The organism is Pseudaquabacterium inlustre (assembly GCF_038066595.1).
In the GTDB taxonomy this organism is placed as follows: Bacteria; Pseudomonadota; Gammaproteobacteria; order Burkholderiales; family Burkholderiaceae_C; genus Pseudaquabacterium; species Pseudaquabacterium inlustre.
Genome location: NZ_JBBUTH010000003.1, coordinates 170,530 through 226,878, shown reverse-complemented (window position 1 = coordinate 226,878; position 56,349 = coordinate 170,530). Strand labels below are relative to the sequence as shown.

The 56,349-nt window shown below is 72.1% G+C and carries 47 protein-coding genes and 1 pseudogene (2 of these 48 cut by a window edge); 23 read left to right on the top strand and 25 right to left on the bottom strand.

Annotated features, from left to right (window positions below):
- The 4 genes from ctaD to AACH10_RS06290 form a co-directional block, all read right to left on the bottom strand.
- Positions 1 to 961, bottom strand: partial view of a cytochrome c oxidase subunit I gene (gene ctaD, locus AACH10_RS06305; RefSeq protein ID WP_341409515.1) — the 5' portion only. It extends 665 nt beyond the left edge of the window; 961 of the gene's 1,626 nt are visible here — the first part of the coding sequence; the start codon lies at positions 959 to 961; the stop codon falls past the left edge of the window.
- A gap of 51 nt (positions 962 to 1,012) precedes the next feature.
- On the bottom strand, positions 1,013 to 2,182 hold the full coding sequence (coxB, locus tag AACH10_RS06300; RefSeq protein ID WP_423228576.1) for a cytochrome c oxidase subunit II: 1,170 nt from the start codon (positions 2,180 to 2,182) through the stop codon (positions 1,013 to 1,015).
- A gap of 5 nt (positions 2,183 to 2,187) precedes the next feature.
- Positions 2,188 to 2,760, bottom strand: coding sequence for a DUF2244 domain-containing protein (locus AACH10_RS06295; RefSeq protein WP_341409513.1), 573 nt, complete (start codon positions 2,758 to 2,760; stop codon positions 2,188 to 2,190).
- Positions 2,761 to 2,966: 206 nt separating this feature from the next.
- The gene (locus AACH10_RS06290) at positions 2,967 to 3,875 is read right to left on the bottom strand and encodes a methyltransferase domain-containing protein (RefSeq protein WP_341409512.1); all 909 of its coding nucleotides are present in this window, start codon (positions 3,873 to 3,875) and stop codon (positions 2,967 to 2,969) included.
- A 22-nt stretch (positions 3,876 to 3,897) separates the two neighbouring features.
- On the opposite strand from AACH10_RS06290, the gene AACH10_RS06285 reads away from it, so the two are divergent.
- A complete protein-coding gene (locus AACH10_RS06285; protein WP_341409511.1) occupies positions 3,898 to 4,638 on the top strand; it encodes a ComF family protein in 741 nt (246 codons plus the stop codon).
- A 56-nt stretch (positions 4,639 to 4,694) separates the two neighbouring features.
- A complete protein-coding gene (locus tag AACH10_RS06280; RefSeq protein ID WP_341409510.1) occupies positions 4,695 to 5,174 on the top strand; it encodes a tRNA (cytidine(34)-2'-O)-methyltransferase in 480 nt (159 codons plus the stop codon).
- Here the strand turns inward: AACH10_RS06280 and AACH10_RS06275 are convergent.
- From AACH10_RS06275 to AACH10_RS06260, 4 genes are all read right to left on the bottom strand, one after another.
- Positions 5,156 to 6,154, bottom strand: a complete 999-nt coding sequence (locus AACH10_RS06275; RefSeq protein ID WP_341409885.1) for an NAD(P)H-dependent glycerol-3-phosphate dehydrogenase — start codon at positions 6,152 to 6,154, stop codon at positions 5,156 to 5,158. The two genes, AACH10_RS06280 and AACH10_RS06275, sit on opposite strands and share 19 nt — an antisense overlap.
- Before the next feature lie 87 nt (positions 6,155 to 6,241).
- Positions 6,242 to 6,691, bottom strand: coding sequence for a protein-export chaperone SecB (gene secB / locus AACH10_RS06270; RefSeq protein WP_341409509.1), 450 nt, complete (start codon positions 6,689 to 6,691; stop codon positions 6,242 to 6,244).
- A 139-nt stretch (positions 6,692 to 6,830) separates the two neighbouring features.
- The gene (grxC, locus tag AACH10_RS06265; protein WP_341409508.1) at positions 6,831 to 7,091 is read right to left on the bottom strand and encodes a glutaredoxin 3; all 261 of its coding nucleotides are present in this window, start codon (positions 7,089 to 7,091) and stop codon (positions 6,831 to 6,833) included.
- Between the two features lie 197 nt (positions 7,092 to 7,288).
- Positions 7,289 to 7,693 (bottom strand): rhodanese-like domain-containing protein, encoded by a 405-nt coding sequence (locus AACH10_RS06260; protein ID WP_341409507.1) that lies wholly within the window; start codon positions 7,691 to 7,693, stop codon positions 7,289 to 7,291.
- A gap of 105 nt (positions 7,694 to 7,798) precedes the next feature.
- Here AACH10_RS06260 and gpmI point away from each other — a divergent pair, with 105 nt between their 5' ends.
- From gpmI to AACH10_RS06215, 9 genes are all read left to right on the top strand, one after another.
- Positions 7,799 to 9,436 (top strand): 2,3-bisphosphoglycerate-independent phosphoglycerate mutase, encoded by a 1,638-nt coding sequence (gpmI, locus tag AACH10_RS06255; RefSeq protein ID WP_341409506.1) that lies wholly within the window; start codon positions 7,799 to 7,801, stop codon positions 9,434 to 9,436.
- Positions 9,437 to 9,555: 119 nt separating this feature from the next.
- Positions 9,556 to 10,359 (top strand): FadR/GntR family transcriptional regulator, encoded by an 804-nt coding sequence (locus AACH10_RS06250; RefSeq protein WP_341409505.1) that lies wholly within the window; start codon positions 9,556 to 9,558, stop codon positions 10,357 to 10,359.
- Positions 10,356 to 11,408 (top strand): L-threonate dehydrogenase, encoded by a 1,053-nt coding sequence (ltnD, locus tag AACH10_RS06245; RefSeq protein ID WP_341409504.1) that lies wholly within the window; start codon positions 10,356 to 10,358, stop codon positions 11,406 to 11,408. The genes AACH10_RS06250 and ltnD overlap by 4 nt, the downstream gene beginning before the upstream one ends.
- Positions 11,405 to 12,697, top strand: coding sequence for a 3-oxo-tetronate kinase (otnK, locus tag AACH10_RS06240; protein WP_341409503.1), 1,293 nt, complete (start codon positions 11,405 to 11,407; stop codon positions 12,695 to 12,697). The genes ltnD and otnK overlap by 4 nt, the downstream gene beginning before the upstream one ends.
- Positions 12,694 to 13,371 carry a class II aldolase/adducin family protein gene (locus AACH10_RS06235; protein ID WP_341409502.1) on the top strand — a complete coding sequence of 226 codons (678 nt, stop codon included), beginning with the start codon at positions 12,694 to 12,696 and terminating at the stop codon, positions 13,369 to 13,371. The genes otnK and AACH10_RS06235 overlap by 4 nt, the downstream gene beginning before the upstream one ends.
- Positions 13,372 to 13,418: 47 nt before the next feature.
- Positions 13,419 to 14,234, top strand: a complete 816-nt coding sequence (gene otnI, locus AACH10_RS06230; RefSeq protein WP_341409501.1) for a 2-oxo-tetronate isomerase — start codon at positions 13,419 to 13,421, stop codon at positions 14,232 to 14,234.
- 86 nt (positions 14,235 to 14,320) lie between these two features.
- The gene (locus tag AACH10_RS06225; RefSeq protein ID WP_341409500.1) at positions 14,321 to 15,301 is read left to right on the top strand and encodes a TRAP transporter substrate-binding protein; all 981 of its coding nucleotides are present in this window, start codon (positions 14,321 to 14,323) and stop codon (positions 15,299 to 15,301) included.
- A 50-nt stretch (positions 15,302 to 15,351) separates the two neighbouring features.
- Entirely contained in the window at positions 15,352 to 15,843 is a 492-nt protein-coding gene (locus AACH10_RS06220) for a TRAP transporter small permease (RefSeq protein WP_341409499.1), read from the top strand.
- A 7-nt stretch (positions 15,844 to 15,850) separates the two neighbouring features.
- A complete protein-coding gene (locus AACH10_RS06215) occupies positions 15,851 to 17,179 on the top strand; it encodes a TRAP transporter large permease (RefSeq protein WP_341409498.1) in 1,329 nt (442 codons plus the stop codon).
- Positions 17,180 to 17,243: 64 nt separating this feature from the next.
- On the opposite strand, the gene AACH10_RS06210 is transcribed toward AACH10_RS06215, so the two are convergent.
- The 7 genes from AACH10_RS06210 to ruvX form a co-directional block, all read right to left on the bottom strand.
- Positions 17,244 to 18,128 (bottom strand): ribose-phosphate diphosphokinase, encoded by an 885-nt coding sequence (locus AACH10_RS06210; RefSeq protein WP_341409497.1) that lies wholly within the window; start codon positions 18,126 to 18,128, stop codon positions 17,244 to 17,246.
- A gap of 35 nt (positions 18,129 to 18,163) precedes the next feature.
- Positions 18,164 to 19,717: a thymidine phosphorylase family protein gene (locus AACH10_RS06205; protein WP_341409496.1), complete on the bottom strand. Its 1,554-nt coding sequence runs from the start codon at positions 19,715 to 19,717 to the stop codon at positions 18,164 to 18,166.
- A gap of 10 nt (positions 19,718 to 19,727) precedes the next feature.
- Positions 19,728 to 20,477 (bottom strand): lysophospholipid acyltransferase family protein, encoded by a 750-nt coding sequence (locus AACH10_RS06200; RefSeq protein ID WP_341409884.1) that lies wholly within the window; start codon positions 20,475 to 20,477, stop codon positions 19,728 to 19,730.
- A gap of 67 nt (positions 20,478 to 20,544) precedes the next feature.
- Positions 20,545 to 21,861 (bottom strand): dihydroorotase, encoded by a 1,317-nt coding sequence (locus AACH10_RS06195; protein WP_341409495.1) that lies wholly within the window; start codon positions 21,859 to 21,861, stop codon positions 20,545 to 20,547.
- A 3-nt stretch (positions 21,862 to 21,864) separates the two neighbouring features.
- Positions 21,865 to 22,827: an aspartate carbamoyltransferase catalytic subunit gene (locus tag AACH10_RS06190; RefSeq protein WP_341409494.1), complete on the bottom strand. Its 963-nt coding sequence runs from the start codon at positions 22,825 to 22,827 to the stop codon at positions 21,865 to 21,867.
- 1 nt (position 22,828) lies between these two features.
- Positions 22,829 to 23,335: a bifunctional pyr operon transcriptional regulator/uracil phosphoribosyltransferase PyrR gene (gene pyrR / locus AACH10_RS06185; RefSeq protein WP_341409493.1), complete on the bottom strand. Its 507-nt coding sequence runs from the start codon at positions 23,333 to 23,335 to the stop codon at positions 22,829 to 22,831.
- Complete coding sequence (gene ruvX / locus AACH10_RS06180; protein WP_341409492.1) at positions 23,332 to 23,760, bottom strand: Holliday junction resolvase RuvX; 429 nt, start codon at positions 23,758 to 23,760, stop codon at positions 23,332 to 23,334. Before ruvX ends, pyrR begins: the two co-directional genes overlap by 4 nt.
- Before the next feature lie 69 nt (positions 23,761 to 23,829).
- Here ruvX and AACH10_RS06175 point away from each other — a divergent pair.
- Positions 23,830 to 25,227 (top strand): annotated as a pseudogene (locus AACH10_RS06175) (adenylate/guanylate cyclase domain-containing protein); the annotation flags it as partial.
- 2,030 nt (positions 25,228 to 27,257) lie between these two features.
- On the opposite strand, the gene AACH10_RS06170 reads toward AACH10_RS06175, so the two are convergent.
- The gene (locus AACH10_RS06170) at positions 27,258 to 29,204 is read right to left on the bottom strand and encodes a patatin-like phospholipase family protein (RefSeq protein WP_341409491.1); all 1,947 of its coding nucleotides are present in this window, start codon (positions 29,202 to 29,204) and stop codon (positions 27,258 to 27,260) included.
- A gap of 123 nt (positions 29,205 to 29,327) precedes the next feature.
- Here AACH10_RS06170 and AACH10_RS06165 point away from each other — a divergent pair, with 123 nt between their 5' ends.
- Positions 29,328 to 31,346 carry a GNAT family N-acetyltransferase gene (locus tag AACH10_RS06165; protein ID WP_341409490.1) on the top strand — a complete coding sequence of 673 codons (2,019 nt, stop codon included), beginning with the start codon at positions 29,328 to 29,330 and terminating at the stop codon, positions 31,344 to 31,346.
- Positions 31,347 to 31,367: 21 nt separating this feature from the next.
- Here the strand turns inward: AACH10_RS06165 and AACH10_RS06160 are convergent, their stop codons facing one another.
- Both AACH10_RS06160 and AACH10_RS06155 read right to left on the bottom strand, forming a co-directional pair.
- Positions 31,368 to 32,264, bottom strand: a complete 897-nt coding sequence (locus tag AACH10_RS06160; protein WP_341409489.1) for a PEP-CTERM sorting domain-containing protein — start codon at positions 32,262 to 32,264, stop codon at positions 31,368 to 31,370.
- A 103-nt stretch (positions 32,265 to 32,367) separates the two neighbouring features.
- Positions 32,368 to 32,943, bottom strand: a complete 576-nt coding sequence (locus tag AACH10_RS06155; RefSeq protein ID WP_341409488.1) for a YqgE/AlgH family protein — start codon at positions 32,941 to 32,943, stop codon at positions 32,368 to 32,370.
- On the opposite strand from AACH10_RS06155, the gene AACH10_RS06150 reads away from it, so the two are divergent.
- On the top strand, positions 32,942 to 34,537 hold the full coding sequence (locus tag AACH10_RS06150) for a cryptochrome/photolyase family protein (protein WP_423228566.1): 1,596 nt from the start codon (positions 32,942 to 32,944) through the stop codon (positions 34,535 to 34,537). The two genes, AACH10_RS06155 and AACH10_RS06150, sit on opposite strands and share 2 nt — an antisense overlap.
- A 22-nt stretch (positions 34,538 to 34,559) precedes the next feature.
- Here AACH10_RS06150 and AACH10_RS06145 read toward each other — a convergent pair whose 3' ends face one another.
- The 6 genes from AACH10_RS06145 to AACH10_RS06120 all read right to left on the bottom strand — a co-directional run bounded on the left by AACH10_RS06145 (position 34,560) and on the right by AACH10_RS06120 (position 45,413).
- A complete protein-coding gene (locus tag AACH10_RS06145; RefSeq protein WP_341409487.1) occupies positions 34,560 to 41,327 on the bottom strand; it encodes a hybrid sensor histidine kinase/response regulator in 6,768 nt (2,255 codons plus the stop codon).
- 18 nt (positions 41,328 to 41,345) lie between these two features.
- Positions 41,346 to 43,694, bottom strand: coding sequence for a methyl-accepting chemotaxis protein (locus AACH10_RS06140; protein WP_341409486.1), 2,349 nt, complete (start codon positions 43,692 to 43,694; stop codon positions 41,346 to 41,348).
- Between the two features lie 72 nt (positions 43,695 to 43,766).
- On the bottom strand, positions 43,767 to 44,294 hold the full coding sequence (locus tag AACH10_RS06135) for a chemotaxis protein CheW (protein ID WP_341409485.1): 528 nt from the start codon (positions 44,292 to 44,294) through the stop codon (positions 43,767 to 43,769).
- Positions 44,295 to 44,327: 33 nt separating this feature from the next.
- Positions 44,328 to 44,693 carry a response regulator gene (locus AACH10_RS06130; protein ID WP_341409484.1) on the bottom strand — a complete coding sequence of 122 codons (366 nt, stop codon included), beginning with the start codon at positions 44,691 to 44,693 and terminating at the stop codon, positions 44,328 to 44,330.
- A gap of 36 nt (positions 44,694 to 44,729) precedes the next feature.
- Positions 44,730 to 45,185, bottom strand: coding sequence for a response regulator (locus AACH10_RS06125; protein ID WP_341409483.1), 456 nt, complete (start codon positions 45,183 to 45,185; stop codon positions 44,730 to 44,732).
- Between the two features lie 75 nt (positions 45,186 to 45,260).
- Entirely contained in the window at positions 45,261 to 45,413 is a 153-nt protein-coding gene (locus AACH10_RS06120) for a rubredoxin (RefSeq protein WP_341409482.1), read from the bottom strand.
- Positions 45,414 to 45,601: 188 nt separating this feature from the next.
- Here AACH10_RS06120 and thiD point away from each other — a divergent pair, with 188 nt between their 5' ends.
- From thiD to AACH10_RS06105, 3 genes are read left to right on the top strand one after another with little or no spacing between them, the layout of a single operon-like run.
- The gene (thiD, locus tag AACH10_RS06115; protein ID WP_341409481.1) at positions 45,602 to 46,639 is read left to right on the top strand and encodes a bifunctional hydroxymethylpyrimidine kinase/phosphomethylpyrimidine kinase; all 1,038 of its coding nucleotides are present in this window, start codon (positions 45,602 to 45,604) and stop codon (positions 46,637 to 46,639) included.
- 20 nt (positions 46,640 to 46,659) lie between these two features.
- Positions 46,660 to 47,970 carry a glutamate-1-semialdehyde 2,1-aminomutase gene (gene hemL / locus AACH10_RS06110; protein ID WP_341409480.1) on the top strand — a complete coding sequence of 437 codons (1,311 nt, stop codon included), beginning with the start codon at positions 46,660 to 46,662 and terminating at the stop codon, positions 47,968 to 47,970.
- A complete protein-coding gene (locus AACH10_RS06105) occupies positions 47,967 to 48,803 on the top strand; it encodes a D-hexose-6-phosphate mutarotase (RefSeq protein WP_341409479.1) in 837 nt (278 codons plus the stop codon). The genes hemL and AACH10_RS06105 overlap by 4 nt, the downstream gene beginning before the upstream one ends.
- A 32-nt stretch (positions 48,804 to 48,835) precedes the next feature.
- Here AACH10_RS06105 and AACH10_RS06100 read toward each other — a convergent pair whose 3' ends face one another.
- Positions 48,836 to 49,813, bottom strand: coding sequence for a PEP-CTERM sorting domain-containing protein (locus AACH10_RS06100; protein WP_341409478.1), 978 nt, complete (start codon positions 49,811 to 49,813; stop codon positions 48,836 to 48,838).
- A 182-nt stretch (positions 49,814 to 49,995) separates the two neighbouring features.
- On the opposite strand from AACH10_RS06100, the gene mpl reads away from it, so the two are divergent.
- From mpl to AACH10_RS06070, 6 genes are all read left to right on the top strand, one after another.
- Positions 49,996 to 51,360: a UDP-N-acetylmuramate:L-alanyl-gamma-D-glutamyl-meso-diaminopimelate ligase gene (gene mpl, locus AACH10_RS06095; protein WP_341409477.1), complete on the top strand. Its 1,365-nt coding sequence runs from the start codon at positions 49,996 to 49,998 to the stop codon at positions 51,358 to 51,360.
- A 25-nt stretch (positions 51,361 to 51,385) separates the two neighbouring features.
- Positions 51,386 to 52,033 carry a GTP cyclohydrolase I FolE gene (gene folE / locus AACH10_RS06090; protein ID WP_341409476.1) on the top strand — a complete coding sequence of 216 codons (648 nt, stop codon included), beginning with the start codon at positions 51,386 to 51,388 and terminating at the stop codon, positions 52,031 to 52,033.
- Positions 52,030 to 52,635 (top strand): YqiA/YcfP family alpha/beta fold hydrolase, encoded by a 606-nt coding sequence (locus AACH10_RS06085; RefSeq protein WP_341409475.1) that lies wholly within the window; start codon positions 52,030 to 52,032, stop codon positions 52,633 to 52,635. Before folE ends, AACH10_RS06085 begins: the two co-directional genes overlap by 4 nt.
- A complete protein-coding gene (gene fabG / locus AACH10_RS06080) occupies positions 52,626 to 53,366 on the top strand; it encodes a 3-oxoacyl-ACP reductase FabG (RefSeq protein WP_341409474.1) in 741 nt (246 codons plus the stop codon). The genes AACH10_RS06085 and fabG overlap by 10 nt, the downstream gene beginning before the upstream one ends.
- Positions 53,367 to 53,448: 82 nt before the next feature.
- Positions 53,449 to 55,467, top strand: coding sequence for a ribonuclease catalytic domain-containing protein (locus AACH10_RS06075; protein WP_341409473.1), 2,019 nt, complete (start codon positions 53,449 to 53,451; stop codon positions 55,465 to 55,467).
- 258 nt (positions 55,468 to 55,725) lie between these two features.
- A protein-coding gene (locus AACH10_RS06070) for an energy transducer TonB (protein ID WP_341409882.1) crosses the window boundary here: on the top strand, positions 55,726 to 56,349 show its 5' portion. 237 nt of this gene lie beyond the right edge of the window; 624 of the gene's 861 nt are visible here — the first part of the coding sequence; its start codon is at positions 55,726 to 55,728; the stop codon falls past the right edge of the window.

The window sequence follows — 56,349 nt, the reverse complement described above, 5'->3', positions numbered from 1 at the left end:
GCTGGCCGGTCACCGGCATGCCGGTGGCGTACATGTGGTGCGCCCAGACGATGAACGACAGGATGGCGATCGAGGCCGTGGCGTACACCATCGAGGTGTAGCCGAACAGGCGCTTGCGGGCGAAGGCCGGGACGATGGCGCTCACGATGCCGAAAGCCGGCAGGATCATGATGTACACCTCGGGGTGCCCGAAGAACCAGAAGATGTGCTGGTACATGATCGGGTCACCACCGCCGGCCGGGGTGAAGAAGCTGGTGCCGAAATGGCGGTCGGTCAGCGTCATCGTGATGGCACCGGCCAGCACCGGCATCACCGCGATCAGCAGGTAGGCGGTGATCAGCCAGGTCCAGGCGAACAGCGGCATCTTCATCAGCGTCATGCCGGGCGCGCGCATGTTCAGGATGGTGACGATGATGTTGATCGAGCCCATGATCGAGCTGGCGCCGAGGATGTGCATCGCGAAGATGCCGGCGTCCATGCTGGGGCCCATCTGCAGCGTCAGCGGCGCGTACAGCGTCCAGCCGGCCGCAGGTGCGCCACCGGGCATGAAGAAGCTGCCGGCCAGCATGATGGCCGCGGGGATCATCAGCCAGAAGCTGAAGTTGTTCATCCGCGCGAAGGCCATGTCGCTGGCGCCGATCTGCAGCGGAATCATCCAGTTCGCGAAGCCCACGAAGGCCGGCATGATGGCGCCGAACACCATGATCAGCCCGTGCATCGTGGTGAACGAGTTGAACAGTTCGGGGTTGAAGAACTGCAGACCCGGCTTGAACAGTTCGGCGCGGATGCACAGCGCCAGGATGCCGCCGATCATCAGCATGGCGAACGCGAACAACAGGTACATCGTGCCGATGTCCTTGTGGTTGGTCGCGAACACCCAGCGGCGCCAGCCGTGCAGCGGGCCGTGGTCGTGGTGGTCATCGTGGGCCGCGTGGCCGTGATGGTCGAGGACAGCGCTCATGGTGCGAGGCCTTTGCTTATCGGTCGTATGCGGGAATGGCGGAGGCGGTGATCACTTGCGCAGCGCCAGCACGTCGGCCGGCTGCACCAGTTGACCGGTCTTGTTCGACCAGGTGTTCTTGGTGTACGTGATCACGGCGGCAATCTCGGTGTCGGACAGGGACTTCCAGGCCGGCATCGCACCATTGTTCTGGCCGTTCAGCAGCACGGCGATCTGCTTGGCCTTGTCGGCGTCCTGCACCACCGGCGAGCCGTCGAGTGCCTTGATCGGGCCGGCGCCCTTGCCGTCGGGCTTGTGGCAGACCGCGCAGTTGGCGGCATAGACCTTCTCACCGCGGGCCGACAGGTCTTCCATCTTCCAGACCTTGGCCGGGTCGTCGGCCTTGGCCGCGAGTTCCTTCTTCTTGCCTTCCACCCACTTGGCGTAGTCGGCCTGCGACAGCACCTTCACATGGATGGGCATGTAGGCGTGCTCCTTGCCGCACAGCTCGGCGCACTGCCCGTAGAAGTCGCCGGTCTTCTCGGCGCGGAACCATGTGTCGCGCACGAAGCCGGGAATGGCGTCCTGCTTGACCGCGAAGGCCGGCACCATCCAGGCGTGAATCACGTCGTTGGCGGTGGTGATGATACGGATCTTCTTGTTGACCGGCACCACCAGCGGGTTGTCCACCTTCAGCAGGTAGTTGTCACCGGCGGGCTTGCCCGCGTCGGACATCTGGCGCTGGCCGACATCGAGCGTGGAGACGAAGCCGATGCCCTCGCCCTCGCCCTTCAGGTAGTCGTAGCCCCACTTCCACTGGTAGCCGGTGGCCTTGATGGTCAGGTCGGCGTTGCTGGTGTCCTTCATGGCCACCACGGTCTTGGTGGCCGCCAGGCCCATGGCCGTGACGATCAGGAAGGGCACGATGGTCCAGGCGATCTCGACCGCCACGCTCTCGTGGAAGTTGGCCGACTTGGCGCCGACCGATTTGCGGTGCTTGATGATCGAATAGAACATCACGCCGAACACGGCGACGAAGATCACCGCGCACACCACCAGCAGACCGTAGTGCAGGGTCTGCACCTCGGCCGCGATCTTGGTGACCGGCGGATGCAGGTCCAGCTGGTTCACCGCCGGGCCACCCGGCAGATTGCCGACGGCCAGCGCCGATTGCGCGGCTGCCGCCGCGAGCAGACCGGTCAGGCCCTGACCGATCCGTTGCCACCTCGTGTTCTTCGTCATCATCGTCATTGCTGCTCTTCGTGAACCACAACCCGTTCGCCGGCGGCGCGCATCAGATGCAGCGCCCGGCGCAGCTCCTTTGCCAACTCCACCCGCAGCTCGGGCCGCACGTGACGCCCGATGCGCACGCTGCGGCCTTCGCCGGACAACTCCACCAGCGAGCCATCTTCGGCCGCCGGCTCCACCCTCAACCACTCGGCGCGGAACGACATGCGCTCGACACCGGGGCCCACATGCTGCTCGACGGTCACTTCGCGACCGCTGAGCAGAACGGTCTCGCGGTCTCCTGCATGCCGCGCCACCACCAGCAGCGCCACACCCACGGCCACGAGCTCGATCCCGGTGAACATCACCACCAACCCGACACCATGCCACCAGAAGCCGCCTGCGACCAGCAGTGAAACCGAGCACAACAACAGGTAGGCAGCCACCAGTTGACGCGGGCTGATCGAGACATTGCGTCTCAAATCGAAACACCAGCCGGCAGGCGCCTCGATGCGCCGCGCAAAGCGCCAACTCCCATCCCGCCTCGGCGCGGAAGGCGCAGGCCAGGGGCTGGGAGCAAAGGCAACGGTCATGGGGTTGAGGGCATGGGGTGTTGCGACGTCGCAAACCTGGGCGCACCGCCCGGGATCACGACAGGCCAGCAACTTGATCCAGAGCAAGCACGGTGGACACGACCCTCATCAAGTCGACCGTTTATGCGGCAGATCAATGCTGAATTCTAGCTGACTGATCCAGTTGGGCTGGCGCCTGCGCGACGGCCGGCACACGGTCGGCCGGGTCAAACGGCGCGACGCCGGGTCTTCAGTGAATCGCGCACGCTGTCCAGCGACACCGCCACCGGCTCACCGGCACGCGCGCGCGGCGCAGCCTTGAAGGCATGGCCGTAGACCAGTTCCACGGTCAGACCGATGCGCCCCTGCGTGTCGGCGCGTGCGGCCAGGGCCTCGTACAGGCGCCGCCGCCAGCGCGGCGTGCGCAGTCCTGCGGGGCGCGCGGCCGCCAGATTGCCGCCCAGGCCACGCAACTCAGCCAGCAGGGCCTCGGGCGACGACCAGTGCAGGCGAAGCGTCTCCTGGTCCATCACCGGATCGGCAAAGCCCGCGTGCACCAGCTGGTCGCCGATGTCGTGCATGTCGGTGAAGGGCGGATGCGGCGCGGGCCAGCCGGCCTCGGCATACAGCGCGCGCAGCTCGCGCCAGGTGTCCGGGCCGAAGGTGCTGAACATCAGGAAGCCGCCCACCGCCAACGCGGCGTGCCAGCGCGCCATCAGCGCCACCGGGTCGGGCACGGCATGCAACATCAGGTTGGCCCACAGCATCTGCGCCTGGCCGGGCGGCACGGCCGCCTCGTCGATCACCGCCTGGACCAAGGCCTGGCGCCGACGCCATGCCCACCAGGGCGCCTGCAACTGCGCACGGCTGCGCTCAGCCAGCGCCGGCGTGGGCTCGACCGCGCGCCGCTCGGCCTGCGGCCACACCGCCTGCACGGACGGTGCGCTGGCACCCAGCCAGCCCCACCAGTCGAGCCACTGCGCCGGGGCCTCGCGGATCACGGCCAGGCGCTCGGCCATGCGGCCGGCGGCTTCCTGATGCAGCCACGGCGGACTGTCTGCGCGGGCCAGGCGGTCCAGTTGCCGCGCCAGCGCCCGGGCATCGACGAGGGGCGGCGGGGGGCTCGGATCGGGCATGGGCGCGCAGTATATTGAGCCGATGTCGACCGCCCCGGGCCTGCTCGGCAAGACCTTGCGCAGCCTGCGGCACGCCAGGCCGGCATGGCCGCGGCCCTGCGCGGTGTGTGGCGGCTGGAGCCCGACCACGCTGTGCCGGGCCTGCCTGCAGCGCTTCGCGCCCGAGCGCCCACGCTGTACGGTGTGCGCCCTGCCCACCGCGCAGGGCGGCGTCTGCGGCGGCTGCCTGCAGGCACCACCGGCCTTCGTGGCCACCGCGGCCGCGGTGGATTACGGCTTTCCATGGGACCGGCTGATCGGCGCCTTCAAGTTCCAGCAACAGCCCGAGTGGGCCACCGCGCTGGCCGGGTTGATCGACACCGCCGTGGTGCGCCACGCCACGCTGCCCGACGCGCAGTGCGTGCTGCCGGTGCCGCTGTCGCGCGAGCGCCTGGCCGAGCGCGGCTACAACCAGGCCTGGGAACTGGCCCGCCGCCTGGCCGCACGGCGTGGCCTGCCGGCCGGGGCTGGCTGGCTGCTGCGCCTGCGCGACACGCCGCACCAGGTGGGCACCGGCCGTGCCGAGCGCCTGCGCAACCTGCGCGCGGCGATGTGGGTGACGCCCGAAGGTGCCGCCGCGCTGCGCGGCCGGCACGTGGCCCTGGTGGACGATGTGCTGACCACCGGCGCCACCGCCCAGGCCGCCAGCCTGGCCTTGCACGCGGCCGGCGCGGCCAGCGTGCAGCTGTGGGTGCTGGCACGCACCCCGGCCCCGGACGCCTGAACCTCGCCGCCACGCCAGCGGCCTTGGCGCCACGGCACACGCGACAATCGGGCCCCATGTTCCACATCGTCCTGGTGCACCCCGAGATCCCGCCGAACACCGGCAACGTGATCCGCCTGGCAGCCAACACCGGCTGCACGCTGCACCTGGTGGAGCCGCTGGGCTTCTCGATGGACGACAAGCTGCTGCGCCGCGCCGGGCTGGACTACCACGAGTACGCCGCCGTGCAGCGCCATGCCGACTGGGCCGCGCTGCAGGCCGCTCATGCGACGCAGGGCGGGCGCCTGTTCGCCTTCACCACGCGCGGCGCCCTGCCCTTTGCGGAGGCCTCGCGCCAGGGTTGGCAACCGGGCGACTGGTTCGTGTTCGGTGCCGAATCGGCCGGCCTGCCCGAGGCCGTGCGCGAGGGCTTCGCGCCCGATCGCCGCGTGCGCCTGCCGATGCGGCCGGGCCAGCGCAGCCTGAACCTCAGCAACACCGTCGCGGTGGTGGTGTTCGAGGCCTGGCGCCAGCAGGGCTACGCCGAAGGGGTGTGAGGCTGCTCGGGCCGCGCCCCGCGGCCCATCAGCCCGCGCAGCGCCTGGGCCGGCGTGGCCTGCCCCTGCAGCACGGCCACCACGGCATCGGTGATCGGCATGTCCACGCCGGCGGCGCGGGCGCGCAGCTGCAGCGTGGCCGCGGTGTACACGCCCTCGGCCACATGGCCCAGCTGCGCCAGGATCTCAGGCAGCGCCCGGCCCTCGGCCAGCAACAGGCCCACCTTGCGGTTGCGCGACAGGTCGCCGGTGGCGGTGAGCACCAGGTCGCCCAGGCCCGACAGGCCCATGAAGGTGTCGGCGCGTGCACCGAGCGCCACGCCCAGGCGGGTCATCTCGGCCAGGCCGCGGGTGATCAGCGCGGCGCGTGCGTTCTGGCCCAGCTTCAGGCCATCGGCGATGCCGGTGGCGATCGCCATCACGTTCTTCACGGCGCCGCCCACCTCCACGCCCACCGGATCAGGCGAGGTGTAGATGCGCAGGCTCTCGCTGTGGAAGGCCTGCACCGCCAGCTCGCACAGCGCCGCATCGGCGCTGGCCGCCACCAGGGCCGAGGGCTGGCCGCGCGCCACCTCCAGCGCGAAGCTGGGGCCGGACAGCACGCCCGCGCGCAGGTCGGGCCGGGTGTCGCGGGCGATCTCATGGCCCAGCGCGCCGCTGCCCTGCTCGAAGCCCTTGCTGAGCCACAGCACGCGGCAGCCCGGCGGCAGCGCCGCCAGGCGCTCGCGCAGACCGGCGGTGGGCGCGCCGATGATGGCCAGACCTTGCGCGCTAAGCGCACGGGCCTCGTCCACGTCGTGGCCGATGCGCAGTGCGTCGGGCAGCACGATGTCGGGCAGGTAGCGCGTGTTGCGCCGGGTGCGCGCCATCTCGGCGGCCTGGGCGGCATCGCGCGCCCACAGCAGCACCGGGTGGCGGGGCGCGGCGGCGACGGCCAGCGCAGTGCCCCAGGCACCAGCGCCCCAGACGACGATGGGCAAGGATTCAGCCATGGGTGGAGCCATGGATCGGGTCAGGTGAGGCGCCGGCCGCGCGGTGGCCGGCCGGCGCGTCGACGACCCGGACTATCAGTTGGCGCCGTTGCCGGCCTGGGCCTGCTGCTGGGCCTCGAACATGGCCTGGAAGTTCACTTCGGTCAGCAGGATCGGCGGGAAGCCGGCGCGCGTGCACACGTCGGACACGATGGCGCGCAGGTACGGGTAGATCATCTGCGGGCAGACGATGCTGAGGATGCCCTGCAGCTGGTCTTGCGGCACGTTGCGGATCTCGAAGATGCCGGCCTGCTTGGCCTCGACCAGGAACAGCGTGCGGTCGCCGACCTTGGTGGTGACGGTGGCGGTGACGGTCACTTCGAAGATGCCGTCGGCCACGCCCTCGGCGCCCATCGACAGGTTGATGTCCACCTGCGGCTGCTGCTGCTCGAGCAGGATCTGCGGCGAGTTCGGCTGCTCCAGCGACAGATCCTTCAGGTACATGCGCTGGATCTGGAACACGGGGGTATCGTCTTGGTCGGCCATGGCGCTCAATCGCTGGGGGATGAAAAAAAGGCCCGCCGCCACAGACCTGAACGGAACGGGCTCGCGGGCTGACTGCGGCGCGGATTATGGCGCAGCGGATGTGACGGTTCGCCGCGCTGCGGCGTGAACGATGGCAGGCTCAGGCGCCCTGCAGCAGCGGCATCAGGCCACCGGCGCGGTCGAGCGCCACCAGGTCGTCGCAGCCGCCCACATGGGTGCCGCCGATGAAGATCTGCGGCACGGTGCGGCGGCCGGTCAGTTCGATCATCTCGTCACGCCGCTCAGGCTGCAGGTCGACGCGCACTTCCTCGATCTGGGCCACGCCGCGCTGCTGCAACAAGGCCTTGGCGCGCACGCAGTAGGGGCAGACCTGGGTCGTGTACATGCGGACCGGGTTCATGGCGAGGCGCACGGGGCGAAAGTTGCAGGGCTGCAAATTGTGGCAGCCGTGCGATACCCCTGCGTCTTCGTGGGCCGATGCCGGATGTGGCAAGCACCACCGTTGCGCCCCGACTCAGGCGAGCGCCGGGCCGTCCCAAGCCGCCCGAGCACCCGCCCGGCGGGTGGTCGCCGTACCCGGCGACCGGGTGCCCCATCTCAGGCGGCCGACTTCTCCACCGGCAGGCTGGCTTCGCGCCAGGCGGCCAGGCCACCCTGCAGGGCCACGGCGCGCTCGTAGCCGGCCTTCTTCAGCTGGTTGGCCGCACGCGTGGCACGCGCGCCGCTGGCGCAGGTCAGGATGACCGGCAGGGCCTTGTTGGACGGCAGCTCCTTGGCGCCGCTGAGTTGGGCCAGCGGCACGTTGCGGGCGCCGGCCGGATGGGCGGCGGCGAATTCCGCCGGTTCGCTGACATCGATCAGCACGCCCTTCTCGCGGTTGATCAACATCACCGCCTCGGCCGTGCCCACGCCGCTGCCCTTTTGCAGCGACTGCCACAGCAGCAGACCGCCCGACGACAACGCCAGGGCGATCAACATCCAGTTGTCGATGATGAACTTCACGATGCGGGCACAGGAAATGGACAGCCGGCGATTATGCCGGCCCGGCTAGACTCGCGGCGCTTTCGGCCCTGCGCCCTGGCTCCGCCCACGACTTTGCTTGCGAACATGAAACTCACCGCCGCCCAACCCGCCACCCGCGTCGTCTTCCTGGTGCTCGATGGCATCGGCGATGGTCCCGGCGACGGCTTCGACGCCGTGGCCCTGGCCCGCACGCCCCACCTCGACCGCCTGCGCCGCGAGGGCCTGGTGACGGCCATCCGCGCGCATGGCACGGCCGTGGGGCTGCCGTCGGACAGCGACATCGGCAACTCCGAGGTCGGCCACAACATCCTGGGCGCCGGCCGCGTGTTCCCGCAGGGCGCCAGCTCGGTGGAGACGGCCATCGCCTCGGGTGCCATCTGGCAGGGCTGCTGGCGCGAGGCCGTGGCCAAGGCACAGGCCGGCGGCACGCTGCACCTGCTGGGCCTGCTGTCGGACGGCAATGTGCATGCGCACGAGCGCCACTTGTTCGCGATGCTCGACCGCGCCGCCGAGGAAGGCCTGAAGCGCGTGCGCGTGCATGTGCTGCTGGATGGCCGCGACGTGATGGACAAGACCGCGCACGTGCACATTGAGCGCCTGGAGCAGCACCTGGCCGCACTGCGCGCCAAGAGCGGCATCGACGCCTGCATCGCCTCGGGCGGCGGCCGCATGGCGATCACGATGGACCGCTACGGCGCTGACTGGCCGATGGTGGCGCGCGGCTGGCAGGCCCATGTGCTGGGCCAGGCGCCGGTGGCCGCATCGGCCATGGCCGCACTGGAGGCCGCCCGCGCCGCCACCGCCGACCTGAGCGACCAGTACGTGCCGGCCTTCGTGGTGGGCGATGCCCAGGGCCAGCCCTGCGGCACGGTGAACGACGGCGATGCGGTGATCCTGTTCAACTTCCGCGGCGACCGGGCCATCGAGATCACCCGCGCCTTCACCGAGGGTGCCAGCTTCACCGATTTCGACCGCCAGCGCGTACCGCAGGTGTTCTTCGCCGGCATGATGCTGTACGACGGCGATGCCGGCATCCCGGCCAACTTCCTGGTGGCGCCGGCGGCGGTGTCCGACACGGTCTCGGAATGCCTGGCCGACACCGGCATCCGCCAGTTCGCCTGCGCCGAGACGCAGAAGTTCGGGCACATCACCTACTTCTGGAACGGCAACAAGTCGGGCAAGTTCAACGAGGCCACCGAGACCTACCTCGAGATCCCGTCGGACCGCGTGCCCTTCGACCAGCGCCCGTGGATGAAAAGCGCCGAGACCGCCGATGCGCTGCTCGAGGCCATTGCCGACCCCGGCTACACCTTCGTGCGCGCCAACTTCGCCGGTGGCGACATGGTGGGCCACACCGGCAAGCTGGAGGCCGCGATCCTGGCCGTGGAATCGGTGGATCTGGCCGTGGGCCGGCTGATGCAGGCCGCCGAGGCGCACAAGCTCTGTCTCGTCGTCACCGCCGACCACGGCAATGCCGAGGACATGGTCGAGCGCGACGGCAAGGGCCAACCCTTGAACGACGCGGCCGGCCAGCCCATGGGCCGCACCTCGCACACGCGCAGCCTGGTGCCTTTCATCGTGCGCGACTACAGCGGCCGCCAACTGCGCCTGGCCGACGTGGCCAAGCCCGGCCTGGCCAACGCGGCGGCCACCATCGTCACGCTGTTGGGCCTGCAGGTGCCGGCGCATTTCGAGCCCAGCCTGGTGAACGTGGTCGGCTGACGCCAGCCACCGTCCACATTCGACAAGGCGCCTTCGGGCGCCTTTTTCATGCCCGCGGCCCGGCGCCACGGGGGTTTGCCCGCATCGGCAGCCATCGGTCAAATTTGTATGATGACCCGATGACTTCAGGGACGAACCGCCGCGATGGCGTCACGGGCCACGCCGCCCCGACCCCCGCGCCGCTGGCGACCGAGCGCCTGTCCGACCGGCTGGCCGCCACGCTGAAGCAGCAGCTCGACTCCGGCGAACTGGCCCCCGACCAGCGACTGCCCACCGAGCAGGCCCTGGCCGCGCAGTACGGCGTGTCGCGCACCGTGGTGCGCGAGGCCGTCAGCCGCCTGCGCGCCGCCGGGCGCCTGGTGGCACGCCAGGGTTCGGGCGTGTACGTGGCGCCGGCAGGCGCGGCCCGAGCGCTGGATTTCGACCCCGAGGTGCTGACCGACCTGGACGCCGTGCTGCAGGTGGTGGAGGTGCGCGGCGCGCTGGAAGGCGAGATCGCCGCGCTGGCCGCCCGGCGCGCCACGCCGGCCCAGCGCCAGGCCATCGCGGTGGCGCTGCAGCGCATCGACGACGCCACCGCCGCCGGCCGCGACGGCGTGGCCGAAGACCTGGCCTTCCACCGCGCCATCGCCGAGGCCAGCGGCAACCCGCAGTTCGGCCGCCTGCTCAACCACCTGGAGCAGTACCTGCGCGAGGCCATGCGCGTGACGCGCGGCAACGAGGCGCAGCGCCAGGACTTTGCCGACGCGGTGCGCGTGGAGCACCGTGCGCTGGTCGACGCCATCCGCCGCGGCGATGAGGACAGCGCCCGCGCCGCCGCCCGCAACCACATGGCGCAGGCCGAGCAGCGCCTGCACACCGCCGAAGACCTGATCCGCAGCGCGCTCAACCGTGCCGCAACACGACTGGAACGACCCGCATGAGCACCGACACCGCATCCACCGCCGCCACCTCGCCGGCCAACGCTGCCCGCACGCTGGGCGTCATCGGGCTGGGCTCGATGGGCCTGGGCGCCGCACTCAGCGCGCTGCGCCGCGGCACGCCGACGATCGGCTTCGACCTGAACGAGGCCGCCTGCGCCAAGTTCCGCGCCGCCGGTGGCGAGGTGACCCGCAGTGCCGCCGACCTGGCCGCACGCAGCGACGCCGTGCTGGTGCTGGTGGTCACCGCCGCACAGACCGAGGCGCTGCTGTTCGGCGATGGCGCGGCCCATGCCGGCATCGCCGCGGTGATGAAGCCCGGCAGCGTGGTGATCACCGCCGCCACGGTCGACCCCAACCTGCCGCCGCAGTGGGAAGCGCGCCTGGCCGAGCGCGGCCTGCACCTGGTCGACGCGCCGGTGTCGGGTGGCGCCGCCAAGGCCGCGGCCGGCGAGATGACCGTGATGGCCTCGGCCAAGCCCGAGGCCTTTGCCGCCGCGGGCCAACTGATGGCCGCCTATGCCGGCAAGGTGTACCGCCTGGGCGACCGCGCCGGCGTCGGCAGCACGGTGAAGATGGTCAACCAGCACCTGGCCGGCGTGCACATCGCGGCCGCCTGCGAGGCCATGGCGCTGGGCATCCGCGCCGGGGCCGATGCGCATGCGCTGTACGAGGTGATCACCAATTCGGCCGGTTCCAGCTGGATGTTCGCCAACCGCGTGCCGCACATCCTGGCCGGTGACTACACGCCGCTGTCGGCGGTGAACATCTTCATCAAGGACCTGGGCATCGTGCTCGACGCCGCGCGCACGCTGAAGTTCCCGCTGCCGCTGGCCGCCGCCGCGCACCAGCTGTACCTGGGCACCGCCGCCGCCGGCCATGGCGCCGAGGACGACAGCGCGGTGATCAAGCTGTATGCCGCGCTGTCGGGCATCACGCTGCCCGGCGGCCAGCAGGCGGATGGCCCCCACGTCGCTGCGCTCCTGCCCCCCAAGGTGGCGCTCAGTCCCTTGGGGCGGCCCGGCGGGACTGAAGCCGGGGGCGAGGAATGAGCGCACCGGCCCCGCTCGTGCTCGGCGTCATCGCCGACGACTTCACCGGCGCCACCGACGTGGCCAGCATGCTGGTGCGCGCCGGCCTGCGCACGGTGCAGACCATCGGCGTGCCGGCCGAGGGCGCCGAGCTGCCGCCGGCCCAGGCCGTGGTGGTGGCACTGAAGTCGCGCACCTGCCCTGCGGAAGAGGCCGTGGCCGATTCCCTGGCCGCCGCGCGCTGGCTTCGCGCGCGCGGTGCGCGGCAGATCTACTTCAAGGTCTGCTCCACCTTCGATTCCACGCCGGCCGGCAACATCGGCCCGGTGGCCGATGCGCTGATGGCCGAACTGGGCGCCAAGCAGGCCATCGCCTGCCCAGCCTTCCCCGAGAACGGCCGCACCCTCTTCCGCGGCCACCTGTTCGTGGCCGACCAGCTGCTCAGCGACTCGGGCATGCGCGATCACCCGCTGACGCCGATGACCGACGCCAACCTGGTGCGCGTGCTGCAGGCGCAGACCGCCCAGCGCGTGGGCCTGCTGCGCTACGACAGCGTGGCCCAGGGGCCTGACGCCACACGTGAGCGGCTGGCCGCGCTGCAGCGCGAGGGCGTGGCGCTGGTGATCGCCGACGCCATCGACAACGACGACCTGCGCACGCTGGGCGAGGCCGTGGCCGATGCGCCCTTCCTGGTGGCCGGCTCGGGCGTGGCGCTGGGCCTGCCGCCGGCTTACGCCCGCCGCGGCTGGCTGCAGCCCGATGCCCAGGCCGCCTCGCTGGGCCTGGCCGGCGGCCGCGCGGCGGTGCTGTCGGGCTCGTGCTCGCAAGCCACCAACGCCCAGGTGGCCCGCTGGATCGCGGCTGGCCGGCCGGCGCGGGCCGTCGACCCGCGCGCACTGGCGCGTGGCGAGCCGGTGGCCGCGCAGGCGCTGGCCTGGGCCCTGGCGCAAACCCAGCCGCCGCTGGTCTACGCCACCGCCGAACCCGCCGTGCTGAAGGCCGTGCAGGCCGAGCTGGGCGCCGCCCAGGCCGGCGCGCTGGTGGAGCAGGCGCTGGCCCAGGTGGCACGCGGCCTGGTCGATTCCGGCGTGCAGCGCCTGGTGGTGGCTGGCGGCGAGACCTCGGGCGCCGTGGTGCAGGCGCTGGCCGTGCAGCTGCTGCGCATCGGCGCGCCCATCTGCCCCGGCGTGCCCTGGACCCTGGCCGAAGGCCGGGCGCTGCTGCTGGCATTGAAGTCGGGCAACTTCGGCGGCCCCGACTTCTTTGCCGAGGCGCTGGCCACCAGCGAGGCCAGCGAGGCCGCCACATGAGCACGCAAGCCGCACTGCGCGACGAGATCTGCCGCGTCGGCCGCTCGCTGTTCGAGCGCGGCTACGTGCATGCCACGGCCGGCAACCTCAGCGTGCGCCTGCCGGACGACGAGGGTTGGCTCATCACCCCCACCGATGCTTGCCTGGGCTTCCTCGACCCCGCACGGCTCGCGCATGTCGCGCCCGATGGCACGCAGCGCAGCGGCGACCGCGCCAGCAAGACCCTGGCCCTGCACCGCCAGATCTACGGCGCCGACCCGCAGGCCCGCTGCGTGCTGCACACCCACAGCACCCACCTGGTGGCGCTGACGCTGGCCGGGAGAGAACACGGCGTGTGGCGCGAGGACGCCATCCTGCCGCCGATCACGCCCTACTTCGTGATGAAGGTGGGCCGTGTGCCGCGCATCCCCTACCACCGCCCGGGCGACCCGGCCGCCGCGGCGCTGGTCGCGCAGGCCATCACCGCCGCACGTGAAGCCGGCACACCGATCCGCGCCGTGATGCTGGACCGCCTGGGCCCCAACGTCTGGCATGACTCGCCCGCCGCGGCCATGGCCACGCTGGAAGAACTGGAAGAGACCGCGCGCCTGTGGCTGATGAGCAGCCCGCGCCCGGCCCCCCTCACCGACGCCCAGATCGACGAGCTGCGCCAACAATTCAACGCCATCTGGTAGCCGGATCGCCCTGTAGACCGCACCTCGAACCGAGCCGAAAGCCCGCCATGCCCCGCTTCGCCGCCAACCTGTCGATGCTCTACCCCGAGCACGGCTTCCTCGACCGCTTTGCCGCTGCCGCTGCCGATGGCTTCGACGCGGTGGAGTACCTGTTCCCCTACGCCTTCGCGGCCGCTGACATCGCGCAGCGCCTGAAGGACCACGGCCTCACGCAGGCCCTGTTCAACGCCCCGCCGGGCGACTGGGACGGCGGCGAGCGCGGCATCGCCTGCCTGCCCGGTCGCCAGGCCGAGTTCCAGCAAGGCTTTCTCGAGAAGGCCCTGCCCTATGCCCGCACGCTGGGCTGCCGCCGCGTGCACGTGGTGGCCGGCCTGGCCCCGGCCGGTGTTGAGCGCGGCCAGCTGCGCGACATCTACTGCGCCAACCTGGCCTGGGCCGCTGCCCAGGCCGCGCCCGAGGGCATCGACGTGCTGATCGAGCCGATCAACCCGCGCGATATGCCCGGCTTCTTTCTGAACCGCCAGGACGAGGCCCATGCCGTGGTGCGCGACGTGGGCGCTGCCAACCTGAAGGTGCAGTACGACTGGTACCACGCCCAGATCGTCGAGGGCGACCTGGCGATGAAGCTGCACCAGTACCTGCCCACCGGCCAGGTTGGCCACATCCAGATCGCCGGCGTGCCCGAGCGCCACGAGCCCGACACCGGTGAGATCAACCACCCGTGGCTGTTCAGGCTGCTGGACGAGCTGGGCTATGACGGCTTCGTCGGCTGCGAGTACCGGCCGCGCAACCCCGGCCCGGGTGGCACCTCGGCCGGCCTGGCCTGGCTGCGCCGCTGGCGCGAAAACGCAGGCCGGGCCTGAACGGACGCCCGTTCGCGCCGCGCGCTGCCGCCCTACATTCATCCACCGTTTTCTTCCCCGTCCGACCACAACCCCAGGAGACTGACATGACCGTTCGCCCCGCCCTGACCCACGCCGCCCTGGCCGCCGGCCTGGCGCTGCTCGCCGGCGCCGCCGGTGCCCAGACCGTGCTGAAGATCGGCTACTCCACCACCAAGGAATCGCACTACGGTGTCGGCTCCACGGTGTTCTGCGACGCCATCGCCAAGGGCACCGCCAACCGCTACAGCTGCCAGCAATTCCCCAACAACGCGCTGGGCGGTGAGCGCGAGATGATCGAGGCGGTGCAGCTGGGCACGCAGGATCTGGTGAACACCTCCACCGGCCCGCTGGGCAACTTCGTGCCCGAGTCGAAGATCTTCGACATCCCCTTCCTGTTCCGCAACTACGACCATGCGCGCAAGGTGATGGACGGCCCGATCGGCCAGGACGTGCTGAAGAAGCTGCAGACCAAGGGCCTGATCGGCCTGGCCTGGACCGAGAACGGCTTCCGCCACATGACCAACAGCAAGCGGCCGATCCACGCGGCCAGCGACGCCAGCGGCCTGAAGATCCGCACCATGGAGAACAAGGTGCACATGGCCGGCTACAAGACCTTCGGTCTGCTGCCCACGCCGATGCCCTTCCCCGAGGTGTTCACCGCGCTGCAGCAAGGCACGGTGGACGGCCAGGAGAACCCGATCCCGGTGATCCTGTCGAGCAAATTCAGCCAGGTGCAGAAGCACCTGTCGCTGACCGGCCACGTGTACTCGCCGGCGGTGATCATCCTGTCGCCCAATGTCTGGAGCAAGCTCAGCGACGCCGACAAGAAGGTGTTCACCGACGCCGCCGCGGCCGCCGCGGTCGCCCAGCGCAAGAAGGTGAACGACGACGAGGCCAACGGCATCGCCCAGCTGAAGAAGGAAGGCATGCTGGTCGACGAGAAGGTCGACGGCGACAGCTTCCGCAAGGCCGTGGCGCCGGCGTATGCCGAGTTCGCCAAGGAATTCGGCGCCGACAAGATCGCCGCCATCCAAGCCGTGAAATAACCCGCCCCGCGGGCGGGCCCGCCCGCCCGCGCGGCGGCCAAGGAGTTCTCATGCGTCGCTTTCTGTTGCGGCTGGACCGGGTGCTGTCCGGTCTGTCGCTGAACCTGGCCTGCCTGCTGCTGGCCGTCATCACCGCGCTGGGCCTGTGGCAGGTGCTGGCTCGGTTCGTTCTTTCGCAGCCCTCCACCTGGACCGAGGAGTCCATGCGCCGCCTGCTGATCTGGATGGTCATGCTGGGCGTGGTGGTGGCCTTCCGCCGTGGCGCGCTGGTGTCGGTGGACCTGATGGTGCGCCTGGCCACTGGCACCTGGCAGACCGTGGTGCGCAGCCTCATCACCGGCAGTTCGCTGGCCTTCCTGGCCGTGCTGGTGTGGTTCGGCGTGCAGTTGGCGTGGCGCGTGCGCTTCCAGACCTTCGCCAGCATGGAGCTGAGCATGGCCTGGGCCTATGCCGCCTTCCCGGTGGGTGCGGCGCTGGCCTGCGTGGCCGTGCTGGCCAACCACTTCGATCCGCAGAACACCGAGCTCGAATCGGCGCAGTGAGCCCCAGATGTCTTTGACCCTCCTCATCACGATGCTGCTGGGCTTTGCCTTCAGCATCTCAATCGCCGTGTCGATCGGTGGCTCGGCCATGCTGGGCCTGGCGCTGTTCGACGCCGACAAGCTCATCCTGGCCCCCAAGGAGATGTTCACCGCGATCGACAAGTTCCCGCTCGCGGCCATCCCCTTCTTCATCCTGGCCGGCAACCTGATGGAGACCGGTGGCATCAGCCGCCGCCTGGTCGACTTCGCCAAGAGCCTGGTCGGCGGCGTGCAGGGCGGCCTGCCGATGACCTGCGTGCTGACCTGCATGATCTTCGCGGCGGTGTCGGGTTCCAGCGTGGCCACCACCTTCGCCATCGGCGCCATCCTGATCCCGGCGCTGATCCAGCACGGCTACCCCAAGAACTACGCGGCCGCGCTGCAGGCCACGTCGGCCGAACTGGGCGTGATCATCCCGCCGTCGATCCCGATGATCCTGTTCGGCGTCAGCGCCGAGGTGTCGATCGGTGAGCTGTTCATCGCCGGCTTCGGTCCGGGCCTGCTGATCGGCGGCGTGCTGATGCTCTTCGTGCACCTGTACTGCCGCTACAAGGGCTGGGGCCTGAAGGACGGTGACGGCCGCCTGACGCCCGGTGTGGCCACGGTCAAGGCCGGCTGGGCGCTGCTGATGCCGGTGATCATCCTGGGCGGCATCTACGGCGGCATCTTCACGCCCACCGAGGCCTCGGTGGTGGCGGTGGCCTATGCACTGGTGGTGGGCCTGTTCATCCACCAGGAGCTGACGCTGGCCGACCTGCTGCCGGTGTTCAAGAAGAGCGTGATCTCCAGCGCGGTGATCATGTTCATCATCGCCAACGCCGGGCTGTTCGCTTTCCTGATCACGCGGGCCGGCATCCCTGAGGCCATCGGCGCCTGGCTGACCGAGATCCTGAAGAGCCCGGGCTGGTTCCTGTTCGGCGTGAATGCGGCGCTGTTCGTGATCGGCATGTTCATCGAGACCAGCGCGGCCATCATCGTGCTGGCGCCGATCCTGGTGCCGGTGGCCCGCCACTTCGGCGTGGACCCGGTGCACTTCGGCACCATCATGGTGGTGAACCTGGCGCTGGGCATGATCACCCCGCCCTTCGGTGTGAACCTGTTCGCCGCCTGCACCGTGGCCAAGATCAGCCTCGACCAGATCGTCAAGTACCTGGTGCCCTTCGTGCTGGTGGTGCTGGGCTGTCTGATGGTCATCACCTACGTGCCGGTGATCAGCCTGGGCCTGCGCGACCTGGTCTACGCGCCGGCCGCGGTGGCGCCGAGCATCGCGCCGGCACCGGCCATCGGGCCGCAGTGACGGGCACAGCGGCGGGCTGGGCCGGTCCCGTCCGCCGCGCGTGACCCGATGCCCCCGCCTCGGGTCAGGCGCCGCGCACCGCGGCGGCCAGCAACGGCGCCAAGGGCACGCAGGCCGTGGCATGGGGCACGGCGTCAGTGCACCAGATGAAACGCACGCCGGCCGCGCGCAGCTCGGCCACGGCCTCGCCCACGAACAGGCCGTGCGTGACCGCCACGTCCACGCTGGCGGCACCCGCCGCGCGCGCGGCCACGGCCGCCTCGCACAGCGTGCGGCCGGTGCTGGCCACATCGTCCATCAGCACCACGGCGCGCCCGGCCAGGGCGAGGCCCGGCGGCAGTGCCACGCGCACGTCGCGGTCGCCGAAGCGCTGCTTCACGCACACCGCATGGTCCAGCCCGTGCGCGCGGCCGGCCACCGTGACCCATTGCGCCGATTCCTCATCCGGCCCCAGCAGCAGCGCCCCCGGCACCTGGGCCGCCACCCACTCGCCCAGCAGGCCGGCGGCGGTGAGCGCCACCGTGCGGCAGCCGGGCATCACCTCGTCCAGCGAGGCGATGCGGTGCAGGTGCGGATCGACGGTGATCAGACCATCCACCAGGCGCGACAGCGCGGCGCCGATGTGGCGCTGGCTCACCGCCTCGCCGGGCGTGAAGGCGATGTCCTGGCGCATGTAGGCGAGGTACGGGCTCACCAGCACGATGCGCCGGGCGCCCAGCTCGCGCGCTGCCGGGCAGGCGATCAGCAGCTCGGCCAGCTTGTCGTTGGGCCGGTGCAGGCCGCGGTACAGCAGCAACTCGGCCGGCAGTTCGGGCGGCAGGTGCAGGCGCGTCTCGCCGTCCGGAAAGCGGTGGCGGCCGATCAGCGCCAGCGGCACGCCCAGGGCCTGGGCCAGTGCGCCGGCGGCGGCCTGTTCGTCGTCGAAGGCCAGCAGCAGGCCAGGGGTCATGCGGTGTCTCCGGACGTCTTGTCGTACGGCGGCGCTCAGGCGGTGAAGCCCAGGCCGTCGCTGGTGGCGGCTTCGGCCGGGCCGATGCGGTAGGCGCTGTCCTGGTCGGCCAGCGCGCTGGCGAAGGCCAGGTCGGCGGCGAACTGCGCGTGCAGGCGGTACAGCGGCTGGCCGGCCTGTACCGCATCGCCCAGCCGGGCCAGCAGGTCGACGCCGGCACCGGGCGCCAGCGGCGCACCGGCCAGCCGGGCAATGCGCGCCATGCGCTGGTTGTCGATGGCCAGCACGGTGCCGGCAGCCGGCGCGGTGACGGTGTGGGTCAGCGCGCCCAGCGGCGGCGGCTCGGCGCGGCGGCCCTGGGCGTCGATGATGGCGTTCATCTGCGCCAGCGCACGGCCCGATTCGAGGATGTCGCGCGCGATGCGCCAGCCGTCGCCACCGCGCACGTCGGGGTCGAACTCGATCACGCGGCCGGCCAGCAGCAGCGCCTTCTGGCGCAGGTCGTGCGGCGCATCGGGGTGGTTCTGCAGCACCTGCATCACGTCGCGCGCCTCCAGCACCGGGCCGATGCCGCGGCCGATGGGCTGGCGGCCGTCGCTGATCACCACGTCGAGCTGCAGGCCCAGGCGGCCGGCCACGTACTCGAACAGCTTCTTCAGCCGCTGCGCGGCGGGCATGCTGCGCACCTTGGCGCTGGGGCCGATCGGGATGTCCAGCACCAGGTGGGTGGAGCCGGCCGCGATCTTCTTGCTGAGGATGGAGGCCACCATCTGCCCCGGCGAATCGAGCGCCAGCGGCCGTTCCACCGAGATCAGGATGTCGTCGGCCGGCGAGAGGTCGGCCGTGCCGCCCCAGGCCAGGCAGCCGCTGGTCTCGCGCACGATGGCGGCCAGACGGTCGAAGGGCAGTTCCACCTGCGCCAGCACCTCCATGGTGTCGGCCGTGCCGGCCGGCGAGGTGATGGCGCGCGAGCTGGTCTTGGGGCACAGCATGCCGTGCGCGGTGACGATGGGCACCACCAGCATCGAGGTGCGGTTGCCGGGGATGCCGCCGATGCAGTGCTTGTCCACCACCGGGCCACCGCGCACCTGGGCACCCCAGTCGAGGCGGCGGCCGGCGGCGATCATGGCCTCGGTGAGGTGCAGCACCTCGTCGCGGTCGAGGTCGGTCTGCTGCGTGGCAACGACGAAGGCCGCCAGCTCGATCTTGCTGTAACGCGCCGCCGCCACGTCGCGGATGATGGCGTGCAGATCGTCGTGGCCCAGGCGCTCGCCGGCGATCTTGCGGTGCAGCGCGGCGATCGAGGCCGGCGGCTCGGCATGGGCGATGACCGCCTCACGCCCTTCCGGCAGGCCCAAACGGGCAAAGGCGTCTTCCGACAGGCCCAGGTCGCAGGGCGGCACGATGCGCTCGTCGTCCACCACGTTCAGCACGGCCTGGATCACCGTGCCGTTGGCGCGCACGCTCACCTTGGCCAGGGCCTGGAAGCCGGCGGCACGCACCACCGGGCAGTCGCGGTGCAGGTAGACCACGTTCTCGCGCCAGGTGTCGATGCCGACGCGGCGGATGTGCAGGGTCTGGCCGTCCATCGCGCCGATGCTAACCCCGGGCCGATTGCGCCAGATGGTCCGAGATCAAGCCGCGCAGGGTGTCGGCCAGCGCGCGGCGGTCGGCATGGGCCGTGGCCTGCGAGGGCAGCAGATCCACCTGCACGCGCAGGCCGCGCGCACTGGCGATGCGCCAGATGCTCTGCACCAGCGTGGTATCGCCGATGTACTGCGCTGCGGTGCTGAAGGCCTCGCCCGGCTGCGAGAAGCGCAGCACCGCCGGCTGGATGGGCGTGGCGGTGGCGATCGCCGCCTGCAGCAGGTTGGCATGGAAGGGCAGCAACTCAGGCCCGGGGCCGGTGGTGCCTTCAGGAAACACCGCCACCGTCTCACCGGCCTGCAGCGCCTCGGCCATGGCGTGCACCACGCGCAGCGCATCGCGCTTGCGTTCGCGCTCGATGAACAGCGTGCCGGCGCCGGCCACCAGCCAACCCACCAGCGGCCAGTGCCGCACATCGGCCTTGGAGACGAAGCGCGCCTGCGGCACCGCGGCATGCAGGGCCGCGATGTCCAGCCAGGACACATGGTTGGCGATCAGCAGCGAGGCGCCGGGGCGCTTCTCCCCGCGCACATTCACCGTCAGGCCGAGTGCGCGCAGCAGGCCGCGCGACCAGCGTGCGATGTGGCGGTGCCGGCCCGCCGCATCCAGCCGCGGGAACAGCAGCGCCATCAGCGCCATGCCCTGCAACAGGTGCAGGATGACGCGCAGCACCCGCCACAGCGCGAGCACCGCGCCGATCATCGACCTCACTGGACGACCCTTCGCGCTGCGCGCTCCGGGATTCGCGCTTGGGAGCGGCCCGGCGCGCTCATGCGCCGGCGTCGGCCTCGTAGGCCACGGTGCCGGCCACCAGCGTGGCGCGCACCCGGCCCGGCAGCGCCGTGCCGCTGGTCTCGAAGGCGAAGGGCGTGTGCTTGCCCTGGCTCTTGAGCTTGCCCGGCTCGGCCGTCCACACCGCGTCGGGGTCGAACACGCAGACATCGGCCACGCCGCCATCGGCCAGGCGGCCGGCCGACGAACTGAGCGAGCCCAGCGCATCGCCCAGCACGCGCACGGGCTCGCTGGTCACACGCGCCAGCGTGGCCGGCAGGGACAGCCCGCTGTCGGTGCCCCACTTGAGCGCCAGGCTCAGCAGCAGCTCCAGCCCGGTGGCGCCGGGCTCGGCCTCGCCGAAGGGGATGTTCTTCTCGTCGGCATCCACCGGCGTGTGGTCACTCACCAGCGCGTCGAGGGTGCCATCGGCCAGCGCGGCGCGCAGCGCATCGCGGTCGGCACCCTGGCGCAGCGGCGGCGTCAGGCGCATGGCCGGATTGAAGAAGCCGATGTCCACGTCGGTGAGGTGCAGGCTGTTGATGCTGACGTCGGCAGTGATCGGCAGTCCCTCGGCCTTGGCCGCGCGCACCAGGGCCACGCCGGCGGCACTGGACAGGCGGCACAGATGCACGCGCGCGCCGGTGGCCCGCACCAGCTCCAGGATGGTCTGCAGCGCGATGGTTTCGGCGGCCACCGGCACACCACTCAGGCCGAGTCGCGTGGCCACGGCGCCGCTGGCCGCCACGCCCTTGCCCAGCCAGCCGTCCTGCGGGCGCAGCCAGACGGTGTAGCCGAAGGTGGCGGCGTACTGCAGCGCGCGCATCAGCACCTGGGTGTCACGCACCGGCACCTCGGCCTGGCTGAAGCCCACGCAGCCGCTCTCGGTCAGCTCGGCCATCTCGGTCAGCACCTCGCCGGCCAGGCCGCGGGTCAGCGCGCCCAGCGGGAACAGGCGGCACAAACTGAGCTTGCGGGCCCGGAACTTCAGCATGTCCACCAGGCCCGGCTCGTCGAGCGCGGGGTCGGTATCCGGCGGGCACACCAGGCTGGTGACGCCGCCGGCCGCGGCGGCGTTCAGCTCGCTCTCGAGCATGCCTTCATGCTCATGCCCCGGCTCGCGCAGGCGCGCGGCCAGGTCCACCAGGCCGGGCGCCACGATGCAGCCGCGCGCGTCGATCACGCGGTTGGGCTGGAACTCGGGCCGCGGCGCGCCGATGGCCACGATGCGGCCGGCGGCGATGGCCAGGTCGGCCACCTCGTCGCGGCCCGATGCCGGGTCGATCACCCGGCCGCCTTGGATCAGGATCTTCATGGCTTAGGCCTCATTACCCGCAATGATGGACATCACGGCCATTCGCACGGCGATGCCGAACGTCACCTGCGGCAGGATCACGCTGTGCGTGCCGTCGGCCACGGCCGAGTCGATCTCGACGCCGCGGTTGATCGGCCCTGGGTGCATCACGATGGCATCGGGCTTGGCCAGCGCCAGCTTGTCGTCGGTGAGGCCGTAGTTCTTGAAGAACTCGCCGGCGCTGGGCAGCATGGCGCCGCTCATGCGCTCGTTCTGAAGGCGCAGCATGATGATCACGTCGGCGCCGCGGATGCCCTCTTCCATGGTGTGGCACACGCGCACGCCCATGGCCTTCAGGTCGCCCGGCACCAGGGTCTTGGGGCCCACCGCGCGGATGTCGGGCACGCCCAGCGTGGTGAGTGCGTGGATGTCCGATCGCGCCACGCGGCTGTGCACGATGTCGCCGACGATGGCCACGCTCAGCTGGGTGAAGTCCTTCTTGAAGTGCCGGATCGTGTACATGTCCAGCAGGCCCTGCGTGGGGTGCGCATGGCGGCCGTCGCCGGCGTTCACCACATGCACATGCGGCGCGCAGTGCTGGGCGATCAGGTAGGGCGCGCCGCTCTCGCTGTGCCGCACCACGAACATGTCGGCATGCATCGCACTCAGGTTGGCGATGGTGTCGAGCAGGCTCTCGCCCTTGCTGGCGCTGCTCTTGGCGATGTCGAGGTTGATGACGTCGGCCGAGAGGCGCTTGGCCGCGATCTCGAAGGTGGTGCGCGTGCGCGTGCTGTTCTCGAAGAACAGGTTGAACACGCTCTTGCCGCGCAGCAGCGGCACCTTCTTGACCTCGCGGTCGTTCACGCTGAGGAAGGTGCCGGCGGTGTCGAGGATGTTCGTCACCACGTCGCGCGGCAGGCCCTCGATGGACAGCAGGTGGATCAGCTCGCCGTTCTTGTTGAGCTGCGGGTTGCGCTTGTGCAACATGTCAGCCCTCCTCGCCTTCGATGCTGAACGTGAAGCGGCCGTCGGCGCCACGCGCCAGCGCCAGCTTCTGCGAGGCCGGCAGCGCCAGCTTGGCCGCGGCATAGGCGGCGGCGATCGGCAACTGCCGGCCGCCGCGGTCGACCAGCACCGCCAGCGTCACGCTGGCCGGGCGGCCGAAGTCGAACAGCTCGTTGATCACCGCGCGGATGGTGCGGCCGGTGTAGAGCACGTCGTCCAGCAGCAGGATGTGCGCACCATCGACCGCGTACGGGATCTTGGTGGCATCGGTGCCACTGGCCAGGCCGCGGGCGCCGAAGTCGTCGCGATGCAGCGCGCTGCTGATCACGCCGGGCTTGTGGCCCAGGCCCAGGTCGGCGGCCAGGCGCTCGGCCAGCCAGGCGCCGCCCGACCACACGCCCAGCAGCAGGGTGTCGGGCCGCATCAGCGGGCGCACGCCGGTGCGCAGTTCGGCGTACAGCGCCTCGGCATCGAGGGTCAATGTGCTCATTCGGTGTCGCTGCCTTGCGGGAAGGAGGGAGAGTTCATCTGGTTCAGGTACTGGTCGAGGATCACGGCGGCCGAGGCGGCGTCCACATCGGATGCACCCCCCTGGCCACGATTCGCCAGCGCCTCCACCGTGGTGTAGCGCTCGTCGACCTCGTGCACCGGCAGGCGGAAGCGGCCGTGCAGCTGCCGCGCGAAGCGCTCGGCGCGGCGGGTGTTCTCGTGCGGGGCGCCGTCGGGGTGGCGGGGCACGCCCACCACCAGCGCGTCGGGGCGCCATTCGCGGATCAGCGCCTCGATCTTCGCGAAGCGGGCGTCGCCCTCGGCGGCGATGGTGGCCAGCGCGCTGGCGCGGCCGATCACCGTGTTGCCCGAAGCCACCCCCACGCGCTTGGTGCCGTAGTCGAAGGCCAGGAACTGGCGGTTCATCGCGCCTCCCGGCCGGGCCCGCAACGGCCCGCCCGCGCGAAGGGCGGGGAGCTCGGGCAGGCGGCAGGCATGGGCCCGGATTCTAATGTTCGGCGACACTGGCCCCACGTCATGAACACCCCCGACGCGCCCACCGGAGCCCGCGACGCGGTGGCCGCCGCACAGCGGCTGGCCCGGCTGCGCCATGCGCTGGAGGGCCTGCGCGGCGCGGGCACGCTCGGCAGCGACGACCTGGCCCTCGGGCTGGCCTGGCTGGAGGCCGGCTATGCGCAGTGGCTGGCCGGCGACACCGCGGCGGCCGGCCAGGCGCTGCGCCAGGTCACGGTGCTGTTCGCCGACGTGGTGGGCTCCACCCGGCTGGTGCAGCGGCTCGACCCCGAGCAGGTGCACGAGATCCTCGACGGCCTGCTGCAGGCCCTGACCAGCTGCGTGCAGCAGCAGGGCGGGCGCGTGCTGCAGTACGCCGGCGACAGCATCCTGGCCGCCTGGGGCACGCGCCAGGTGCACGAGGACGACCCCGAGCGCGCGGTGCTGGCCGGCCTGGCCATGCTGCGCGCGGTGGCGCCGTTCGCCCACCGCGTGCGCGACGAGCTGGGCCATGACGGCTTCGACCTGCGCGTGGGCATCCACACCGGCGACGTGCTGCTGGGCGGCGGCGTCGACGCCGAGCACAGCATCCGCGGCATCACCGTGCACCTGGCCGCGCGCATGGAGCAGAACACCGCGCCCGGCACGCTGCGCATCAGCCACGACACCTGGTGGCATGTGCGCGGCCTGTTCGCGATGCGCGCGCAGCCGCCGCTGTGGGTCAAGGGCCGCGACGAGGCGGTGATGACCCACCTGGTCGAGGCGCCGCTGCCGCCGGGGCAGCGTCGCCATGTGCGCGGCGTGGCCGGCGTCGCGCCGCCGCTGCTGGGCCGCGACGCCGAGCTGGCCCGGCTGCGCGGCGCGCTGGCCGAAGGCCCCGCGCCCGCGGTGCGCCGCCTGGTGGTGCTGGGCGAGGCCGGTGTCGGCAAGAGCCGGCTGCTGGCCGCGCTGCGCGACAGCCCCGAGGCCCGCCATGCGCATGTGCTGGCCGCCGGCGCCCGCCCCGGCAGCGCCGGCCAGCCCTACGGCCTGCTGCGCGACTGGCTGGCGCCGCTGGTCGGCCTGGACGGCAGCCAGACCGGCGCCGCCGCCCGGGCCGCGCTGCAGGCGGTGGTGGCGCCACTGTTCGACGAGGACGGCGAGGCCGCCGCCGCGCTGCTGGGCCACCTGCTGGGCCTGGACGCGCACGAGCACCCCGCCGTGCGCGCGCTGGCCCGCGACGGCCGCCAGCTGCGGGCGCGCGCCTTCCACACCGCGCTGCGCGTGCTGCGCGCCGCCGCCGGTGCACCCACCGGGCCCGACGAACGGCCACAGCCGCTGTGGCTGGTGCTCGACGACGCGCACTGGGCCGACGAGGGCACGTTGGACTTCATCGCGCACCTGCTGACCCCCGGCCACGGCCTGGACCTGCGCCTGCTGCTGCTGGCCCGGCCCGAGCTGGCCGAGCGCCGCCCGGACTGGACGGCCGAAGACCATGCCCTGGCCCCTTGCGTGCGCCTGCTGCCGCTGCCGCCGGCCGCCAGCCAGGCCCTGGCCGATGCACTGCTGGCGCGCCTGCCCGAGCCCCCCGAGGCGCTGCGCCGGCTGCTGGTCGAGCGCGCCGGCGGCAACCCCTTCTTCATGGAGGAGCTGCTGCGCATGCTGATCGACGACGGCGCCATCGAGACGCCGCCGGAGCCCGACGAACCCGCCGAGGCCGGCGCGGCCGGCGCCCCGCCCTGGCGCCTGCACCCCGAGCGCCTGGCCGCGACGCGCGTGCCCCCCACGCTGAACGCCGTGCTGCAGGCCCGGCTGGACCGCCTGCCGCCGCTGGAGCGGCGCGCGCTGCAGGCGGCGGCGGTGCTGGGCATGCGCTGCTGGCCCGCCGGCGTGGCGGCCATCGACGCCGAAGCGGCGCCCGCGCTGCCGCCGCTGCTGCGGCGCGGCCTGCTGCAGCCGCCCGACCCCGCCGCCACCGACAGCCCCGGCCTCGGGCCTGCGCCGCGCTTCGCCCACCAGCTGCTGCAGCAGGTGGCCTACGACAGCCAGCTGAAGACACCCCGCGCCCAGGCCCATGGCCGCGCCGCCCGCTGGCTGGCCGCGCAGCCGGGCGCCGGCGACACCGGCCTGCTGGCCGAGGTGGCCGAGCACTTCGAGCGCGCCGGCGACCTGGCCGAGGCGCTGGACTGGCGCACCCGCGCCGCCGAGCAGGCCGCCGAGCGCTACGCCCACGCGCTGGTGCTCAGCCAGGTGGCGCGCGCGCTGCCGCTGGCGGCCCGGGCCGGCACCACGCCCGAGGCGCAGCGGCCCTGGCAGTGGCGCCTGCACCTGGCCCGCCAGCGCTCGCACCGGGTGCGCGGCGACCAGGCCGGCCAGGACGCCGACCTGCAGGCCCTGCAGGCCCTGGCCGAGGCCGCCGACCGCACCGACTGGCGCGCCACCGTGGCGCTGCGCCGCGCCGTGGCCACCGAGGCACGCGGCGACCCCGCGGCCACCGAATCGGCCGCGCGGCGCGCGCTGGCCCTGGCCGAGGCCGCCGGCGACGACGCCGCAGCCGTGATGGCCCTGACCCTGCTGTGCGGCACGCTGCGCCTGCGCGGCCGGCATGACGAGGCCTGGGCCACCGGCCAGACCGGCCTGGCGCGCGCCCGCGCGCTGGACCAGCCGATGCTGCTGGCCGAGCTGCTGTCGGCGCTGTCGGTGGTGGCCAGCGAGCGCGGCGACGGCGCCACCGCCCGCGCGCTGCTGGCGCAGTGCGCCGAGTTCAACCACCGCAGCGGCAACCTGATGGACGAATGCGCCACGCGCATCAACCTGGGCGATGCCGCCTACCGCGAGGGCGGCTACGGCGAGGCCGCCCAGCACCTCGAGCAGGCGCTGCGCCTGGCGCGGCGCGGGGGCTTTCGCGCCTTCGAGGCCATGGCGCTGCTGAACCTGGCCAGCGTGCGCCACCACGAAGGCCGCGACGCCGATGCGCTGGCCCCGGCCGAGGCCGCCTGCTCCACGGCCGACGCGGTGGGCCATGCCGAGTACGCCGCCTTCGCGCGGCTGGCGCTGGGCCATGTGCAGCTCGGCCTGGGCCGGCTGGCGGCGGCACGGGCGGCCTTTGCGCAGGCCGCGGCGCAGCTGCAGGCCATCGGCCTGGCGCACCTGGGGGTGGAGGCCGAGGCCGGCCTGGCCGAGGTGGCGCTGGCCGAGCAGCGCCCCGCCGAGGCCCTGGCCCATGCCGAGCGCGTGCTGGCCCAGCAGGCACGCGACGGCCACCTGCACGGCACCGAGCATCCGCTGCAGCTGCTGTGGGTGTGCCACCGTGTGCTGGCGGCACTGGGCGATGCGCGCGCCACACCGCTGCGCACCACGCTGGCCGCCGAACTGGCGCGCCAGGCGCCGGCCGATGCCACGGCCCGCGCAGCCTGGCTGGCCGCAGTGGCCTACCGCCGCGCGGTGGCGGCCATCGTGGCCGGCGAGCGTGGCGCAGCGGTGGACACCGCGGGCGCCGCAGACGCTGCCGCAGTGGGCGCCGGCCCTCCGGCGCTGCCATCCAGCAGCGCGCAGGCGTGCTCGTAGCCCAGCTGCACCACCTCGTCGTAGCGTGACCAGTCGAGCATGCCCACGCGCTTGAGCGGCGGGTTGAAGTACAGGTCGGTCAGCGTGCGCGCCTGCTTCTGGCGCGACTGGCTGTACAGGATGGTGGCGTTGATCAGCAGCGTGGGCAGGCTGGGCAGGCGGAAGCGGCGGCGCTTGCGCGGGCGCAGCCGGTCGCGCAGCAGGGCCCAGCCGTCGGGCATCTCGTCCAGGTCGATGCGGCGCGGCGGGTCGGCGCTCAGATCGACCCCGATCACCCGGCCCACGCCGCGCTGGCGCCGCATCACGTCGACCGGAAAGTTGTTGAAGGTGCCGCCATCGCACAGCAGCTCGCCGTCGCGCAGCACCGGCGGCAGCGCGCCCGGGATGGCGATGCTGGCCAGAATGGCCTGCAGCAGCGGCCCACGCTCGAGCACCAGCTCGCTGGCCTGCGAGTAGTTGGTGGCCACGCAGAAGAAGGGCTTCCACAGGTCCTCGATGCCGGCGCCCTCGCCCACCGCGCACTGCACGGCCTCGCCCACCACGCGCCGCAGCCGCCGGCCCTTGATCAGCGAGACGAAGGGCAGCAGCGTGAAGTCGCCGGTGGGGTTGGTGGCAAAGGCCGGCCGGGCCACGCGGTCCACCTGCTCGAAGGGCTGGTCGGTGGCCGCCAGCGTGGCCATCACCGCGCCGATGCTGGTGCCGCCGACACAGTCGACCTCGATGCCACGTTCCTGCAGCGCACGCAGCACGCCCAGGTGGGCAAAGCCGCGCGCCCCGCCGCCGGCCAGCACCAGGCCCACGGCCTGGCGCGACTGGAAGCGCGCCAGCCGCGCGATGTCGCGCGCCAGCGCCGGGCGCACATGCAGGTGGCCACTGACCGGGCGGCGCGCCAGCCAGGCCGCGGTGCCGCGCGGCATCGGCCGGTCGGCCGGGTGCAGCAGCACCAGGATCTCGGCCGCCTCGCCGCGGCCGGCGCGGTCCAGCAGGAAGCGGCGTTCGCTGACGTGCAGCTGCGGCGGCGCATCGGCATCGGCCAGCAGCAGGATCTCGTCGGCATGGCGCAGGCACAGGCCGGTCCAGTCGCTGGCCGTGTCGTCGCCCACCAGCAGCACGTAGTCGTGCGTGCTCTCCACCTCGTCGAGCAGCATGGCCACGCGGCGGCGGGCGCCCTCGACGCCGCCCGACGCTTGCGAATCCAGGCTGCCCGGCCCCAGCAGCGCCTCGACGCGTGCGCGGTCCAGCACCGCCACGCGGCCCCCGGCGGGCAGCGCGGCGGCCAGTGCGGCGGCCAGGCCGGCACTGTCCACACCGGCCGTCACCGGCACCAGGGCCATGGCCACCGGGCTGTCGATCAGCGTGCTGCCGCGCTCGGTCTGCAGGCGCTGGATGACCTGGCGGGTCAGCGCCAGCGTCACCTCGGGCCGCAGCGGCAGCAGCTCGTGGAAGTCGGCGCGGTCCAGCGCCACCAGCACCGAGTCGCGCAACGCCACCACGGTGGCCGAGCGCGGCGCGCCGGTGAACAGGCTCATCTCGCCCACCACCTCACCCCGCGCGATCTCGCGCACCATGCGGCGCGGGCCGCCGTCGGGCTCGTCGATGTAGGCGCGCAGCCGGCCGCTGACCAGCATGAACAGCGCATCGCCCGCCTCGCCCTGGCGGATCAGCGGCTCGCCGCCGGCCAAGTCCAGCCAGCGCAGGCGCTCGCACACGGCATCCAGCGCCGCCGTGTCCGTCACCCCGAGAAAGCGGCTGAGGTGCTGGCGCAGCAGGTCTTCCTGGTGCGGCGGGCGGGGCAGATCGGCAAGGCTCATTGGACAGCTGGGGCAACAACAGGTGACGGCGGGTACCGTCGATTCTCGTACGAGGCCGCTGCGCCGCCTGCCCAGGGTTGATGCCGATCGGGCGCGGCCGCGCCGCCGCGCGACACTGCGGCCATGGCAAGCGCTCCCACCGACCCCACCCTCGCCGGCACGCCCGGCAGCGGCGACACCCCCAGCGGCTGGCTGCAACGCATGGCGCGCCGGCTACAGCCCGGCCGCAGCGCGGCGCCGTCCGACCCGGCTGCGGCCACCGGTGGCCTGCCGGCCGGCTGGCCCACGCTGCCGGCAACGCTGGCCCAGGCCGTGAACGCGCGGCTGTGCAGCGCGGCCGAGGCGGTGGCGCACATCGCCGATGGCGCGCAGGTGTATGCCGGCAGCGCCTGCGCCACGCCGCGCGCACTGATCGCCGCGCTGGAGGCGCGCCAGCCGGCGGCGCACGGCGTCACGCTGCTGCACTTCCTGCTGGACGGCGCGCTGCCGCACGATGCGCAAGGCCGCTGCACCACCACGCTTCGCCACCGCTGCTGGTTCGTCGGCGCCAACCAGCGCGCGGCCGTGGCCCAGGGCCTGGCCGATTACGTGCCGCTGTCGCTGGCCGAGGTGCCGCGGCTGATGGCCGATGGGCGCATCGGCGTCGATGTGGCGCTGGTGCAGGTGTCGCCGCCCGATGCCTTCGGCTGGGTGAGCCTGGGCGTGTCGGTGGATGTGGCGCTGGCCGCGGTGGCGCGCGCGCGCCTGGTGATTGCCGAGGTCAACCCGGCCATGCCGCGCACCGGCGGCGCCAGCCTGCTGCACCTCGACCAGATCGATCACCTGGTGGCGGTGGACACGCCACTGATCGCCTACACCCATCCGGCCACCGCGGCGCCGGTGGTCGAGCGCATTGCACGCTACATCTCCAGCATCATCGACGACGGCTCCACGCTGCAGATCGGCCTGGGCCGCTTCAGCCACGAGGCGCTGCGCCACCTGAGCGACCGGCGCGACCTGGGCGTGCACTCCGACGTCATCACCGACGCGCTGCTGCCGCTGATCGACGCCGGCGTGGTGACCGGCCGCGCCAAGGGCACGCAGCCAGGCCGCATCGTCGCCAGCCTGGCGATGGGCAGCCCGGCGCTGTATGAGCGGATGAACGGCAACCCGCTGTTCGAGCTGCAGCCCATCGACGCGGTGTGCGCGCCGGCCACGCTGGCCGCGCAGCACAAGCTGGTGTCGGTGACGCAGGCCTTCGCGGTGGACCTGGGCGGCCAGGTGTGCACCGAGCAGTTGGACGGCCAGGCCTACGGCGGGCTGGCCGCGCAGCTGGAGTTCCTGCGCGCAGCGGCGCGCTCAGCAGGCGGCAAGGCCATCGTCTGCCTGGCCTCCACCAGCGAGGACGGCACGCGCTCGCGCATCCGCCTGGCGCTGGACGCCGGCGCGCCGGTCAGCGTGCCGCGTAGCGACGTGCACTACGTGATCACCGAGTACGGCATCGCCTACCTGTTCGGCCGCTCGCAGCGCGAGCGCGCGCTGGCGCTGATCGGCGTGGCGCACCCTGACTTTCGCGATGGCCTGCTGGCCGAGGCCATCGCCGCCGGCCTGCTGCCCGCGGGCCAGGAACTGCGCAGCCGCCAGGCCTATGCCGTGGAGGACGAGCGCACGCTGGCCCTGCGCGACGGCCGCAGCCTGCTGCTGCGCCCGGCCGTGGCCACCGACGGCGAGGGCGTGCGCGCACTGTTCCACCGCCTGCCCGAGCGCGATGTGTACACGCGCTTCTTCCGCCGCGTGCGCAGCCTGTCCGACCGCGACACGCAGCGCCTGTGCAACCTGGACGGCGAGCGCGAGGTGGGCTTCGTGGCCGTGACCGGCCCGCGCGAGAACCCCGAGGTGGTGGCCCACGCCTTCTACGTGCTGGACCCCGGCAGCAACCTGGCCGAAACCGCCTTCATGGTGCACCCCGGCTGGCAGGGCAGCGGCCTGGGCGGCGCGCTGCAGCAGCTGCTGGCCGAACATGCGCGCCGCCGCGGCGTGCGCGGCCTGGTGGCCGAGGTGCTGGCCAGCAACACCGCGATGGTGCAACTGGCACGCCGTGCCAGCGAGCAGGTCAGCCTGCACAGCGACGACGGCACGGTGCGCGTGACCGCACTGCTGTAGCCGCCGCCGGCGGCGTGCCGCTCAGCCGCGGCGCCGCCGCGCCCAGCCCAGCAGCGCCACCCCGCCGGCCCACAGCAGCGCGGTGGCCGGCTCGGGCACCGGGGCCAGCGTCACCGGGTCGAGGTAGAGCGCCACATGCTCGACGTTCAGTGTGCCGGCAAGGGCGTGGGTGACCGGCTGGAAGTCCGGCCCCATCGTCGGCGACGCCAGCGGGTACGACCAGGACAGTGCCGGCAACTGCACCGACAGGTCCGTGCCGGCGGCGAAGCTGCCGCCCTCGAACAGGTAGCTCAGACGCCAGGCACGGTTGACGCCGGGGTCGCCGTACACGGTGCCACCGGACATGTCGAGGATGAACGGGCCGCTGACGGACTGGTTCAGGTGCAGCGTCAGGTCCCAGAGCAGGGTGGTGCGCAACTGGCCGTCGGTGACGGAGAACATGGGCGTCGCCAGCGCCTGCAACGTGAACAGCCCGCTGGACACCGAACCATCCACCGCCGCCGCGTGCTCGACGAAATCGGTCAGGCCGGTGGGCAGGTAGAACGGCTCGCCGGCCTGGGCGGCGGCCACCTGGCCGCTGTCGCTGAACGGCGCGGCCCAGTTCGGCCGGGCGGCGCCATAAACCTCCTGGGTCTGGCTGACCAGGCGGTTGATCGTGTCGATGCGGCTGTCCTGCGAGGCGCTCCAGACGGCTTCCGTGGTGGCCTGGATCGCCGTGCAGTCGCTGACCGCCGCGCCCCCCGCTGGCAGCAGCACCGAGGCACTGGCGCAGGGCGCGATCGCCGCGGCCAGGGGATCGTAGCCACCGGCCACCACCACCACGCCGCGCGCCTGTGCCGGGCCCGCCAGCAGACCGCTGGCCACCAGCACGCCGGCCAGCCAGGATGCGCGCCGCCAGGCGCCCGCAAGTTGGAACATCGTCACCACCCCTCTTGTCTGGAAGCGGGCACAGTCTAGGCAGGCGGCCCCGGCCATCTGCCCCCCCGGCCCATGGGATTGCGGGGCCCCGCGGGCCCGGCCGTCAGGCGTGGCCGGCTTCCTGCGACAGCATGCGCGGGTCGATGCCCAGCAGGGCCACCGCGCGCTCGTAGCGCTGCTCGACGGGCGTGTCGAAGATGATCTCGGGGCAGGCGTCCACCGTGAGCCAGCCGTTGCGGCCCAGCTCTTCCTCGAGCTGGCCCGCGGCCCAGCCGCTGTAGCCCAGCGTGACCAGCATGCGCCTGGGGCCGGCGCCGTGGGCCACGTCTTCCAGCACGTCCTTGCTGGTGGTCATCTCCAGGCCGCCGGGAATGGCCAGCGTGGAGCTGTAGGGCTCGGCGCCGCCGCGCTGCTCGTGCAGCACGAAGCCGCGCTCGGTCTGCACCGGGCCGCCGAAGAACACCGGCTGCTCGGCCAGCGTGGGCTCGTCCAGCGCGATGTCCACCTTCTCGAACAGGTTCTTCAGCTTGATGTCGATGGGCTTGTTGATCACCAGGCCCAGCGCACCCTTCTCGGTGTGCTCGCACAGGTAGACCACGGCCCCGGCGAACGTGTCGTCGGCCATGCCGGGCATGGCGATCAGGAACTGGTTCGCGAGGTTCAGGCGGTCTACCGACATGGCGGGGATTCTAAGTTGCGCCACACTTGGCGCCGTGACGACCGCCCACCCCGCTCCGCACGCCCCGGCCGCCGGCCCCGCCGACCCCGCACTGGCCCGCGCGCTGGTGTGGTTCCGACGCGACCTGCGCGCCGACGACCATGCCGCGCTGTACCACGCGCTGACGCAGGCCAAACAGGTGTTCTGCGCCTTCGTGTTCGACCGCAGCATCCTCGACGCCTTGCCGCGCGCCGACCGCCGCGTGGAGTTCATCCGCGACAGCTTGGTGGATCTGGATGCGCAGCTGCGCGCACTCGGCCAGGCGCATGGCGTCGAGGGCGCCGGCCTGATCGTGCGCCATGGTGCCGCCGAACGCGAACTGCCCGCGCTGGCCGCCGAGCTGGGCGTGCAGGCGGTGTACTGCGCCCACGACGACGAGCCCGCCGCGCTGGCGCGCGACGCCACGGTGCGCGGCCGCCTGGCCGATGCCGGCATCGTGCTGCACACCGCCAAGGACCATGTGGTGTTCGAGCGCAGCGAGGTGCTCACCGCCAGTGGCAGCCCCTACGGCGTGTTCACGCCCTACAAGAACACCTGGCTGCGCAAGCTGGCCGACGCCGGCCACCCGCGCGGCGACGGCTTCTACCTGCGCCCCTACCCGATCGCCCGCCATGCGCGCCGGCTGGCGCCGCGCCCGCCCGCCTTCGCGCAGCCGGTGCCCACGCTGGCCGACATCGGCTTCGAGCCCACCAACCTGCACCGGCTGAAGCTGCCCACCGGCAGCACCGGCGCGCAGGAACTGCTGGACGACTTCCTCGACCGCATCGACAACTACCACGACGCGCGCGACTACCCGGCCATCAAGGGCCCCAGCTACCTGAGCACGCACCTGCGCTTCGGCACGGTGTCGATCCGGCGGCTGGCGCGGGCCGCCTGGGACCGCATGAACGGCGGCTCGCGCGGGGCCGAGGTGTGGCTGAGCGAGCTGGTGTGGCGCGACTTCTACCACCAGGTGCTACACCACCACCCGCGCGTGGTGGGCCATGCCTTCCGGCCCGAGTACGACGCGATCAAGTGGGAACACGGCAAGGCGGCCGATGCGTTGTTCGCCGCCTGGTGCGAGGGCCGCACCGGCTACCCGCTGGTGGACGCGGCCATGGCCCAGATCAACCAGACCGGCTACATGCACAACCGCCTGCGCATGGTGGTGGCCAGCTTCCTGGTGAAGGACCTGGGCATCGATTGGCGCTGGGGCGAGGCCTATTTCGCCACCCACCTGAACGACTTCGACCTGGCGGCCAACAACGGCGGCTGGCAGTGGGCAGCCTCCACCGGCTGCGATGCGCAGCCCTATTTCCGCATCTTCAACCCGGTGAGCCAGAGCGAGAAGTTCGACCCCGAGGGCCGCTTCATCCAGCGCTACCTGCCGCAGCTGGCGCGGCTGGCACCCAAGCTGATCCATGCGCCCTGGCTGGCCCGGCCGGTGGACCTGGCGGCCGCCGGCATCGAACTGGGCCGCGACTACCCGGCGCCCATCGTCGACCACGCCGCAGCGCGTGAGAAGACGCTGGCGCGCTTTGCGGTGGTGAAGTCGCGGGCGGTGCGGCCGGGCTGAACCCGCCGGCCCGCCCGGCCGGTCAGGCCGACTGGCTGCTGCGGGCCGCCTGTGCGTAGCGCGCCACCAGGGCCAGCAACTCGTCCTCGGCGTAGGGCTTGCCGAGGTAGTGGTTGACGCCCAGCTCGGCCGCGTAGTCGCGGTGCTTCTGCGCGATGCGCGAGGTGATCATCACCACCGGCAGCCGCGTCAGGCGCTCGTCGCTGCGCAGGTTGCGCACCAGGTCGAAGCCGTCCATGCGCGGCATCTCGATGTCGCTGAGGATCACCACCGGCAGTTCGCCGGCCAGCTTCTCCAGCGCATCCAGGCCGTCCTTGGCGACGGTGACGCGGTAGCCCTCGCGCTCCAGCAGGCGCTGGGTGACGCGGCGCACGGTCAGCGAGTCGTCGACCACCAGCACCAGCGGCGCGGCCTCCACCACCGGCGCCGGGCGGGCGTCGGCGGCGGCGCGTTGCGCCTCGCGCTGCGATTCGGCGGCCTGCGCACGCGCTGCATCGCCGTACAGCGTGGCCAGGGCCACCGGGTTGTAGATTGGCGCCGGCAGGCCCGAGGGCAGCAGCGTCATGCCCACCATGCCCGGCAGGCGTGCCAGCTGCGGCCCCAGGTGCTTGATGACCACTTCCTGGTTGCCCAGCACGTCGTCGACGTGCAGCACGATGCGCTGGTCGGCGCTGCGCACCACCACCGACTGCGCGCTGCGCGCGGCCAGCGCGCCACGCGGCGTGCCCTGCAGCAGGCTGTCCAGCCAGAAGAACGGCAGCTCGCGGCCGCCATGCTGGGCCACGCCGCGCTCGTAGGCCCCGGCCAGTTCGTCGGCCGGAATGCGCTTGACGGTTTCCACCAGCGTGGACGGCACGGCCACGGTGCGCTCGCCGCAGCGCAGCATCACCACCTGCGTGACCGCCGTGGTCAGCGGCAACACCAGCTTGAAGCTGGCCCCCTGGCCGGTCGCGCTGGCGGTCTCGATGCGGCCGCCCATGGCGTTGACGTCGGTGCGCACCACGTCCATGCCCACGCCACGGCCGGCCAGGTCGGTCAGCGCGGTGGCGGTGGTGAAGCCGGGCTGGAACACCAGGTTGGCCAGCTCGGCCGCATCGGGCTGGGCATCGGGCGACAGCAGGCCCAGGGCCAGCGCGCGCTCGCGGATCTTGTCCAGGTGCAGGCCGCCGCCATCGTCGCGCACCTCCACCGCCACCTCGTTGCCGAGCTGGCTGACGGTGAGCGTGATGGTGCCGGTGGCGTCCTTGCCAGCGGCCGCGCGTTCAGCCGCGGGCTCGATGCCGTGCACCACGCTGTTGCGCAGCAGGTGCTCGAAGGCCGGCGTCATGCGGTCGAGCACGCCGCGGTCGATCTCGATCGAGCCGCCGACGATGTCCAGGCGCACCGGCTTGCCGGTCTCCTTGGCGGCCTGACGCACCACGCGATAGAGGCGCTCGGACAGGCCCTCGAACTCGACCATGCGCGTGCGCAGCAGGTCGTCCTGCATGTCGCGCGTCATGCGCGCCTGGTGGGCCAGCGCGTCTTCGGTCGACTGCAGCGTGCGCTGCAGTCCGCGCTGCACGGTGGCCACGTCGGACACCGACTCGACCATCATCCGCGTGAGTTCCTGGAAGCGCGTGAAGCGGTCCATCTCCAGCGGATCGAACTGCTGCGCGGCGGCGCGCGCGGCCTCGATGCGGCTGCCGATCTGGCTCTCGGCCTGCAGCTCGATGTCGCGCAGCTGGGCGCGCAGGCGCTCCAGGTTCTCGCTCAGGTCGACCAGGGCGCCCTTGAACTGGCGCAGGTCGGTCTCGATGCGGGTGCGCGAGAAGCTCACCTCGCCGGCCTGGTTGACCAGGCGGTCGAGCAGCGGCACACGCACACGCACGCTGCCGTGCTGCGCGGCGGTGGCGCTGCGCTCGGGTTGCTGCGCGGTGGTCGCGGCCACGGCGCCCGGGGCCGCGGCCTGGAAGCGCTGCCAGTCGATGCGCCGTGCCGGCACCGGCGCGGCGGCGCGCGGCGGCAACGCCACCGGTGCGCGGGGGGCCGGAGCAGCGGGCTCGGGCTGCGCCGCTGGCGCCTGCTCGAAGGACGGGACTGGCGGCGGCACATCGGCCGGCGCCACCGGCACGGTTGCGCGCGGTGCCAGCGCCTCGTCGGCCACGGCCACGCCACGCAGGCGGTCGAAGTGGGCTTCCAGCGTGTCGGTGTAGGCGATCAGCGGCTCGATGTCGGCCGACGTGACCGCCGCGCCGCGGCCGGCCTGGCGCGCCACCGCGCTTTCCAGGCGGTGCGCCATCTCGCCCAGGTGCATGGCACCGGCCAGGCGCGCGCTGCCCTTGAGCGTGTGCAGGCTGCGCATGCACGCCGACGGCGCGGCCGCATCGGCCGGGCGCTGGCTCCAGTCGCGCAGGCGGCCGTGCAGCTGCGGCAGCAGCTCCAGCGCCTCGTCGACGAACACCGGGAACAGCTCGTCGTCCAGCGTGTCGACGGCATCGATCTCGTCGTCGAGCGACGGGCCCGCGTCGCGCATCACGGGCGCGGCCACCGGCGCCGGGGTCTCGGGCAGCGCGGTGAACGGCAGCAGCGCGGCACGGCCCAGCTCGCCGGCCGGGGCCAGGGCGGGCAGGTCCGTGATCTCGGGCACCGGCACGTCGGTGTCGGCGCCAGGCTCGGCTTCGGCCACCGGGGTGTCCGCATGCGCCAGGGGCGGCAGATCGATCAGCGGTGCGGCCTCGGTGGCAGGCGCGTCGGCCTGCGGCTCGGGCGCGGCATGGGCCAGGTCGACCAGCTGCTGCAGCAGCTCGGCATCCGGTGCCTGCAGGAAGCCGGCGGCGAACAGGTGCAGCAGGCGGCGGATCTCGTCGGCCGCCCGGCCGAACAGCGCCGACTCGTCGGCATGGCCGCGGCCACGGGCCTGGGCGCGTTCCAGCGCATGTTCGAGCGCACGCGCCAGCTGCGACAGCTCGGCATAGCCCACGGTGCCGGAACTGCCGGCCAGCGAATGCGCCAGCGCCACGGCGGTCTCACCCACCGGGCGATGCAGCTCGTGCGACCACTCGGCCAGCTCCACCCCCAGGCGGCGCGACAACTCGTCGGCCTCGTTGAGGTAGATGTTGAACAGCGGGATGCCGATGCGCAGGTGGCCGATCTGCTTGAAGGCCTCGTCACCCTCGGCAGCGGCTTCGGTGGCTTCGGCGGCTTGCGTGGCCTCGACGGCGGCTGCCGGTTCGGGTTCGGGTTGGGGTTCCGGCTCGGCGAGGTCCATGGCCTCGACCGGCGCGACCTCCACCCCCTCGGGCAGGGCCGGTGGCTCGGTGGGCAGCGCGTCGTCGAACACCAGGTCGGGCACGGCGTTCGGGGCGGGCAGCGGCAGCGTGGCGTCCATCGGCGCCGGCGGCTCCACCAGCACGTCGGGCATCTGCGGCACGGCCGACGGCGGCAGCGGCTCAGTGCGGGCCAGCTCGTCGGTGGTGTCGAGCAGCAGGTCGGGCAGCAGCGCAGACGGCGCGTCATCGACCGCGGTCTCGTCCGGCAGCGGCAGCTCGATGGCCTCGGCGGCCGGCAGGGCCTCGACGGCATCGCCAGCCGCGGCGTCGACGGACGTCAGGTCGGTCGCCTCCAGACCGACCAGGTCCAGGTCCGGCAGACTCAGCTCGACGGTCTCGGGCAGCGCGGCCGGGGCCGTGTCGGCGGGCAGCAGCTCCAGGGGCTCCAGCCCGAAGTCCAGGTCGGCGGCCGAGGGCAGGTCGGGCACGCGCGCCAGCAACTCGGGCGCTGGCTCGGCCGGCGGCGCGGCGACCGGGATGTCGGCCTCCGGTTCGAGCGGCGGCAGGCCGCCCAGCACGTCGAGGTCCAGGCCCAGCGCCGGCAGCGGCAGGCCCGACGGCAGCGGCGGCAGGGCGGTGGCCGCGGCGGCTGCGGCGCTGGCGGTCGGGGCGGACACCGGCCCCTCGGCCACGGGTGCCGGCAGCGACGGTTCGGCCGGCGCGGCAGTGTCGGCCGGCGCCGGGGCAGCCGCACCCAGCGGCAGGCGCAGGTGGTTCAGGCGCAGGCTGTCGGCGGGCACCGACACCACGGCCGGATCGAAGGCCGCCGCATCGCCGGCGGTGAGCGCAGCCACCCAGTCGGTGAAGTAGGCCAGCGCCTCGGCGCTGAACTCGCGCAGGTCAGTGTCGGCGCCGTGGTGCTCGGCCAGGCGCGTGTTGTAGAGCTGCTCGCAGGACCAGGCGGCCTCGCCGAAGCGACGCAGGCCCACCATGCGCGAACTGCCCTTGAGCGTGTGGAAGGCGCGGCGCACCGAGGTCATGGCCGGGGCGTCGTCGTGGCGCGCGTTCAGGGCCTGAAGGCCTTCGCGCGCAGCCTGCAGCACCTCGGCGGCCTCTTCGAGGAAGATCTCCCGCATCTCGGGGTCGTCTTCCAGGCCGCTGTCAACCAGCGCCGCAGCGGCCGGCGGCATCGGGGCCGGCGCGGCGGCCACTGGCGCGGGCGCAGGCGCAGGGGCCGGCGGCAATTCGCGCGGCAGCTGCAGCGTGGTGGCCTGGTCGTCGCCGAAATCGGCGCGGCGCGGCATCTGGATCGTGCGCTCGTCGTCGCTCCAAGCCGACAGCGGCGGCGGCAGGTGTGCGGTGGGTTCTTCGTCGTCCGGCGACGGGCGCCGCTCGAGCTGGATGGTCTTGGCCTCGTCGTCGAGGTGGCGCCGTGGCAGCTGCACGGTGCGCTCGTCGTCGTCGGCGGGGGCCGGGTAGGCCATGCGCACCGTCGCCGCATCGGACGGACGCTCGACCCGGATCGTGGGGTCGTGGTCGTCGAAGGCGCCCAGGCCCTGCGGCCGGGTGGGCGGGGCATCCAGGTGCAGCAGCGGCAGGCCGTGGCTGCCATGCTCGGCCTGGCCGGCACGCTGGGTGACACGCGCCTGCTTGACCATGCGGTCGAAATCGAGCGTGACGGCCAGCGCGTCGGTGTCGCCCGAGCCGGCGCCGGCGCCGGCCTCGCCACGGGCGTCGAACTCGCCGAAGCCCGAGGGCCGGTCTTCGCGCGCCATCACGGCCGACAGCGTGCCGCTGTCGGGGTCGAAGCGGAACAGCGACTTGGCCATCTGCGGCTGCACCGCGACCATGTCGATCAGGAAGCTCAGCGCCCCCAGGTTGTCGGCCAGGTGGTCGAAGGTGCCGGCCTCGATGGCGCGGTGCGGATCGACCTCGGTCTCGGCCAGTGCGGCCACGTCGTCGCGCATGCGCAGCACGGCCTGCGAGGCCTGGTCCAGGCCCAGCACCGACAGCACGCCGCGCATCGCGCCCAGCTGCGCCGGCACCGGGATCAGCACCTCGCGCTGGCGCGGATCGCGGAAATACTGGTCGATGTTCTTCTCGACCTCGGACAGCGAGGCGCGCAGCTCGGCCACCACGCTGCCCATGGTCTGGCGGTCGGAGACGCGGCGGTACAGCTCCTCCATCCACAACTCGAGCGTGCCGGGATCGCGCTGCTGGCGCACATGCTCGATGCGCTGCGACAGGCGGTGGATGCGCTGCACCAGCTCGGGGTGGTCGAAATCGGCGTCGTCCAGCGAGGCGTCGACGTACAGCAGCGCCGTGGCCACCTCCATCGCCAGTTCAGCCGGGGGTTCGGCCCCCGAGGCCACCGCCTGCTGCGCGGCCGCCTGCAGGGCCTGGCCCAGCACGGCGCCATCGGGGTACAGGCGCTGCAGCGAATCGGCCACCAGCGTGAACTGCTCGGGCAGGCCGGGCATGCGCGCCAGGTCACCACCGGCCACCGCCGACCACACCTCCTTGGCCGCGGCCACGCGCTTGCGCGCCTGGGCCACCCAGGCGGGGTCGAAGCGGCCCAGCCGGGCCACCTCGATGTCGACCGGGGGCGCCTCGGGCAGGGCGTACACCTCGCGCACCGCGGCCAGCCGCGCACCGGGGCCGTTGCCGGCCATCGGCACACCGCTGCGCGGGCCGGCCTGGCTGCAGAAGTACAGCAGGTCATGCGCCAGGCGCTCGGCGGCCTCGGCGTCCTCGCCGGCACGCAGCTGCTTGAGCAGTTGCGAGCCGACGCGCTTGGTGTGCACATCGGCGGCCAGCAGGCCGTCGGCCAGGGCCTCGAAGAAGCCGGCGGCCAGCTGCCACAGCGTGGCCAGCTGCTGGTGTGCACGGTCGCGCGGGGCGGCCTGCAAGGCGCCGGCGCCCAGCGCGGCAAACACCTCGCTCATGCGCGCGGCCACGCTGGGCTGGGCGCCGCGCATCAGCGCCAGCAGGTCGGCCTCGACCTCGCCGATCGAGTCGGCATCGGGGTGGCGCGGCCGCACACCGGGCTCGGCCGGCAGCAGGCGCCACGAGAACGACACCGGCCACAGATCGGCCGGGTGGATGCGCGTGGCACCGGCCAGCTCCTGCAGGGCCTTGTACTGCGGAAACAGCGCCAGCGGCGACACCGCCTTGCCGGCCAGCCGGCGGCCGATGTAGTCGAGCAGCGCGAACGAGCCGCGCTCGATCGTCTCGACCGCGGCCGGGGTGATCAGCCGGGTCTTGGCCGACAGGCGCTGCAGCGCCGCCTCGGCCGCGCGCAGCAACTCGATGGCCGGGCCCAGGCCCACCAGCTCGAGCACGCCCACGCTCTGGTGCAGCTGGCTGCGCGCTTGGCGCAGCACGGACGGGTCGACCCGGTCCAGATCGCCGCCCTCGCCCGCCTCCTTCAGGTAGCGCCGCAGGGCCTTGTGCGCCGCGTCGAGCGAGCGACGCAGTTCGTCGTGCACCCACGACAGGGCGCTGAGGTCGTCCTGGACCACCGGATCGCCGTTGAGCGCCATGCGCGAGCCCGCCCGTCGTCAGCTGATCTTGAACCGTGCCACCGACATCCGAAGCTCTTCGGCGGTGCGCGACAGTTCGCGCACCATCTGCGCGGTGGATCGGGTGCCCTCGCCGGTCTGCTCGGTCACGGCGAAGATGTGCTGGATGTTGCCGGCCACCACGTTGGCCGATTCGGCCTCGCGCAGCGCCTGCTCGGAAATGGCCTCGATCAGCTCGGCCAGTTGCCGCGTCACGCGGTCGATGTCGCCGAGTGCGGCGCCGGCGGCGTCGGACAGCTGCGCCCCCTCCACCACACCCTGGGTGCTGCGCGCCATGGCGCCCACCGCGTCCTGCGTGTCGGCCTGAATGGTCTTGACCAGCGCCGAGATCTGGCGCGTGGCGTCACCCGAACGCTCGGCCAGTCGCTGCACTTCCTCGGCCACCACCGAGAAGCCGCGGCCGGCTTCGCCCGCCGATGCGGCCTGGATGGCGGCGTTGAGCGCCAGCACGTTGGTCTGCTCGGTGATGTCGGAGATCAGCTCGGTGATCTCGCCGATCTCCTGCGAGCTCTCACCCAGGCGCTTGATGCGCTTGGAGGTTTCCTGGATCTGGTCGCGGATGGCGTTCATGCCGCCGATCGAGTTCTGCACCGCGGCCAGGCCGGTCTCGGCGGCGCGCAGCGACTGGCGCGCCACATGGGCCGACTGCTGCGCCTGGGCCGACACCTCGTTGATGCGCTGGGCCATCTGCAGCACCGATTCGCCGGTCTCGCGGATCTCGCGCAGCTGCTCGTCCGACGCGGCCAGCAGTTCGGTGGAGTTGTCGTCCACGCGCTGCGTGGTTTCGGCCACGCGGGCCGCCGTGCCCTGCACCTGGGCCACCAGGGTGCGCAGCTCCTCCACGGTGTAGTTCACCGAGTCGGCGATGGCGCCGGTGATGTCCTCGGTCACGGTGGCCTGCTGGGTCAGGTCGCCCTCGGCCACCGACTGCAGCTCGTTCATCAACCGCAGAATGGCCGCCTGGTTGGCGTCGTTGACGCGCTTGGCTTCCTGCTCCTGGCGCTCGGCCTCGAGCGCCTGGGCCTCGGCGATGCCGGCGCGCTGGGCCTGGTCGGTCACGAACAGGCGCAGGAAACCGTAACCGGCGGCCAGCATCAGCGCCAAGCCGGCCAGCAGCGCCACCACGTGCACCGCGCGGAAGCCGCCGGCGCCGCTCAGCGTCTCCTGCACGGCCTCCAGGCCCTTGCGCAGCGGCTCGCTGTCCTTGATCACCATGCCCTGCGCGTCGCGCGCGCTGGCCATGCCCTGCAGGTTGCTGAGGATGGCGCTGGCCTGGGTCTGGGTCTGCGCGAATTGGGTCTTCAGCTTGGCCAGTTGCTCGCGGGCCTGGGCGTCCTTGGTGCCCGGCAGGCGCAGTTCGGCATTGCCCTCGACCAGGCCGTCGACGATCTCGCGGAAGGTGTTCAGGTCCTTGCCCAGCAGGAACACCGCTTCGGGGCTGCCCCCCTCGGTGGTGAGGAACTCGTTGGCGCTCTTGCCGATGCGCTGGGTCAGCATCACCACCTGGCCCACGGCCGACAGCTCGGCCGCCGAGGCGCCTTGCTGCAGCTTCAGCGACGACACGGTCTCGGCGGTGTCGAGCAGGTCGACCGACTGGCGGTTGATGGCGCGCAGCGCCTCGCCCACCTGGGTCAGGGTCGTCTGCTGGCCGAGCACGGTGTTGGCGCTCTTCTCGGCGCGGTCGATCATCGGCATCAGCGGCGCCAGCTGGTCCTGCGCGGCACCCGGCGCCGCGGCGATGCTGCCGCCGCCGTCCTTCAGCGCGCGCACGTTGCTGGCCAGCACGGCCACCGCGTCCTTGACTTCGGCAAAGGCCGCGGCGTTGCCCACCACCGCCTGCGACACCGCCTTGGCCAGGCGCTGCGACTGCATCAGCGCATGGCCGGTGGCCGCCACCTGGGCCGCATTGCGGCTGGCCGAGGTGAGCGCGAAGATCGTCGACAGCACCAGCAGCAGCAGGCCCACGCCCAGCACGATGGCCAGGATGCGCTGCTGCTCGGCCACCGGGCGCTGGCCGATCAGCGGCAGGCCGGCCACGGCGGCCGCGCCGGCACCGGCGGCGGCCAGGTTCTGGCGCGAGTCCAGGAATTCGCCGCGCGCGTCGGAGGGCGGCATCTCGGAAATGATGGCGGCATCGCCCTCGGCCGGCACCAGGGTGGAGGCCACGTTGGGCGCCTCGAGCACCGAGTCGCCGGGCTCGGCCGTCTGGCCCGCGGGCACCTGGCCGGCGTCCATCGCCGCCTGCAACTCGTCGAAGTTGGTGGGCGCATTCGCACCACCCGCCTCGTTGTCGCGCCGGTTGCCCTTGAGTTTGTCCAGGAAGCCCATTACATCCCTTTCCCTACTTGCTTGGCCGCGGCCCGGCCGGCCCTCGCGGGCTGCCGGCGCTCGCCCGGCGGATCAGCCGGCGATGGCCAGAAATTGCGGCTCGTGTGCCAGACCGGCCAGGCTGATCTCCTGCCAGTCACGGCCCGCCGCATCGCGCCAGCGCGCAGGCGCAAAGGCGGGTCGCGGCCCATTGTCATCAGTTTCGGCGACGACCTGCATGTCCGCCGCGTGGCGCAGGCCCTCGAGGCGGTCGACCAGCAGGGCGCCATTGACGTTCAGCGCAGCGTTGAAGGCCACCAGGCGCGCGTGCTCGGGCGTCGTGCCGCCGGCCTCGCGCAGACCCAGGAAGGCCGCCATGTCGACCACCGAGCACACGCCGCCGCGCAGGTTGACCACGCCGCTGAACCACGGCTGGGTGTGCGGCACCGGCACCAGCGTGCCGGTGTCGAAGATCTCGCCGGCCTCCTTCAGCGGAAACAGCAGGCCCTGGCCGCCGCAGTCCACCGCCAGCCAGGACACGCCCGGCTGCTCGGTGCGCACCTGCTGCATGCGCTCGGCAAGGCGGGTCTGGAGGGCTCGCAGCGCGTCCTTGTTGGCCATGGATGCTTCCGGTACGGCGTGGGGCGGTGCGGCTCAGTCGAACTGGCGGATCTTGGCCAGCAGTTCGTCGGCCTTGACCGGCTTGACCACGTAGTCCTTGGCGCCCTGGCGCAGGCCCCAGACGCGGTCGGTCTCCTGATTCTTGCTGGTGCACATGATCACCGGCAGACCGGCATAACGCGGATCGCGGGTGATCGTGCGGGTGAGCTGGAAGCCGTTCTGCCCCGGCATCACCACGTCCATCAGGATCAGGTCGGGCTTGGCCTCGGCCAGGCGCTTGAGCGCCTCTTCGCCGGATTCGGCGGTGCGGACCTGGAAACCCTCGCGACGCAGCATCTCGGACAGAACATGCAGTTCGGTCTTGGAGTCGTCGACGAGCAGGATGTCGTGCACTGGCATCGGATGATTCTCCCGGATCGTGCCCGCGCAGTCGGTTCAGCGTTGGGGGGGGTCGGTCGCCATGGCGCCGCCCGGCGCCGTGGCGGCCCGGCTGAACTGCTCGACCGCGCGCAGCAGTTGTTCCTTGGTGAAGGGCTTGGTGAGGTAGTCCTCCGAGCCCACCATGCGGCCGCGGGCCCGGTCGAACAGCCCGTCCTTGGACGACAGCATGATCACCGGCACGCGGGCGAAGCGCGGATTGCGCTTGATGATGGCGCAGGTCTGGTAGCCGTCGAGCCGCGGCATCAGGATGTCGCAGAAGATCAGGTCGGGCGTGTGGTCGCTGACCTTGGCCAGCGCGTCGTAGCCGTCCTCGGCCAGCACCACCTCGTGCCCGCCCTGCTTCAGGAAGATCTCGGCCGAACGCCGGATCGTGTTGCTGTCGTCGATGACCAGCACGCGGGTGCCCGCGGCAGCCGGGGCCGCGGCGGGGGTGGGCAGGGCATCGTCCACGTCAGGCGATCCTCGGAAGGGCGGGAACGGCAGTCTCGGCGGGCCGCGACGGCAGCGTGGGAGGACGGCGACCGGTCAGACCGGCACCATCTCGAAGTCTTCCTTGCGGGCGCCGCACTCGGGGCAGGTCCAGTTCATCGGCACGTCTTCCCAGCGGGTGCCGGGGGCGATGCCGTGCTCGACGTCGCCGGCGGCCTCGTCATAGATCCAGCCACAGATGAGGCACATCCAGGTGCGCGGTTCGGTCACGTTGTCGGGCAGGTCACTACAATGAAGCGGGCATTGTAGCCACGGGTTTCCGCCCCCAAGTCTGGCGGATTCCCACCCTGGCCTGCTTTTTCAATCCTCCCCTGCCTGCACGGCTCGCGCGACGACGATTGCCGCGCCGCCGGCAGACCCTTCCGGATCCGCCATCGATGACCTCCCGCCCCCCTTCCGGCCCAGCGCCCGGCCATGCGCCCGGCGCCGCGGGCGCCGACCACGCGGCCGAGCCCGGTGACGAAGCCCTGCAGGAGGCACCCGCACCGGCCTGCGTGCTGAGCTTCAACGTGGCCGACCCCAGCGGCGCGGGCGGCAGCGCCGGCGACGTGGCCACGCTGGCGGCCATGGGCGCGCACGCGCTGCCGGTCACCTGCGGCGTGCTGATGCGCGATTCGGCCGAGATCTTCGACCACCACCCGATCGACGCCGAGGTCATCACCGAGCAGGCGCGCACCATCCTCGAGGACATCACCGTCTCGGGCTGGAAGGTGGGCTTCCTCGGCAGCGCCGAGGGCGTCAGCGCGGTGGCCGAGATCCTGTCCGACTACCCCGATGTGCCGCTGGTCTCTTACCTGCCCAACCTGGGCTGGCTGGATGAAGACCAGGCCCAGCCCTACCACGAAGCCTTCCGCGAGCTGATCCTGCCGGCCACCGAGTTGCTGGTGGGCAGCCACAAGACGCTGACCGACTTCCTGCTGCCCGACTGGGAAAGCGAGCGGCCGCCGTCGGCGCGCGAGCTGGCCGTGGCCGCTGGCGAGCGCGGCACGCGCTATGTGCTGGTCACCGGCATCATGCTGCCGACCAAGGGCACCGAGCAGTACATCGACAACGTGCTGGCCTCGCCGCAAGGCGCGATCACCGGCGAGAAGTTCGAGATGTTCGACACCGCCTTCGTCGGCGCCGGCGACACGCTGAGCGCGGCGCTGGCCGCGCTGCTGGCCTCGGGCAGCGAGCTGCAGGCCGCCGTCGGCGAGGCGCTGAGCTTCATGGACCAGACGCTGGACGCCGGCTTCCGCCCCGGCATGGGTGGCGTGGTGCCCGACCGTTTCTTCTGGGCCCTGCCGCCGGCCGAGGAAGGCCAGGAAGGCGCCGACGGCCAGCCCGGTGCATCGATGCCCCCGGCGGCCGCCCCCAGCCCGGCCGAGCCCGAGCCGCCCAAGGCCAACAAGCCGCCGCCGCGGCGCATGCACTGAATCCCGAGCCCCGACGCCCGATGACCGACCGCAACCAGACCCTGTTCGAGCGCGCCCAGCGCGTCATTCCCGGCGGCGTGAACTCGCCCGTGCGCGCCTTCCGCGCCGTGGGTGGCACGCCGCGCTTCATCGCCCGCGCGCAAGGCCCCTACATGTGGGACGCCGAGGGCCAGCGCTACATCGACTACATCGGCTCCTGGGGCCCGATGATCCTGGGCCACGGCCACCCGGCCGTGCTGGAGGCGGTGCAGAAGGCGGCGCTGGAGGGCTTCAGCTTCGGCGCGCCCACCGAGCGCGAGATCGAGCTGGCCGAGGCCATCATCGCGCTGGTGCCCAGCATCGAGCAGGTGCGGCTGGTGAGCAGTGGCACCGAGGCCGGCATGAGCGCCATCCGTCTGGCGCGCGGCGCCACCGGCCGCAGCAAGATCATCAAGTTCGAAGGCTGCTACCACGGCCATGCCGATGCGCTGCTGGTCAAGGCCGGCTCGGGCCTGGCCACCTTCGGCCACCCCACCAGCGCCGGCGTGCCGGCCGAGGTGGTGCAGCACACGCTGGTGCTGGAGTACAACAACCTCGCGCAGATCGAGGCCGCCTTCGCCGCCCACGGCGCCGACATCGCCTGCGTGATGATCGAGCCGATCGCCGGCAACATGAATTTCGTGCGGGCGCAAGTGCCCTTCGTGAAGCGCATCCATGAGCTGTGCAAGCAGCACGGCGCGCTGTTCGTGTTCGACGAAGTGATGACCGGCTTCCGTGTGGCGCTGGGCAGTGCGCAGTCGGTCTATGCGAAGGCCATTCCCGGCTTCGCGCCCGACATCAGCGTGTTCGGCAAGGTCATTGGCGGCGGCATGCCGCTGGCGGCCTTCGGCACCACGCGCGAGATCATGAAGCACCTGGCGCCGCTGGGCCCGGTCTACCAGGCCGGCACGCTCTCCGGCAACCCGGTGGCCACGGCCTGCGGCCTGGCCACGCTGAAGGAAATCGCCAAGCCCGGCTTCTACGAGGCGCTGGCCGCCAAGACGCAGAGCCTGGTGAGCGGGCTCACGCAGGCCGCGCAAGCCGCCGGCATCCCGTTCTGCGGCGACAGCGAAGGCGGCATGTTCGGCTTCTTCTTCTTCGACAGCCTGCCGCAGCACTACAACGCGGTGATGGCCACCGACAAGGAGCGCTTCAACCGCTTCTTCCACGGCATGCTGGACCGCGGCGTGTACCTGGCACCGGCGCTGTACGAGGCCGGCTTCGTCAGCGCCGCGCACACCGAGGCCGACATCGCCGCCACCGTGGCCGCGGCGGCCGAGGCCTTTGCCGACCTGAGCAAGGCCTGCGCATGATCGAGGCCGTCACCGTGCTGGGCCAGCCGGCCATGCGCCTGGTGGCGCCCGATGGTGCCCAGGCCATCGTGCTGCTGCATGGCGCGCACATCGTGTCGTGGATCCCGGCCGGCGACGACGAGCGCCTGTACCTGTCGCCTTCAGCCCTGGCCGGCCCCGGCCAGGCGGTGCGCGGCGGCATCCCGGTGTGCTTTCCGCAGTTCGCCGGGCGCGGGCCGCTGCCCAAGCATGGCTTCGCCCGCACCCTGGCCTGGGAATGGGTCGAAGGTGCCGAGCGCGGCGGCGCGGCCATCGGCGTGCTGAATCTGGTGAGCAACGAGACCACCCGCGCGATCTGGCCGCACGACTTCGAAGCCGAGCTGACCCTGGTGGTCTCGGGCCGCCAGCTGGACGTGGAACTGGCGGTCACCAACACCGGTCACGCGCCCTTCGAGTTCACCGCCGCGCTGCACAGCTACCTGCGCATCGACGACCTGCTGAAGGCCCGGCTGCACGGCGTGTACGGCCTGACTTACGAGGACACGCTGAACGACGGCGAGCGCTGCCACCAGGAGTTCGACCCGATCGGCTTCGTCGGCGAGATCGACCGCATCTACTGTGACGTGAAGCACCCACTGGAACTGGCCAGCGCACTGGGCCGCCTGCACATCGACCACGAGGGCCTGCCCGAGGCCGTGGTGTGGAACCCGGGCCCCGACAAGGCCGCCGCGCTGCCCGACCTGCCCGACGAGGACTGGCGCCACTTCCTGTGCGTGGAGGCCGGCGTGATCGACACGCCGGTGATCCTGGCGCCCGGCGCTGAATGGGCCGGCCGCCAGGGTTTCGCGGCCTGAGAACCTTTGAGCGACGCGATCTCCGCGCAGGATCAGGGCTGCGGCCGGCGGCACCGCACGGCCAACCACATCAGGCCCAGGCCGGCCAGCCACAGCGCCAGCGACTGCGGCTCCGGCACGGCCGACACTGTGAGATCCACACCCGGCAGGGACTCCACCGTCCACCCCGACAAGGCCTGGCCCTGCGCATTCAGGATCTGCTGGATGCCGCCCCAGCGCATCGAATGCGCCGCGTTCGACCAGGCGCCATACTGCTGCCAGCTGCCGTCGCCAGGCGCATTGGCGTAAGCGCCGGCCGAGGTCCACATCTGCAGCGAGAAGCTGCTCCAGGCACCGAAGGTGACCGGGATGTTCAGCGTCCAGGTGCGGAAAGGGGCGTTGCCGGTGATGGCCTTGCCCTGCGAGTCGGCCACGATGTTGCGGCAGGCTGCATCGGTGTAGTACGGGCAGCCGGTGGCCTGCAGGCCGGTGGCCCAGGCGTGGAAATGGGCCTGGCCACGCAGCTCCAGCCCGGTGGCATTGACGTACAGCGGATCGTCGGCCCAGACGTCCCCGGTGATGTGCAGCGGCACGACCGCCGTGCCCTGGCTGCCTGCTGGCGCATTGGCCAGGGCGGGCACGAAGAACGGCACCTGCACATAGGCATTGGCCGACGCCGACGCAAAGGCGGCGTAGGCCGGCCCGATCGACCGGGTCCTGGCGTAGACCTGGCTGGACAGCTGCAGCACGGTGGGCGTCACACGGCCAAAGGCCTCGGCCCACTGGTGGGAGGCGTAGTCGTAGCCGGTGCCGACGGCGCCCGTGGTGTCGTCGGCGAACAACCGGTCGGTCAGCACCGTGCTGGCGTTGCCGCTGAGGTCGCGCGACTGGTCGTCGTGGTACGCATGGGCGCCGAGGGTCAGCGTGGCCTGCCCGGTCTGAGCCTGGGCCGGAACCCCGAACAGACCCGTCAGGGCGGCCAGGGCCAGGCCGACGGCGCCCTTGGGGCGTTGAAGTGGGTGCGTGAGCATGGCAGACCTCCTGTTGGCATGGCCGGCGGCGCCGGCCCTCCTGCCGGATCCGCGCCTTGTCGTGTCGCAGTTCCAGCTTGTACGCCGGGCCTGGCGTGCGCGACATCCCCAGACAGGGGACGGCACCACGCACGCCTCAGCCACCGAGGGGAGGCCAGGCTGCCTCCTAGAATCCTGGCCCCATGCACATCCACATCCTCGGCATCTGCGGCACCTTCATGGGCGGCCTCGCCGCCATCGCCCGCGAGGCCGGCCACCGCGTCACCGGCTGCGACGCCAACGTCTACCCGCCGATGAGCGACCAGCTGCGCGCCCTCGGCATCGACCTGATCGAAGGCTTCGGCGCCGACCAGCTGGCGCTCAAGCCCGACCTGTTCGTGATCGGCAATGTGGTCACCCGCGGCAATGCGCTGATGGAGGCCGTGCTGAATGCCGGCGTGCCCTACATCAGCGGCCCGCAATGGCTGGCCGAGAACGTGCTGCACCACCCGTCGCGGCCACGCCATGTGCTGGCCGTGGCCGGCACGCACGGCAAGACCACCACCACCTCGATGCTGGCCTGGATCCTGGAGCGTGCCGGGCTGCAGCCGGGCTTTCTGGTGGGCGGCGTGCCGCTGAACTTCGGCGTGTCGGCTCGCCTGGGCACAGGCAATGCATTCGTCATCGAAGCCGACGAATACGACACCGCCTTCTTCGACAAGCGCAGCAAGTTCGTGCACTACCGGCCGCGCACGGCCATCCTGAACAACCTGGAATACGACCACGCCGACATCTTTGCGGATCTCGGCGCCATCGAGACCCAGTTCCACCATCTGGTGCGCACGGTGCCTGGCAATGGCCGCCTGGTGGTCAACATCCGCGAGGAGTCGCTGAACCGCGTGCTGGCGCGTGGCTGCTGGAGCGAGGTGCAGCGCTTCGGTGCGCGCAAGGAAGAGCCCGGTGCGCTGCGGGCCCGCGGCGAGCCGCATGCCTTCGACGTGCTGCGCGGCAGCCTGAAGATCGCCCGCGTGGAGTGGAACCTGCTGGGCGAGCACAACCAGCTCAATGCGCTGGCCGCCATCGGCGCGGCCGAGCATGTGGGCGTGGCGCCTGAAGCGGCGGCCCAGGCGCTGGCCACGTTCGAGAACGTGCGCCGGCGGCTCGAGCTCAAGGGCGAGGCCGGCGGCGTCAAGGTCTACGACGACTTCGCGCATCACCCCACCGCCATGCGCACCACCATCAACGGCCTGCGCCGCAAGGTGGGGCTGGACCGCATCCTGGCCGTGTTCGAGCCGCGCAGCAACACGATGAAGCAGGGCAGCATGAAGGCCCAGCTTCCCTGGAGCCTGGAGGAGGCCGACCTGGCGTTCTGCCTGCAGGGCCACTACGGCTGGAGCGCCGCCGAGGCCCTGGCGCCGATGGGCGAGCAGGCCCGCGTGGCCGACGACGTGGACAAGCTGGTGGCCCAGATCGCCCGCGCCGCCAAGCCGGGCGACCATGTGCTGGTGATGAGCAACGGCGGCTTCGGCGGCATCCACGACAAGCTGCTCACCGCGCTGCAGCGCTGACCCGTCCTCCCACGAAAGCGCTGCCATGCACCACGCCTGCCCGCACGACGATCCCCACGATCACGGCCCGGGCAGCCCGCCACCGGCCGGCGGCGTGGGCATCGCCCGCAGCGGCAGCTTCGACGGCGAGGCCTTCGAGCGCGCCATCGCCGACCTGATGGCCGCCTGCGGCGTGCCGGCCGAAGGCGTGCACACCGGCAAGACGCCCAGGCGCGTGCGCGACCTGTGGGAAAAGCGCCTCCTGGGCGGCTACGCGCTCGATCCGGCCGAGGTGCTGGGCGAGGGCTTTGCCGACCCGCGCCAGGACATGGTGGTGGTGCGCGGCATCGCGGTGCATGGCGTGTGCCCGCACCACCTGGTGCCGTTTCGCGGCGTGGCGCATGTGGCCTATGTGCCGGGCGGCCGGCTGCACGGCTTCGGCCGCATCGCCCGCCTGGTGGATGCCATCGGCCACCGCTTCACCTACCAGGAGTGGATGACCCGCGACATCGCCGACGCATTGCTCACCCACGGCCACGCGCGCGGCGCCGCCTGCGTGATCGAGGCCGAGCAGCTGTGCCTGCTGCTGGGCGAAGACCGCCGGGGTGACGAGCGCGTGGTGACGCAGGCCTTCGCCGGTTGCCTGGCCGACGATGCGGCGCTGCGGGCCGAATTCATGCGGGCCATCGGATGAGCCCGGCGCCCGCCACCCCCATCACCCACCTGCTCTACCTGCATGGCTTCCGCTCGTCGCCCAAGTCGTTCAAGGCCCGGCGAATGCACGCCTGGATGGCCGCGCACCGGCCCGATGTGGTGTGGTGCTGCCCGCAGCTGCCGCCCTCGCCGGCCGAGGCCTGGGCGTTGATCCAGCACCTGATCGCCGACTGGCCGCACGAGCGCATGGCCGTGGTGGGCTCGTCGCTGGGCGGCTTCTATGCCACCGCGGTGGCCGAGGCCACCGGCTGCCGCGCGATGCTGCTGAACCCGGCCGTCGACCCCGCGCGCGACCTGGCGGCCTACATCGGCGAGCAGACGGCCTTCCACACGCCGGAAGAGCGCTTCTTCTTCCGCGAAGAATTCATCGCCGAGTTGCGCTCGCTCACGGTGCCGGCCATCACCCGGCCCGATCGTTACGGGGCGGTGATCGCGCGCGGTGACGAGGTGCTGAGCTGGCAGGAAATGACCGGCCGGTATCCGGGCGCCACGATCCGGCTGCTGGACGGCAGCGACCACGCGATCTCCGACTTCGACGACCACCTTCCCTTTGTGCTGAATTTCCTGACGCTATGCGACTGAAGAACAAGGTTTCCATCATCACCGGCGCCGCCCAGGGCATCGGCTTGGCCACGGCGCTGAAGTTCGCCGACGAGGGCGCCATCGTCATCGTGTGCGACCTGAAGGCCGAGGGCGTGAAGGCCGCCGTGGCGGCCGTGCAGGCCCGCGGCGCGCAGGCCCTGGGCTTTGCGCTGAACGTCACTGACCGCCCGGCGCTCGACGCCATGGTGGCGGCGGTGAAGGAAAAGTTCGGGCGCGTAGACGTGCTGGTCAACAACGCCGGCATCACCAAGGATGCACGCCTGGTCAAGATGACCGAGGCGCAGTTCGACGCCGTGGTCGACGTGAACCTGCGCGGCGTGTTCCACGCCAGCCAGGCGGTGGCCGACACCATGTGCGCCCAAGGCGCCGGCGTGATCCTGAACGCCAGCAGCGTGGTCGGCATCTACGGCAACTTCGGCCAGACCAACTATGCCGCCACCAAGTTCGGCGTCATCGGCTTCACCAAGACCTGGAGCCGCGAGCTGGGCCCCAAGGGCGTGCGCTGCAATGCCGTGGCGCCGGGCTTCGTCGAGACGCCCATCCTGGCCACCGTGCCCGACAAGGTGCTGGACCACATGCGCGAGCAGGTGCCGCTGCACCGCCTGGGCAAGCCCGAAGAAATCGCCAACGTCTACGCCTTCCTGGCCAGCGACGAGGCCAGCTACATCAACGGCGCCGTCATCGAAGTCTCCGGCGGGATGACGGTGTAACCGTCCCTCGCGGGATGGGACAATCGGCCGGGTGAATTACGCCCTGTTCGATGAAGCCGGCAAGTTCCTTGCCGGTCGTGTGATGTCCGAAGCCGAAGCCTCGCTGCAGGTGGAGCTCGATTCGGGCAAACGTGTCAAGGTCAAGTCGGCCAATGTGCTGCTGCGCTTCGCCAAGCCGGAGCCAGCCGCGCTGATGGCCGCCGCCCAGGCGCTGGCGGCCGAGATCGACCTGGATCTGGCCTGGCAGTTCGCCCCCGAGGGCGACTTCCATTTCAGCGACCTGGCCAAGGACTACTTCGACGCCAAGGCCGGGCCCGAGCAGCAGGTCGCCGCGCTGCTGCGCCTGCACGAGGCGCCGCACTACTTCCGCCGCGCCGGCAAGGGCCAGTACAAGAAGGCGCCGGAAGAGATCGTCAAGGCCGCCCTGCTGGCCATCGAGCGCAAGGCGCAGATCGCCGTGCAGATCCAGCGGTGGGCCGATGAACTGGTGGCCGGTACCTGCCCGGCGCCGGTGCGCGAGCAGCTCTACCGCATCCTGTTCAAGCCCGACAAGAACGGGCCCGAGTACAAGGCGGTGGTCGAGGCCGCCAAGCGCAGCCAGCGCGCCCCGCTCGATCTGCTGCAGGCGGCCGGCGCCATCGACAGCCCCTACCAGTTCCACTGGCGGCGCTTTCTGTTCGAGACCTTCCCCAAGGGCACCGGCTTCCCGGCGCTGCAGGCGCCCGAGATCAAGGACGAGCTGCCGCTGGCCCCGGTGCAGGCCTTCTCGATCGACGATTCGCTCACCACCGAGATCGACGACGCGCTCAGCGTCACCGGCCTGGGCTCGGGCGAGATCGTGTTCGGCGTGCACATCGCCGCGCCGGCGCTGGCCATTGCGCCCGATTCGCCGGTGGACAAGGTGGCGCGCGAGCGCCTGTCCACGGTGTACATGCCGGGCTGGAAGATCACCATGCTGCCCGACGCCGTGGTGCAGGCCTACACGCTGATCGAAGGGCGCGACTGCCCGGCCGTCAGCCTGTACGTCACCTTCGACGAGGCCACGCTGGAGGTCAAGAGGGCCGAGACCCGGCTAGAGCGCGTGCCGATTGCCGCCAACCTGCGCCACGACCAGCTCGATGAGTCGGTCACCGAGGCCAGCCTGACCGGCGAGGCGGTGGCCGAGTACCCGTTCGCGGCCGAGCTGGCCTTCTGCTTCCGCCTGGCGCGGCACCTGAAGGCCCAGCGCGAGGTGGTGCGCGGCAAGCCCGAGAACTTCAACCGGCCGGACTACAACTTCCGGCTGGATGGCGACCGCGAGACCGAGCCCGACGGCCACGAAACGGTGACGATCACCGAGCGCCGCCGCGGCGCGCCGCTGGACCTGATCGTCAGCGAGGCCATGATCCTGGCCAACAGCCGCTGGGGCGGCTGGCTGGCCGAGCATGGCGTGCCGGGCATCTACCGCAGCCAGGCCAGCCTGCTGCCGGGCATCAAGGTGCGCATGGGCACCAAGCCGCTGCCGCATGCCGGCATGGGCGTGGCGCAGTACACCTGGGCCACCAGCCCGCTGCGCCGCTATGTGGATCTGGTCAACCAGTGGCAGATCATCGCCTGCGCCCGCCACGGCCGCACGGCCGCGCTGGCCGCCCCGTTCAAGCCCAAGGACGCCACGCTGTTCTCGGTGATCTCGTCCTTCGACGGCGCCTACACCGCGTACAACGACTTCCAGCACGGCATCGAGCGCTTCTGGGCACTGCGCTGGCTGCAGCAGCAGGGCGTGACCGAGCTCGACGCGTCCACGCTGAAGGACGGCCTGGTGCGCGCCGACACGCTGCCGCTGGTGTTCCGCGCACTCGGCTGCGAAGGCCTGCTGCGCGGCACCCATGTGCGCGTGCGCATCACCGGCATCGACCTGCTGACGCTGGACGTGCATGCCTCGCTGGCCGCGCGCCTGGATGACCAGGCCGAGGCCCCGGCCGACGAAGGCGGCGACGAGGACGACGAGGCCCAGGCCGCCGCGCCGCTGTCGCTGGCCATCGACCTGGGCGACGCCGACGGCGCCGCCCCGACCGGCACCGGCACCGGCACCGACAGCCCACCGGCCGCGCCCGCCGCCTGATCGCCCGCCACGGCAGGACCCCGCAGCACAGCACAGGCCATGTCGCAACCCGGTCGCGGCACCTCGAACAGGCCAGGCGCGCCGCCCCCGGCGGCCGCCCGGCCGGCGCGCGAGGCCTTCCTGGCCCGCCCGTCCCGGCCCGAGCCCGCGACGCGGCCCGGCGCATCACCCTTCGTCGGCTTTGCCGACACGCAGTGGCAGCCGCCCCAGCCACCGGCCGCGCCCCTGCGCCCCCAGCCTGCCAGCGGCCAGCGCGCCCTGTGGCGGCGGCTGTCGGTGCTGCAATGGGCGCTGACGCTGTCGGTGGGCGTGCACGCCGGCCTGCTGACGCTGCGCTTCGTCGACCCCGAGCGCTTCGAGCGCGTGTTCCGCGACACGCCACTGGAGGTGATCCTGGTCAACGCCCGGGGCCGCGAGGCGCCCACCCAGGCCCAGGCCATCGCGCAGTCGGCACTGGCCGGCGGCGGTGACGCAGCCACCGGCCGCGCCACCTCGCCACTGCCCGCCGCGGCCCAGGTGGAGCTGGGCGATGCCAGCGACGAGGCACACCGCCGCATCGAACAGCTGCAGCAGATGCAGCAGCAGCTGCTGGCCAGCGTGCACCAGGAGCTGGCCAAGCTGCCGCCGCCCGACCCGCAGCGCGACGAGGGCACGCCGCAGGCGCGCGAGCAGGAAGAGCGCCGCCGCCAGCTGCTCAAGCAGATGGCCGAGATCGAGAAGCGCATCGCCGAGGAGAACGCCCGGCCGCGCAAACGCTTCATCAGCCCGGCCACGCGCGAGGCCGTGTACGCGCTGTACTACGACCGCCTGCGCCGCAAGGTGGAGGAGCGCGGCACGCGCGACTTTCCCACCCACCAGGGCCGCAAGCTGTACGGCGAGCTG

Excerpts from the sequence above, each read along its gene's own strand:
- AACH10_RS06285 (WP_341409511.1), top strand. The coding sequence starts at position 3,898 with ATGTCGACCGCCCCGGGCCTGCTCGGCAAGACCTTGCGCAGCCTGCGG.
- AACH10_RS06170 (WP_341409491.1), bottom strand. The coding sequence starts at position 29,204 with ATGAGCCTTGCCGATCTGCCCCGCCCGCCGCACCAGGAAGACCTGCTG.
- AACH10_RS06195 (WP_341409495.1), bottom strand. The coding sequence starts at position 21,861 with ATGAAGATCCTGATCCAAGGCGGCCGGGTGATCGACCCGGCATCGGGC.
- hemL (WP_341409480.1), top strand. The coding sequence starts at position 46,660 with ATGACCGACCGCAACCAGACCCTGTTCGAGCGCGCCCAGCGCGTCATT.
- AACH10_RS06085 (WP_341409475.1), top strand. The coding sequence starts at position 52,030 with ATGAGCCCGGCGCCCGCCACCCCCATCACCCACCTGCTCTACCTGCAT.
- AACH10_RS06135 (WP_341409485.1), bottom strand. The coding sequence starts at position 44,294 with ATGGCCAACAAGGACGCGCTGCGAGCCCTCCAGACCCGCCTTGCCGAG.
- AACH10_RS06200 (WP_341409884.1), bottom strand. The coding sequence starts at position 20,477 with ATGATCGGCGCGGTGCTCGCGCTGTGGCGGGTGCTGCGCGTCATCCTG.
- ruvX (WP_341409492.1), bottom strand. The coding sequence starts at position 23,760 with ATGAACCGCCAGTTCCTGGCCTTCGACTACGGCACCAAGCGCGTGGGG.
- AACH10_RS06105 (WP_341409479.1), top strand. The coding sequence starts at position 47,967 with ATGATCGAGGCCGTCACCGTGCTGGGCCAGCCGGCCATGCGCCTGGTG.
- secB (WP_341409509.1), bottom strand. The coding sequence starts at position 6,691 with ATGGCCGACCAAGACGATACCCCCGTGTTCCAGATCCAGCGCATGTAC.
- AACH10_RS06290 (WP_341409512.1), bottom strand. The coding sequence starts at position 3,875 with ATGCCCGATCCGAGCCCCCCGCCGCCCCTCGTCGATGCCCGGGCGCTG.
- AACH10_RS06250 (WP_341409505.1), top strand. The coding sequence starts at position 9,556 with ATGACTTCAGGGACGAACCGCCGCGATGGCGTCACGGGCCACGCCGCC.
- AACH10_RS06120 (WP_341409482.1), bottom strand. The coding sequence starts at position 45,413 with ATGTGCCTCATCTGTGGCTGGATCTATGACGAGGCCGCCGGCGACGTC.
- AACH10_RS06190 (WP_341409494.1), bottom strand. The coding sequence starts at position 22,827 with ATGTTGCACAAGCGCAACCCGCAGCTCAACAAGAACGGCGAGCTGATC.
- mpl (WP_341409477.1), top strand. The coding sequence starts at position 49,996 with ATGCACATCCACATCCTCGGCATCTGCGGCACCTTCATGGGCGGCCTC.
- folE (WP_341409476.1), top strand. The coding sequence starts at position 51,386 with ATGCACCACGCCTGCCCGCACGACGATCCCCACGATCACGGCCCGGGC.
- AACH10_RS06205 (WP_341409496.1), bottom strand. The coding sequence starts at position 19,717 with ATGGACGGCCAGACCCTGCACATCCGCCGCGTCGGCATCGACACCTGG.
- AACH10_RS06295 (WP_341409513.1), bottom strand. The coding sequence starts at position 2,760 with ATGACCGTTGCCTTTGCTCCCAGCCCCTGGCCTGCGCCTTCCGCGCCG.
- AACH10_RS06215 (WP_341409498.1), top strand. The coding sequence starts at position 15,851 with ATGTCTTTGACCCTCCTCATCACGATGCTGCTGGGCTTTGCCTTCAGC.
- fabG (WP_341409474.1), top strand. The coding sequence starts at position 52,626 with ATGCGACTGAAGAACAAGGTTTCCATCATCACCGGCGCCGCCCAGGGC.
- AACH10_RS06155 (WP_341409488.1), bottom strand. The coding sequence starts at position 32,943 with ATGTCGGTAGACCGCCTGAACCTCGCGAACCAGTTCCTGATCGCCATG.
- AACH10_RS06100 (WP_341409478.1), bottom strand. The coding sequence starts at position 49,813 with ATGCTCACGCACCCACTTCAACGCCCCAAGGGCGCCGTCGGCCTGGCC.
- AACH10_RS06165 (WP_341409490.1), top strand. The coding sequence starts at position 29,328 with ATGGCAAGCGCTCCCACCGACCCCACCCTCGCCGGCACGCCCGGCAGC.
- coxB (WP_423228576.1), bottom strand. The coding sequence starts at position 2,182 with ATGACGAAGAACACGAGGTGGCAACGGATCGGTCAGGGCCTGACCGGT.
- AACH10_RS06140 (WP_341409486.1), bottom strand. The coding sequence starts at position 43,694 with ATGGGCTTCCTGGACAAACTCAAGGGCAACCGGCGCGACAACGAGGCG.
- AACH10_RS06130 (WP_341409484.1), bottom strand. The coding sequence starts at position 44,693 with ATGCCAGTGCACGACATCCTGCTCGTCGACGACTCCAAGACCGAACTG.
- AACH10_RS06280 (WP_341409510.1), top strand. The coding sequence starts at position 4,695 with ATGTTCCACATCGTCCTGGTGCACCCCGAGATCCCGCCGAACACCGGC.
- otnI (WP_341409501.1), top strand. The coding sequence starts at position 13,419 with ATGCCCCGCTTCGCCGCCAACCTGTCGATGCTCTACCCCGAGCACGGC.
- AACH10_RS06075 (WP_341409473.1), top strand. The coding sequence starts at position 53,449 with ATGTCCGAAGCCGAAGCCTCGCTGCAGGTGGAGCTCGATTCGGGCAAA.
- AACH10_RS06235 (WP_341409502.1), top strand. The coding sequence starts at position 12,694 with ATGAGCACGCAAGCCGCACTGCGCGACGAGATCTGCCGCGTCGGCCGC.
- otnK (WP_341409503.1), top strand. The coding sequence starts at position 11,405 with ATGAGCGCACCGGCCCCGCTCGTGCTCGGCGTCATCGCCGACGACTTC.
- thiD (WP_341409481.1), top strand. The coding sequence starts at position 45,602 with ATGACCTCCCGCCCCCCTTCCGGCCCAGCGCCCGGCCATGCGCCCGGC.
- grxC (WP_341409508.1), bottom strand. The coding sequence starts at position 7,091 with ATGAACCCGGTCCGCATGTACACGACCCAGGTCTGCCCCTACTGCGTG.
- gpmI (WP_341409506.1), top strand. The coding sequence starts at position 7,799 with ATGAAACTCACCGCCGCCCAACCCGCCACCCGCGTCGTCTTCCTGGTG.
- pyrR (WP_341409493.1), bottom strand. The coding sequence starts at position 23,335 with ATGAGCACATTGACCCTCGATGCCGAGGCGCTGTACGCCGAACTGCGC.
- AACH10_RS06210 (WP_341409497.1), bottom strand. The coding sequence starts at position 18,128 with ATGACCCCTGGCCTGCTGCTGGCCTTCGACGACGAACAGGCCGCCGCC.
- AACH10_RS06220 (WP_341409499.1), top strand. The coding sequence starts at position 15,352 with ATGCGTCGCTTTCTGTTGCGGCTGGACCGGGTGCTGTCCGGTCTGTCG.
- AACH10_RS06150 (WP_423228566.1), top strand. The coding sequence starts at position 32,942 with ATGGCGGGGATTCTAAGTTGCGCCACACTTGGCGCCGTGACGACCGCC.
- AACH10_RS06160 (WP_341409489.1), bottom strand. The coding sequence starts at position 32,264 with ATGTTCCAACTTGCGGGCGCCTGGCGGCGCGCATCCTGGCTGGCCGGC.
- AACH10_RS06145 (WP_341409487.1), bottom strand. The coding sequence starts at position 41,327 with ATGGCGCTCAACGGCGATCCGGTGGTCCAGGACGACCTCAGCGCCCTG.
- ltnD (WP_341409504.1), top strand. The coding sequence starts at position 10,356 with ATGAGCACCGACACCGCATCCACCGCCGCCACCTCGCCGGCCAACGCT.
- AACH10_RS06225 (WP_341409500.1), top strand. The coding sequence starts at position 14,321 with ATGACCGTTCGCCCCGCCCTGACCCACGCCGCCCTGGCCGCCGGCCTG.